This is a genomic window from Yersinia enterocolitica (genome assembly GCA_002082245.2).
Lineage (GTDB): Bacteria > Pseudomonadota > Gammaproteobacteria > Enterobacterales > Enterobacteriaceae > Yersinia > Yersinia enterocolitica_E.
Genome location: NBTC02000002.1, coordinates 4,036,834 through 4,094,504, shown reverse-complemented (window position 1 = coordinate 4,094,504; position 57,671 = coordinate 4,036,834). Strand labels below are relative to the sequence as shown.

Sequence of the window (57,671 nt, the reverse complement as noted above, 5' to 3'; positions counted from 1 at the left end):
CCACAAGTCGTGCACATAGGAATTCACTCCTTCAGGATTATTCCACTTCTATCTGTTTTACCTGCAAACTGTCACCACTCTCCACTTGCAGAGCATGGCTGCCACAATGCGGGCACCCGGCATCGTGCCGTTCAATCTGAACACTGGCGCTACACTCCCAACACCAGGCTTGTGCGGGTAAATAATTGATATGCAATTGGCAATTAGCTGCCAATGTCTCACGGCTGGCCGCGTCAAAACTAAAACGCAATGCGCTCTCCTCAATACAAGAGAGCGCACCAATCTCCAGCCATACCGCCGTTATTCGTTTGGCCCCGTTAAGCCTGGCCTGTGTTTCAATCAGCTCCAGCGTACTGAGGCATAAACTGATTTCATGCATGCTGATTCGTCATTTGACTAAACAACGCCCGCCGCCGTGGATTAGCCGGTGCATCAGCATTGCTAATGGGCAGTGAAAGCACCATGCGAGCGCTCTGTTCTGCCAGCAGCAGCGCCTGTTCCGCTTGCAGCGTAGTGTCCAATGGCGACATCAGCGAGCGGCTCAGGTACTGGCCGCAACCGGCTATTTCGCCGAGCGTAAAACTGATGGTGCCGCATGGCAGTGCCAGCATCAAGCGCTCACCCACCACCCGACGCGGCCAGCTTTGCTGCGGCCCCGGTAATACCACTAAACTCAGCATCCACGGGGTTAATAACGCGCCCACCCATTGCTGCTCAAATAACTGAAAGCCACAGGCGCGTAGCGGTATGTGGTCACGGTAGAATGGCAAGCCGCGCATCTCATCCGCGGCAATCTGGCTGAAAACCTGCTCCAGTAAAGGAGCCGGGTTTTGCGTCAGCCCGATAATGCCAGTGTCGTCGAAGGAGTCAGACATGGTTTTGCTCCCGTGCGTTGAGCGTAATTCCGCTTAAGCGCAATGCGACCAGAATCTGTTCCAGCGCGGGTTCCATCGCCTGTATCACCGTCGGTGTCAGGCCAATTCCTGGCGCCAGAGATTCTGGCACCACGCCCACCAATGTCAGTTGGCGCGGGGATTCACCGGTCAGTTGCAGTGCCATCAACACATCGCATAGCCCCAACTGGTGGGGCGAGACTTTGCGGCTGAACATAGCCGGTATCTCTTTATCATGCAGCACCGCGACACTGCCCGGAGGCTGGCCGGTGAATACCGCATCAGCAACAATCAAATGTTCGCGGTTTGCCATCGCTTCCATCAGCTCTAAACCGGCGGTACCGCCGTCCAACACCTCAACACCTGGGGGTATCTCAAAGCGTTGTTCCAATGCTTCAACCAGACGTACCCCCACCGCTTCATCGCTGAGTAATAAGTTACCTATACCTAATACCAAAATCCCCATCACAGCACCTTGACTTTGGTCACTTCGTTGCCCGTTGTATCAACAATATGTACGGCACAAGACATACACGGGTCGAATGAGTGAATGGTCCGCACCACTTCGAGCGGTTTGGCCGGATCAGCAACCAGTGTACCCACCAGCGCTTGTTCGTATGGCCCGGGTTCGTCATTGTAGTTACGCGGGCCGGCGTTCCAGGTGGAGGGCACCACCGCCTGATAGTTGGCGATTTTGCCGTCTTTGATGACCACCCAGTGCGACAACATGCCGCGTGGCGCTTCTTCAAAGCCAACACCGCGGATTTCGCCAGTTAACGGAATATTCGGTTTGATAAAGGTTTCTACGTCGCCGGTACCGATATTGGCCACCAGCGCCGTCCATTGCTGAGCCAGCGTTTCATGCAGCACGCAACAATGCACTGCGCGGCCAATGATGCGACCCAGCGTCGATGGCAGTTGATCTTGAGTGATAGCCTGCCCGCTCAATTTCTGATAGGCCGCGCCAATATCGCTGAAATGCTGTTTAGTCGGCGCGTGGTCAGCCGCCAGACCGCACATCAACCATGCCAGCGGCCCAACTTCTACCGTTTTGCCGTAGAAAGTTGGCGCTTTTACCCACGAGTATTTGCCCTCTTCCTGCCAGCCGGTGTAGTTCGGGTTGGTTTTGCCCTCCCACGGTGCCAGCGGCTCGTCATCTTGATACCAGGCATGTTTGCCGCTCTCGGCAATCCCTTTGATCAGATAAGGATCGTTATGGTTGGCAATCGGCCGGAAAGTACCCTTATCCAGATAGCCGCCCGGCAGCAGGAAAGTCTCCCCTTTGCGATCGGTCGGTAGCTCCGGCACGCTGAGATAGTAATCCGCCCCTTTACCCAGATTGAGCCAACCTGGATAGTGGGCAGCGATCACCGCCGTGTCCACTTTATAAACTTGCTCGATAAAACTGCCCAGTCGGTCGATGAAGGATTTCACCAACATCAAGCGCTCCAGATTAAGCACACTTGGCATATCTAGATTGATTGGATTGGCAACGCCCCCTACAGCCAGATTCTGAATGTGCGGTGTTTTGCCCCCCAATACCGCCACAATGCGGTTGGCATCGCGCTGGCACTCCAGTGCTTGCAAATAGTGCGCTACCGCAATCAGGTTCACTTCTGGTGGCAACGCCATTGCCGGATGGCCCCAGTAGCCGTTGGCAAAAATGCCTAACTGCCCACTGGCCACCAGGTCTTTGATTTTCTGCTGTACACGGCTGAACTCTTCCGCGCTGTTCAGTGGCCAGCTCGATAAGCCACTCAACATGGCGGCCGCCTTCTGTGGCGAGGCTTGCAGCGCTGAGGTGACATCCACCCAATCCAGTGCCGACAGTTGGTAGAAGTGCACGATATGGTCATGGATGCTATGCGCCGCCAGAATCAAATTGCGGATATGTTGCGCATTGACTGGGACTTCCATCCCCAATGCATTTTCCACGGCGCGCACCGAGGCGATAGCGTGGATGGTGGTACATACGCCACAAATACGCTGCACAATCATCCAGGCATCGCGGGGATCATTGCCTTGTAAAATCTCTTCCATGCCACGCCACATGGTGCCGGAGGACCAAGCTTTAATGACCTTGCCGTCCTCAATTTCGCAGTCGATCCGCAGGTGTCCCTCAATGCGGGTGACGGGATCAATGGTGATGCGTTGGCTCATGCTTTACCTCTGTCTGATTATTCTTATGTAATTGCCCGTGAGCAGGCAGCACCGGCAATAGCCGAATCAATAAAATGTAGGCGCAGACCTCAATGGCGACAAAGCCAATTGAGATCAGGATTTCACTGGTGGTTGGGAAGTAGTTGTAGCCACCGCCGGGGCTAAAGGCCAGTAGCGAGTAGTTGAGCCGCCATAGCGCCGCGCCCGCAATCATGCACAGCGCACCGATAAACAGTAAGCGGCTATCTTCTCTGGCCCGCCGGATACGGAAGATGATGAGCGGCAAAGTCATCAGTCCGATTTCAGCCCAAAAGGCGATAGCGTAGCGGTCGAAATGCAGCAGATAATCTATTTTGTGCCGCACTACCACTTCACCCAAGCGCAGCAAGACAAATAGCAGCAGGAATAGGTCGATAATGGTGGTCAGCCGGGTAAACAGCGGTGCTTCATTGGCACCTCGCCCACGCAGTCCGGCCTGCACCAAAGAGCCTTCAAAGATGACAATAGAGAAGCCCAGAATGGCGGCGGTGAGCAATGAAAATAGCGGTAACATTTCATAGCTTTGCCACAGCGGATGAATCTTCGCACCTGCGGCAATCATCAATGAACCCATTGAGGACTGATGCATAGTCGGCAGCAGCGCACCCAATGCAATGACGAAAAACATCACTTTGTTCAGCCGCTTGAGCGAAACCTTCCAACCGAGGCGTTCAAACAGTGCGGGGGCAAACTCCAGCGCCATTACACCGATATAAATGGTCATACAGACGGCGGTTTCGAATAATACCGAATTGACGTTAAAGTAACCGGGGATAAAGAAGTAAGGCAGGTTCCAATAGCGGCCAACATCAATGGTGATCGACAATCCCCCCAGCGCATAGCCAAATAAACTGGCTAACAGCGCCGGGCGTACCAGCGGGTGATATTCGCCCCGGTTAAAGACATAAACCGCCCAGGCCAACGCCCAGCCGCCACAGGCCAAACCGGTTCCCACCAATAAGTCGAAAGCGATCCAGATCCCCCACGGGAAGCCGCCGTTCAAATCACTGACTGAACCCAGCCCGAGCACCAAACGTTTAACTATCAGCAGCGCGCATAACACAACAAAAGGCGCTAGCAGCATCACCGGCCAACTGACCAGCCGCCCACCCAATGGACTGGATTTATGCATCGTCATCTGGACCGTCCTTTTTATCGTGCGTGTCGGCATCACTGTCTTTGCGCTCATCGCGGGTATTGCGATGCACCAGCGCCGTCACACCGGCCAGTACCGCCAGCGGCAGGATCATGCCTTTGTACAGGGTGTGCTGAACATGCTCCGAACGCGCACCGGTTGCCAGTTCTGCCAACGGTGGCAAATCAAGTTTCTCGGTCGGAATACCCGCCAGTACCAACACCTGCGTACCACCGCCCTCTTTTTCGCCGTATACGTGCGGATCATAATGGGCAACCGGATGCTCGTATGTGTCGTTGGCACTGAGTGTCTGACGTGGGAAACGATAGTTCTCACCCGGTGTTAACGTCAGCCGCCGTTTGGCTTCTGACAGCAACGCTTCACGGGTACCAAATATCACCGCCCCGGTCGGACACACCTCAACACAACCAGGCAAACCGCCTTTGTCGAGCCGCTCCACCCCTTTCTGATTACACAACTCACATTTATGGATCTTGCCAAAGGGATTATCGTAATCGTATTTCGGCACATTGAACGGGCAGCCAACCATGCAGTAGCGACAGCCGGTACAGATATCCGGGTCATAGTGAACGATGCCGGTTTTGGCATCTTTGCGCAGTGCGCTGACCGGGCAGACGGAAACACAGTTGGGATCAACGCAGTGCATACACTGCTTTTTGATATAGGCGTAACCATCTTCCAACTGATCTTTATGGATACCTGCACCACTGGTCCACACCTGAATAATGTTGTTGGTATAGGGGCTAAGTTTGTCGTTATTTGACCAGATAGCATCACCACCGGCGTAGGTTTCACCGTGCGCGGCAAACTCGCTGTGATTAATCTCTTGGCATTTACTGACACACGCCTGACAACCGACGCATAACGTCGAGTCATACAACATGCCAAGCGCACCGGGGATCGGTGGTCGGTTTTGGACCTCAGCTTTACTGCTGGGGGAAAGTCCCGCCAGCAAGACACCGCCCGAGGCTAATTTGAAAAAGTGACGTCGGTTCACGGCTATTCCTCCCGCGATGAGTGATCGTCATCTTTACGGCGCTGCTTCTGTTGCCGCCCCAGCTCACGCACCGTCATCAGGCTGACACCGGCAACCAATCCCACCACCCCACCCAGCAACGCGGTGGCGGTGGTAGAAACCTTGCCACCTTCCACATTATGGATCTGTGGTTTTTCAGCGCGTGGTGTTGGGTTTTCGACATTGGCTAATTGAGCAATGCTTTTGGTAAAACCAATCCCCTCTTCGTTACAGCCGTAGCACGGATGACCGATGCCGACCGGCCAGATGCCACCACCAACATCGCAGAACTCTAGGGTTGGACAGTTACCGTAGGTCTCCGGCCCCTTGCAACCAAGGTGATAGAGGCACCAGCCCTGACGATGCCCTTCATCACCAAACTGACGGGCAAAACGACCGGCATCAAAGTGCGGGCGACGCTCGCAGTTTTCATGGATCAGACGGCCATAGGCAAAGGTAGGACGGTTCTTGGCATCCAACGCCGGCGGCCGCCCAAAGGTAATGATATGAGCGACGGTTGCCAGGAAGTTATGCGGATTCGGCGGGCAGCCGGGAATATTAATCACGGTTTTCCCCGGTAGCGCCGCTTGCAAACTGACCGCGCCGGTTGGGTTGCCACCAGTGGCTGGCACGCCCCCCCAGGCAGAACAGGAGCCAATGGCAATAATAGCTGCCGCATGTTCCGCCGCTTCGCGAATATGCTCGACAATAGGTTTGCCCGCCACCATGCAGTAAATCCCACCATCTTTCAGTGGGATAGAACCATCCACCACCAGTATGTACTTCCCTTTATGCTGTTCAATAGCGCGGTGCTTATTCTCTTCCGCCTGCTCACCAAATGCTGCTGACAGCACTTCGTGATACTCCATTGATATAACACTGAGCAGCAAATTCTCCAGGGTGGGATGCGTTGAGCGCAACAGTGACTCGGTACAGCCGGTGCACTCCTGAGCACCAATCCAGATGACCGGCGGCCGTTGTGGTGAACCGACCATATTGGCAATTTCTGCGGCAGCCTTACTGCTGAGCCCCATGGTGGCAGCCAGCGCTGCACAAAGCTTCATAAAATCACGACGGTTAACGCCATGCTGGGAAAGCATGTTTTTTCCCCTGTCATTATTATTATATTGTTCACATACCCGATACTAATGATGGGTATATCCCTATAAAAAGCATGGTCTTATATCCAATAGATTTCGAAATGCTGGGCGGCCGCAAACGAAAGAACCCCGATGAACTTACATAAGTAAGTGATTAGAGTAAGTGAGAGCAGCCAACACACCTGCACTTTGAAAAAAGATGAAGGATATTCTGTTAATAGTTTGTAACTCTGCAAATATAATTAAGTTGATCTTTATCAATGGATAATTGATTGAGTCTGAAAGGGGTAAATATCTGTGAACTAAAACCGTTTCAGCAAAACATTTCATTTGCCAGAAAATAAAAAATCTGTCAGGAGGTAATGCGGAGGATGCAGATGGAATTCAATATCATTAACCCAAAATAGTAAATTAATGTAATGACTTTAATTATATATTACTTACTTTAGTTATTTAACTGGAAATGGAAATTCCATCCAACTTAAAGATGAAATGCATCATTTACCTTTTTTAAGTGAATTTAATTGATCATCAGAATGTAATTTGCCATTGAAAACGTTGAATTAACACACTTTGAAATACGGTCAAAATGCGACAAACCCTTGCGGGGCCTGACGCTTGTCGATACTCACCACCAGCGGTAAAAATCTGTACGAAAAACAATCTTTAGGTCGCCATGTTGGTATCAATTATTAACTAAAACTGATTTTTTTAACATTTCATTAGGTTATTATTCTACCTAAAAAGTGTTAAGCATTAGCCCTTCCCTGAACATTTTATAAAAAATGAAACCAACCAGACCTGCGGATATAAATCATACAAGATGATTAGTTATTAATTTAATCATTATTCCTAGTGCGAATTGTTAAATCAGCCAGAAAATCGGATTCTTATCAATTTCATTCAGTTTGAGAACTCTAACAGACTGTTTTGTCATTTTTAATGATAAATCTTAATGTTACAAAATGGATCATGGCGATGACAGTGATAGCGAATACTTGCCAGAGGGACAATCTGTTATAGGTGTATTAGGTTATAAATTTCACTTAACGCAGAGTTAAATGTGTTTCCACTGCCGTGATTTTACTTTCGCCGGTAAATTGTCGGCCAGAGAGACGATAACATGCCCTCTGATTGGGGCTAATCGTCCTATAAAATTTGAGTTAACTCTACTTTTTATCTATCTATCAATTAATAAGCAAATAAGTCGTGCTATGATTATTTTACCGGTCAATATTCAATCGGTTATAAGTTAGCAACTTCAAGTAGGAAGGGTCTTTATGATAAAACCATTCATTGTTGTAACCCTCGCCATCGCCACTCTCAGTGGTTGCGCCAATAATAATACCCTTTCGGGCGATACTTTTAGCAGTTCTCAGGCCGGCCAGGCTCAAGCTGTAACTTACGGAACCTTGGTTTCTGTCCGTCCAGTCACTATTCAGGGCGGAGATGGGAATAATGTTGCGGGTGCGGTCGGTGGGGCTGTGGTGGGTGGTTTTCTGGGTAACACCATTGGCGGCGGTACTGGTCGCCGTCTCGGAACCGCAGCAGGTGCCGTTGCCGGTGGCGTAGTCGGCCAACAAGTCCAGAGTATGATGAATCGCAGTAGTGGTGTTGAACTGGAAGTGCGCCGCGATAACGGTACCACCTTCCTGGTGGTTCAAGCTCAGGGCGTTACCCAATTCCAACCGGGGCAACGTGTCACCATTGCTACCCATGGGAATACCGTCACTATCACACCACGTTAGGTTTTGCCGCCTGAACTCAGCGTGTAGGTATGGCAACTTAAGTTAAGTCATTGTATTAAAAAGCACCGCCCAGTCCTGAAGGTTCGAGGGTAGACTGGGCGGTGAAAAGATGAACATAACTATCCGGCTTTTTTCGCTGCCGGTTTCACTACATTCTCTCCGTGGTTGCCAAAGAACTGATATAAGGTGTCTGAAGCCGTTTTGGTTAAGACCATAATTTCAATACGGCGGTTTTTAGCCGCAAGAGGTTCGACTGAGTCCAATAGCATCTGATCAGCCATCGCATTGATTTGTAATACCCGACCGTCATCCAGCCCGCCTTTTACTAGCGCTTTATGCGCCATCAAGGCCCGCTCGCCAGACAAGTTCCAGTTGTTGTACAACACCTGATCACGGTAGCGGGAAGCATCGGTATGGCCGGTAATAATGATTTTATTGTCCATCTCATTAAATGCCGGAGCCAACTCAGCCAGTAGACGGCTGAAGAACGGCGTCAGTACAGCGCTACTGCGCTGGAACATATCGCGCTGCTTATCATCCTGAATCAAAATACGTAGCCCTTGTGGCACCACTTCCATTTGCAGGTTGGATTGCGCATCGTAGGCAGAAGTAATTTGCATAATGATGCGTGATAACTCTTCCATTTCTTTACGTGATTTATCCACCACCTCTTCCAGAGATTGCTCCGGTTCCGGCACCTCAACTGCCAGATTACTTTTGGTCTCTTTCGCTTGCTCCTTACCATCAATGCTGTCAGAGAACTTGCCGCCGCCACTTTTGCTTTTAGAGGGAATTGAAATAAAGGATTGCTGCGAAAAGATGGTTTGCCCATTCAGTTGCGCCACAATCTCTTGCCGCTCCTCTTCTGATACCACCCCGACAATCAACTTTGTGGTGGTAACCAAGGGTGCTGAGCGAATTTCTGAAGTGTCGGCCCGCTTTACCTTGGATGCACTGCCGGGTAAACAGATGGCGATTGATGCCGACCTTAATGCCGGGTTAATCAATCAGGAGCAAGCGCGCTTGCGCCGTAAAGAAGTGGCCAGCGAAGCTGACTTCTACGGTGCGATGGATGGAGCATCCAAGTTTGTTCGCGGTGACGCCATCGCCGGTATTATGATTCTGGTGATCAACGTGATCGGCGGTATCTGTATCGGTATCTTTAAATACGATCTCAGCGCCAGCCAGTCGTTTCAACAATATGTATTGTTGACCATTGGTGACGGTCTGGTGGCACAAATTCCGTCCCTGTTATTAGCAACCGCGGCGGCAATTATTGTCACTCGGGTGAGTGATGGCGGTGACATGACTGATGAAATTAAAGATCAGTTGTTGGCAAAACCGACTATCTTGTATGCTGCGGCATTCGTGATGTTCATACTCGCCATTGTGCCGGGGATGCCCCATCTTGCCTTTCTCAGCTTCACCGGATTACTCCTGTTCGCCGCTTGGCAGCAAAGTAAAAAAATTCAGCAAGCGGATGCTGAGCCCGATCTTACAATCCTCGACCAAGCCATTTCTGAAGATAATGCCCTGAACCTCAACTGGGAAAATATTCCGATAGTTGAACCTATCGGCCTGAATTTGGGCTATAAGCTGGTCACACTGGTCGATGAATCAAAAGGCCGACCGCTGATTCAGCGGCTGCGAGGGGTGCGGCAAATCATCTCCGAAACCTGCGGAATTCTATTACCGGAAGTCAAAGTACGGGAAAACTTCCGCTTAAAACCGTCCCAATACACCATCAATATTAATGGTGTCAAAGTCGCCGGTGGCGATGTTTATATTGATAGACTGATGGCGATTCCAACAGCGGAACAATACGGCGAGGTTGATGGTGTACTGGCAATCGATCCGACTTACGGCCTGGCCGTGGTATGGGTAGCACCGGAAGATAAGCCCACGGCACTAAACTTCGGTTATCAGGTGGTGGATTGTGCCAGTGTGGTCGCGACCCATGTGAATAAAGTGGTACGTGACCATTTATCTGAACTGTTTAATTATGATGATATAACCCTATTACACCAACGGCTTGAGTCGCTGTCGCCACGTTTGGCTGAAGATTTGGCTGGCGGATTGAATTTTAGCCAATTGCTGAAGGTGTATCGTCAGCTATTAACCGAAAATGTGTCGCTGAAAGATATTGTCACCATCGCCACCACCTTAGTAGAAAGTGCCACTATCACCAAAGATTCACTGCTCCTCACCTCAGATGTGCGTTACGCATTACGTACCGGTATCGTCAATGGTATCAATGGCGATGACAAAAACCTGGCGGTTTATACCATTAATAACGAATTAGAAAATATGTTGCTTGGCTCGTTGAATCAGGCGCAGCAAGCGGGGAAAGTGGTATTGGATAACTTCCCAGTCGACCCAAATATCCTGACCCAGTTGCAGCAGAATATGCCGATCATTAAAGAGCAGATGAAAGCAGAGAATCACCAACCTATTTTATTGGTAACCCCGCAATTGCGGCCATTAATTGCACGCTATGCACGACTATTCTGCAATGGGTTGAATGTGTTGTCTTATAACGAAGTGCCTGATGATATGGCGCTGAATGTGATTGGTACCTTAGAGTAAAAGTAGATGAGCCTCAAGAATGAGGCTCATTAATTCCTACCGCTTCAAAGGCAAAGGGGATAATTAGTTATCCATAAAGGTCTGCTGCCATTCAACAATCGTTTTGGGTCTTTTATCTTTATCTTCAGGCACATTGGTAAAATAGTGAACCCGCAGCGTGCCATTTTTTTCAGGCGCAACATACGCGGCCCACATCAAACCGGCACGGTTATACATAATGATTGATGCACGCTTATTGGCTGCACCTCGCACCCAGGTGGATAATACTTTTGCCCCCCGGTTATCCCGGTCATTGCTATAAATATAGACGTTGGCTGAGGCGACAAACTGGGCGTAATGGTCGCCGACTAACTCACGGAAAAGTTTATCGTTGTTGGTATCAGTAAAAATACCGACCGAGAGTAAGCTCGGAGTCTCACGCGGATCTTTTTCAGCCCGAATATACTGCCCGTCAATAAAGACATCTTTAGGCATCGAAATTCGGCAACCCCAACTGCCATTGCTGTGCACCTGAATTGAACCATCTTTTATCGGGATCAGTAATAACCGGCAGCTTGCTGTATTTTCAATAAGATCAACAACCGCCAACCCTTCAATTTTACGCGCTTCAGCTCTAAAATTACCGGTATTCTCACCGGACCAGGCGCGGCTATCGATACTAAATCCCCACTCAGCAACCCGGGTTATTTTGATAACGCCCCCCCGGTCATTCCCTTTGGTGACATTCCACCACTGCCCAGCCCAGTCAAATTTTTTGTCAATATCAGACATGGAGGCAATGCCCTGAAAATAGGCGCGCTGAATACAGCTATCACTGGTACAACTGTTAAGGGATTTTTCCCATATTTGTCGTTGCTGATACACTGTTTCTGTATCATATTTAACCAACATGGACTGATAGATATCGCTAAATGTCTGATCCAGCCAGTGTAAATCCTCATTACCACATACAGTATATTCAACCGGTGTCGCTGCACGCTGGCAGTTAATGGCAAAAGATGACGATGAAATAATCATCGCCAGTAAAAATAAAATGCTGCGAAAGTAAGCAATTCTCATTGTTTAACCCGATTAAAACATGAATTTTTTTATTATTGAAAGCTAATAACAACCTAGCTCACTATATCGTTTTTGTGGCTAAATACCTAAAACTGGTAATAGAAAACCACCAGACGGCGCTGACTCTTAGCGCAATCCGGTGGCTGTTCTCTACTATTTATTACGACAATAATTGTTATTTATTAAATTGAATCAAAGCGTAACTAAGAATGAGTGGCTTGCATATTATCTGATAAATTAAAAACAGAGACCGCTTCTGTCAGTTGCCGTGCCTGTTCTTCTAACGAGGCAGCCGCAGCGGCAGACTCTTGTACCAGGGAGGCATTTTGTTGTGTGACGCCGTCCATCTCGGCGACAGCTTGCCCAATTTGACCAATACCGCGGCTTTGCTCATCAGAAGCAGAGGCAATCTCGCCCATAATGTCGGTTACATTGGTCACCGCCTGCACGATGCTATTCATCGTCTCCCCTGCTTCAGATACTTGCTGTGAGCCAATATTCACTCGGGATACCGATTCACTGATCAACCCTTCGATTTCTTTCGCCGCTTGTGCACTACGTTGGGCCAAATTACGAACTTCACTTGCTACTACCGCAAAACCGCGCCCCTGCTCACCAGCCCGGGCCGCTTCAACTGCTGCGTTCAGTGCCAGAATATTGGTTTGGAAGGCGATACTGTTTATCACACCGATAATATCCGCAATACGGCGTGAGCTTTCCGTAATACTGCTCATAGTGGCAACGACATCGTTGACAATCCGCCCGCCATTTTTCGCTGTTGCAGAGGCATTCTCAGCCAACTTACTGGCTTGATGGGCGTTTTCAGCGTTCTGTTTCACCGTTGCATTCAGTTGTTCCATACTGGCCGCGGTTTCTTCCAGTGCCGCCGCTTGTTGCTCGGTACGGGAAGAGAGATCCGCATTTCCTGCTGCAATTTCACCGGCTCCGGTATAAATCGCATCGGTACTGTTGCGAATGGTTGATACCGTATTCACCAAACTATTTTGCATTTCACGTAAGTAAGGGATCAGTTGCCCGACGCAGTTACGGCCAAACTCAGGCATTGGCCGGCCTAACTGCCCTTCAGCTAAGCGTTTAAAGTGCACCTTGATCGACTCCAGCGGACGCACCAAATAACTGACGATATAGCGATCGGTTAAGAACAGAATGATAACACCGGCAATTAATGCAGCAAAAAGCGCCCGTTGACACCAGTCGACTAATGTCTCCACCCGCAAACTGGCAGCCTCTGTTGCAGTATCAACCGCAGAATTGTACTTCTCGACGGTAGCGCCAAACTCTCGGCTTAATGGTGGATAATCTTTGTTAAACAAATTGTTATAATCTTCGAAGCGATTCTCGGCCACCGCTTTAGCCATCGGTTCAATCCCATTACTCAATAATGTTGACCAGCTTTGAATAGTTTTATCTGTCAGTAATGGATCCATCGACTCATGAGATTGCAGTTTAAATTTCGCCAAACTCTCTTGGGTATTTTTTAGTGCTACACCGGCTGAAGCCAATTCACGATCAGCATCGGCAGTTGCCCCGCTTTGACGATATGCCGCGGCACGACTTAAACGAGTAACCACACGAAAATATTGGTCATTACCCCGATTAATAATATTAATGTTTTTTTGTTGGTTAGAACTCAGATGTAATGAATGCGTCAATTGGTTAAGTGAAAATAATGTAAAGGTCGAGACACCTCCCCAAAGCAACAAAAATATAACAAGAATAGATAATAACGCCATCCTGATGGTGATATGTTTTAGAAAATTCACGGGAATACCCCTGTGTCTTATTTTTTTAGTTTATTTCCTTGAGATTTCAAGGTGTTTATCGCTGATAATCCCCGCAGGGAAAAAGGTTAATTATCAGGACTCATCACCAAAATAGCATGAAACCAACACAAAAGATCAAGATAACCGATCAATATTAAACAACCGATTGATTTCACCTATTAAAATGTAAATAACGTTCGATAATCTTGATCGAAAACTGATTAACAACGTTCAGTAGTTTCCACATTATATGTATTTATTCTGAATATAAATACAGCGCCCCATTACCTATTAACTCTTAGAATAGTTAGCCAATCAATTAATTTACTTACAGATAGAGAATTACCTGTTTTTGCAATTGCAGAATTAAATATCTTATTAAATGCGATTGGGCGAGATAAATAAAATAATAACAAAAATCCATATCAAACCATCAGGCACGCGATACAGCAAAATTTAACTATTTATTTGCTATGGTTGATTCTGTATTTTTTTAGCAAGGAAACCAGGCTGGGGAAATAACAATTTTATTCATTGCAATATAGGCATGTGCTTAGCACGGCGACGGTGATACTAAAAGAAGAGCGGCCAACGATCACTGGCCGGTATTACACCTTAATTCGCGCTAGCCGCAGCCCCCAGAGGCCGGCTGAATTGGCTTAAACCATGCTAATGAGTCATGGCCAGCATGCGACTGATCGTCCTCTAAATGGTTTGACTGGTGCGATATTTCGCTAGGTTTCCTGTCTTGGAGATGAGCACGCCAATCCTCCCTTTCACTCACCACATTGCAAATAGTAATAGGAATAATAATTACTACCATTCATTTTATGGCATGATAAATTACGACCTAGCACCGTTAAATAGAAAGAGAAAACGCCGTTATGTCCCACTATATGCCTGCCTGTAAAACATCCCGTTCTCTGCCTGCCCTACTGGGCTTGCTGTGTCTGACATTTTGGTTATCCGGCTGCAAACCCGCGGAGGAGAACAACGCATCAGCGGCAGACGACAACTCACCAGCATGGTCCCGGACGGTGGAAACGGCTAAAGGCCCGGTCACATTAACTCAGCAACCTACACGGATTGTTTCCACCAGCATCACCATCACTGGCACCTTATTGGCGATCAATGCGCCGGTGATTGCCAGTGGAGCGACCGCGCCCAGCTCCACCGTCGCAGATCATCAAGGGTTCTTTACTCAATGGTCGGCTGTCGCACAGGCAAAAAAACTGGTACCGATATATCAGACTGAGCCAAACGCCGAAGCTGTTGCCGGCATGAACCCTGACTTAATTATTATTTCTGCCACCGGGGGGGATTCGGCAGTGAAATTGTATGAGCAGTTATCTGCTATCGCGCCAACCTTAGTGATTAATTACGATGATAAAAGCTGGCAAGAGTTAGCAATGATATTGGGGCAGGCAACTGGCCATGAAACCGATGCGAAAGATGTGATTGATAAATTTGCCAACCGGCTCAATGAGGTGAAACAGAGTATTACCTTACCACCGCAGCCAACGTCGGCTTTTGTCTATCAAGCCGCCGGTAGCACCGCGAACTTGTGGACTGAAGACTCGGCACAGGGCAAATTGTTGCAGGAGCTGGGCTTTAGGCTCGCTGAAATACCTGAAGCCGTGAAAGGTAACACCAGTATGGGACATCGTAAGGATATTATTCAGTTAGGTGGCGAGAAGCTGGCTGAAGGTCTGAACGGTGAGACTATTTTACTCTTCTCCGGTGATCAACCGTCAGTTGATGCATTGAAAAGTAATAAATTTTTAGCTCATATTCCAGCGATTGAGCACAACCGTGTTTATGCCGTGGGTTATGACACTTTCCGCTTGGATTATTACAGTGCGAGTAATCTGTTAGCCCGAATTGAAGGGATGTTTAAACCTGCTCATTGATTGGGTAAGTCCCGCTTCTGACGTTGAGCGCATTCAGGAATGTGACCGAGCACGCTAAATTTCCCCCTGCGTTACCACAGCGATGCATTCTAACAATAATGCGTGCTAACATATCTCACCCAAATAATAATGATAATCAAATCGATAACAATAATCATTTGTTAAAGAAGAGTTACAATGCCTGCTGATTATTCTCCAGATCAATATTCAATAAAACCGCTGACACTGGTGTCGACGTCAGAGGTACCAACAGCGCGCCGACGCGGGCTGTTGCTGCTGTTCAGCATTGTTGTGTTGCTATTGGTCATGGCTGCCAGCCTGATGCTCGGTGCCAAAGCCATCCCTTTCTCCGTGGTCTGGCAGAGTTTGCTCGGCACAGAGCACAGCGCCGATAGCATTTTGATCGTTGAATCACGTCTGCCGCGAACCTTGATTGGTGTACTCGCCGGTGCAGCGCTGGGGCTATCGGGTGCAGTCATGCAAGCCCTAACCCGTAACCCACTGGCTGACCCCGGTATTCTTGGCGTCAATGCCGGAGCCAGTTTTGCCGTCGCCGTCGGGATCATTTTTTTCGGCGTTAATGCCATCCAGGGCTATATTATTTCCGCTTTTATCGGTGCGATGTTAACCACACTGGTGGTGTATTGGGTCGGTGCTCAGGGCGGCGGGCGCGTTAATCCCCTGCGCCTAACACTTTCCGGTGTCGCGATTGGCGCTGTGTTAATGGGGATTTCCTCTGGCATATCACTGACACATCCACTGGTCTTTGATCGGGTGCGCTTCTGGCAGGCAGGGTCATTGGATATCCGCAGTATGTCAGTGGTATTGGCCGTCACTCCGGCAATCCTGCTCGGCGGTGTGATCTCCCTGTTGCTGGCTCGGCCACTCAATGCGATGCATATGGGAGAGGATCTGGCGGCCGCGATTGGGGCCAGAATTATCCAAACCCAATTTTGGGCGGTCATCGCCGTCACCTTGTTGTGCGGTGCCGCTACCGCAGCCGTTGGCCCTATCGCCTTTGTTGGCCTGATGGTCCCCCATATCGCCCGTTGGATTGTTGGGCCGAATCAATGTTGGATTCTCCCATTCACATTAGTGATGACACCTATCCTGTTGCTGGTATCTGACATTATTGGCCGCTTCTTGGTGCCGGGCGAGTTACGGGTTTCCGTCGTAACGGCATTTATTGGCGCGCCTTTGCTAATCTGGCTAGTTCGACGTAACAAAAGGATGACCGCGCTATGAAGTCTGTCACCTCGCCGTGGCTATTTGGTCGCCCCGATGGCGCGATAAATTTACGCATCCGACCACGCAGTTTAGTTGTTTGCAGCCTGCTGCTACTGGCCTGTTTGTTGGGCGCACTGCTGGCATTAATGGCGGGGACTCTGGCATTAATGCCTCAACAGGTACTTAATGCCTTGTTCGGGCAAACCCGCGGTGCAGTGGATATTATCGTCAATCAATGGCGCTTACCCCGCGCAGTGATGGCGCTTATTTTTGGTGCCGCACTGGGTATCAGTGGCGCAATATTTCAGTCATTAGTACGTAACCCACTTGGCAGCCCTGACATCATCGGCTTTAATATGGGTGCCTATACCGGTGCGTTAGTGGCAATTACGCTGTTCAATGGTAACTATTTCGAGATTGCCAGCAGCGCCTTGGTTGGCGGCTTACTGGCAGCTATTGCGGTGTATCTGCTGGCATATCGACAAGGGATTCAAGGTTTTCGGCTAATTATTGTCGGCATTGCCATTGGCGCGATGCTCACTGCATTCAATACCTGGCTGACAATCACGGCATCACTGGAGTCAGCGATGACTGCCGCGGCTTGGGGGGCGGGGTCATTGAATGGTCTGAGCTGGGCTAAGGGCCTGCCATCACTGATGTTTATCTTTGCCGCGACGATAGCCGCAATGCTGCTTAGCCGCCGCATGCCACTGCTGGAAATGGGCGATGATGCCGCTGGTGCCTTAGGGGTTCCCGTTGAGAAAACTCGCCTGAGCCTGATGGCGATTGGCGTCATTCTAATGGCCGCCGCCACCGCCGCCGCCGGGCCTATCTCCTTTATTGCATTAGCCGCCCCACAAATAGCACGGCGTCTGGCGGGCACATCTTCAGTGACGTTAACCACATCGGCACTGATGGGCGCCTTATTACTGGTTGCCGCCGATCTCTGCGCCCAACACCTATTTCCACCTAATCAATTGCCGGTCGGCGTGGTTACCACCAGCATCGGCGGCCTGTATCTTATTTGGCTTTTAATCCGGGAGTCCGGGCGATCATGAGTATTGTTACCCCTGCAGCCACCCTACACCACAGCGTTTTTTCCTCCCGCTTACAAGCCGACGCCCTAACACTGGGCTACGACGGTAAGATAATCAGCCAGAACCTGAGCATCTCCATTCCTGATGGTGAATTTACGGTGATTGTCGGCCCCAATGCCTGTGGTAAATCAACGCTGCTACGCGCACTGAGCCGTTTGCTGAAACCGCAAGCAGGTCAGGTAATTTTAGACGGCAAGAATATCGCCAGCATTGATACCCGGCAGGTGGCACGTCATTTGGGTTTGTTGCCACAAAGTTCGCAAGTACCCGACGGTATCAGCGTGTTAGATTTGGTGGCGCGTGGCCGTTATCCCCATCAGAAGTTATTACAGCAATGGACACAGGCCGATAAACTGGCGGTCAATAATGCTATGCAAGCCACCGGTGTCAGTGAACTGGCTGACCGATCAGTGGACGCATTATCTGGCGGGCAACGCCAGCGAGTATGGATAGCTATGGTATTGGCACAGCAGACGCCGCTGCTGCTGCTGGATGAACCCACCACCTATTTAGATATCGCCCATCAGATTGATTTATTGGAGTTATTCAGTAACCTTAATCAGCAACATAACCATACCTTGGTTGCTGTTCTGCATGATCTTAATCATGCCTGTCGTTACGCTACCCATATTATCGCCATGCGCGACGGGCAGGTAGTTACACAAGGTCACCCGCGCGAGGTGATCACAGCAGATTTGGTCGAGCAGGTATTTGGTATGCCGTGTTTGATCATTGATGATCCGGTTTCACATACACCATTGGTGATACCGAAGGGGCGATTTAAAATTTAATCCACAAGCGAGCAGAGAGCGAGTCTGCCCTCTGCTCGCCGAAGGCGGTTAAAACTCAGTCGATCAGGTTAACAGACAGCGTAATCCATCAATCAAGCCCCCCCGCCAGCATAGAGCATCATGCCCACCCGCATAGACTCGATACTGCAACCGATGCCCTGCCTGACGAAGCGCTGCACTCATGGCTTGATTGACCTGATAAATCACATCTTCACGGCGACCTGCTTCCATAAAGATATTCAATGGCTGACTCGCCCCCAATCCCTGATACACCTGCTCGGTCAGCCAGCCCTGACGTTCAGCAGTCCCCGCCGTCAGTGCCTTGAAATTATCAACATCAGGCCACCAGAACGAACCGGACTGACTCAACACACAACCAAAACGCTGTGGCCAATGTAATCCAGCGTACAACGATGCCAACCCGCCAAAACTCTGCCCGGCCACTACAGTACGAGACGCTTGTTCCGTAAAAGCCTGTTGCAATGCAATCTGCGGCAGTAATTCTGTTTGCAATGCCTGCCAGAAATCCTGATTACAAGGCAGCTCTTGCGAACGATGAGTCTGGTCAATGATGTCGATCAACACATAGACGCTAGCAGGTAAATGCCCTGCGGCGGTTTCACTATCCAATATGCCAAACACCGGCTGCCTGAGTGCCCAATATTGGCCATCCAGCAAGATAGCCAATGGGCGTTCGGCTTTATCTTCAGCACCGGTTGTCGTTGAGTAAATCCACACATTGCGACTATTGCCCAATAACTGGCTGTGCCAACTAATCAGTTGTAAACGTTGCGGTTCGGCGGGCAGAATTTTACCCGCATCGATTGGCTGCCAGGCCGTTTGCGGCAAAGCATCGGCTAAATGAACCGCAGAAAGTGGCATTCCGCGATAACTGCAATGCGCGGCGATCGGGTTTAACGGATCGTTCTCAGCGAGATCCATCAATGAGATCCACCAATCGCGCTGTGCCTGACGCTGTTCTTGCGGATTACCGGCCGGCAAATTCAAACATTTCTCTGCTGAGACGGGAATAAAGCTGTAACTGCCACGAAAATCAGACTCTACCTCTGCCTGCCAATACCAAACATCCGTCTGGCCCAGCCGAGTGAGCGATTCAGGATTAACACTGTGATGATCTGTCACGCCGTTAACATCGATATACACGCAGCTATATACCGAATCACGCGCCTTTCCTTGTCGGTCGCGCCACAGGAAAGTCAGCTTTACTTTGCCAGCTGCTGCCGGTTCAGTCAGGGGCGTTCCCCATTGTGCGATGCGCTGCCACCATGATTCACTGCCCGCCGAAGGATCCTGTAATAACTGCTGACTCTCTGGATATTCGCTCGCCACTCTCACACGCTGCCCTCTTTATGTCATCACACCGGTCACGGTCTATTTATGATTACGTCTTTATTCATTGATAGCGCAGCGACTGTGCGCCATCACAAATGGATATAAGACTTAATATATATAAGGTTATTACCTAAATACAAATAATATTGAGAAGTATTATTATTTGCAATAACATAGTAAGCATTCTCTCCAGTGTGCCAGCCTATCATCGTAATTTAGATATGGCCGATGTGCTATGCGACGGTTATTGGATTGGAATATAACGTTTTTTTGTAACAACCAAGCTAAATAGAGGCAAATAAAGCCCGGTTGGCATCAAGAACCTGACGTATGAGGTTCAAATACTTTCCATTATTGTACTTCCAGGTAGGGATAAATCATGTTTGATATTTCTGGCAAGAAGATACCAACAACATTGCCATTTCGCGCAGGCTGCACAGCAAAGACCTTATTATTCACCACCACCTTGATACTGATACCGTCACTCAACGCATTAGCGGCCACTGCGGCTAAAGAAGATAAATTAGTGGTTGTCGCCAAACCGGGCAGCGGCCAACAAGATGATGGTTTCGTCGCTAAAAACAGCGCCACCGCGACTAAAACTGACACACCACTGATCCGCACCCCACAATCAGTTTCAGTTATTACCCGCCAGCAAATGCAAGATCAAGGAGCGGCTTCTGTGGCACAGGCCCTGCGCTATACCGCCGGTGTCGTGCCGGAATACCGTGGCGGCTCGAATATGAATGACGAAGTGATCATTCGTGGTTTTGGCTATGCCCCGCGTTTTCTCGATGGCTTAAGCTACAACTCATTAGGTGGTGCACGCCGTGGAGGCCAGATAGACCCCTGGCTGCTGGAACGAATTGAAGTAATCCGCGGCCCAGCATCAGTGCTTTACGGCCAGGTGAACCCCGGCGGCCTGATCAATATGGTCAGTAAACGCCCAACAGCGGAAAGTATTCATAAAGTGCAGGTGGGTGCAGGCAATAATAGCCTGGCTGAAGCAGCATTCGACTTCGGTGGCGTGTTGGATGATGAAGGTAAAGTACTCTATCGTTTGAACGGGCTTGGCAGAACACAAGATGATGCCGTAAATACCTTTAAACAGGAGCGTTTTGCTATCGCCCCGGCATTAACCTTTATCCCGAACGAAGACACCACCTTTACCTTACTGACCAGTTATCAGAAAGAACCCAAAGCCGGTTCACGTAACTTCTTGCCAGCCACTGGAACCGTGTTTGGTACTGCATACGGCCATATACCTTACGATTTTAACGTTAGCGACCCGTCATTTGATCAGTCTGAACGCGAGCAGACCTCTGTCGGTTATGCCCTTGAGCATTATATCAATGACACCTTTAAATTCCGCCAGAACCTGCGCTACAGCTATAACAAGCAAGATTACAAGTATCTGGTCTTTATGAATTTGCTGCCAGATAACCGCACCATGACTCGCCGCCCGCAAATCGAGCGCCAGACCATGGCTGAGTTTGCCGTTGATAACCAACTGCAAGCTGATTTCTGGACCGGGCAGTTAAACCATACGGTGCTGACTGGGCTGGATTACAAACGTAGCCGTATTGATAGTCAGTTCTTTATGGGCACCGTGCAGACAAAATACAATCTGGATTGGGTATCACCTGTCTATGGTCTGAATATTAAAGAGAGTGACTTGTCACTCAATAGCAGTGATCTGACCAAACTCGATCAGGTGGGGGTCTATTTACAAGATCAAATTGAACTGGATAAGTGGAATTTCCTCTTATCCGGGCGCTATGACTGGTCACAGTTAAAAACGCTAAGCCGCAAAACCGCCACTCAGGATCAACAAGACGACCATGCCTTTACCGGCCGTGCTGGTGTGTTGTATGCCTTTGATTCAGGTATCTCGCCGTATATCAGTTACAGTACTTCATTTGAACCTAGCACCGCCAAAGGCGCGCCGGGGACTGGGGCATTGGACCCGGTTACCGCGCGTCAAGTTGAGCTTGGCCTCAAATACCAGATACCGGGCAGCAGCACCTTGTTGACGACCGCATTGTACGATTTACGCCAGAAAAATATCAGCCAATACGACCAGGCACTGGCCTACAACGTCCCAATTGGTGAAGTGCAATCTCAGGGGATCGAAACGCAGTTAAACAGTGAGATTAACGACAATATCAACCTGATTGCTGCCTATACCTACACCAAAGGGAAAGTGCGTGAAACCAAAACACTGGCTGAATTAGGCAAAATGCCAGCCCGCACACCAAGCCATTCCGCCTCACTGTGGGGAATGTATACCTTTGATAAAGGAGTAGTCGATGGCTTATCCACCGGTGTTGGTGTCCGCTATATCGGCACCAGTTGGGGTGATGCCAAGAACAGCTTTAAAGTCCCGGCGGTGACATTGTATGACTGGATGATGCGTTATGAACTGGGACAAGCTCTGCCAGCGATGAAAGGCATCAGTTTGCAGGTTAACGTCAACAATGTGTTCAACAAAGAATATGTTGCCAGTTGTGCACAGATGGCAGCTTGCTTCTATGGCAGTGGCCGTGTTGCCACCGCTACTGTCAGTTATGCCTGGTAAGGCTTAGGCTTATTCAGCCCACGCCGATTGATGCATAGCGGTGTGGGCTAATAACTCAGCGGGCGTTGGATAATAACTTAAAGAAAAGTAAATATTTCTTCTAATCAACCCCCATTGCGACTTCAGATATCGAAATAAATAGAATAAATTCAGCATACTAACGTTTTGGTAACCTTTCATTTCACTCAGTGCAACCCGATAAAACCATTCTAAAAACAGGGAGATGGTCCTATACTCGCTGGCAGCATTATTTAATATCACCACACATTCAGGTTAAACATGCCAGCATTTAGGGGAGTACCACAGCTTATGCACCGGATGCGCGCCAGTAAAATGCGCATGTGCGGTATGCTGCTGGTTGCCTGCTGGCTAATTCTCAACGCACAGTTGGCCATCGCCAGCCATCAGTGTGATATTGCCCCTTCTGCCTCGCCGGTATTTACCCAGCATCAAGGGCATATACAGCCTGACCCTTTAGCAACAGAAAACCAAATGCACGACATGCCATCAATGATGGATATGTCTCATGGTCAGGCGCAAGACTCCTTATGTGAAAAACACTGCATCCCTGACTCTGTCCAGTCTGACAGCGGCATGTTGGTGCTGGCAGCCTTACCCACCAATACGGAGCTAGTATTGGCTGATAGGCAACAAACACCACGCGTCCAGCGCGTTGACTGGCATACCCCCCCCATTGTCGGCCCCCCCACTGAAATCGCTTTCTGCCGCTTTAGAGAATAGATCCAGACATAAATAACCGTTTTCTTCAGGCCACTTAATCGTGGTGTGTTGTGCTTATTCTATGTTTTGGAGTTATTGCTATGCGTATCTTATTTAGCGCTGTATCTGCTGTATTACTGTTTTCTTCTCCGCTGTTCGCCGCCAGCCCGGCCATGAGTGAAAATAGCCCGATGTCTCATGATAGTCATACAATAATGGCGGATTCTGCGCCAGCAGAGAGCTATCACTCCCAGGGCCAGATAAAAACCTGGCATGCCACCCGCGTATCTATTGCTCATAGCGCCATTCCGGCATTGAACTGGCCACCGATGACCATGACATTTGACCTGCCGGAGAGCCTGGCCGCACAGCCATTACCCGCAGGTACATCCGTGACATTCAGTTTCCGCCAGACCGAACAAGGTTATCAGCTAACTGCCATTTCAGCACAGCGGCCATAAGGCGGGATAATGATGACCCCTTTACTGAATCACCCACAGCAGGTGCGCCCCACGGCTGCGCTGCCATTCGGATTTACCGCACTGTTAATGGCGGCACTTTTCACTCTGCCAGCGGTGAGCTACGCGGCAGATATCACACTGGAACAGGCGCTGAGCTCCGCTGAACGCTACTCGGCTGAGCTGTCAGCTAATCAGCATCAGGTCAATGCACTGGAAAATATGGCCAGTTCAGCCACGCAACTGCCCGATCCAAAATTGAAGTTTGGTATTGAAAACCTCCCCGTCGGCGGCAGTAATGCCCGCCGCTTCACCCGCGAGGGCATGACCATGCAGCGGGTCGGTATCATGCAGGACTATATCAGTAGTGATAAGCGACAAAGAAAGGCTGATACCCTGAGTGCTGAAGCGCGCAAAACGGCAGCAGGCAGTGAAACTATCCGCACCAGGCTGCAAAAAGAGACGGCTCAGGCGTGGCTTGATCTCGCCCTGACCGAACAGGCGGTGGGCGCAGCGCAAGTGCTGGTAAAAGAAAGCGAAAAACAGGTCGCATTGCAACGGGCCGGTGTTGCCAGTGGTGGTGCATTACCCAGCAGTGTATTGGATGCGCGCCTGACGTTATCTGCCATGCAGGATAGATTGACCACCGCACAACGTGATGTTGCCTTGGCACAAACCCAATTGACGCAGTTAACCGGTGTAGAGGTCAAGCATATCAGCGGCCCGTTGCCTCCTTTCGCCCGCCTACCGGCGGATATCACCGTGTTGCGTGATGCCATCCAACAGCACCCTGAAGTATTGCTTGCCAGCCGTGAAGCTGACGTTGCCAAAGCCCGCTCCGCACAATCAGCCATTGCCGCCACACCGGACGTTGGGATCGAAGTCTATTACGCTAAACGAGCTGACGAGTATGACGATATGGCGGGCGTCATGATCACTGTTGATTTGCCACTATTCCGCTCACAACGTCAGGATAAAGACTATGCCGCCGATGTGTCGCGCTCAATGGAAGCCAACGACCAGCTTACATTACTCACCCGCGACCACCGGGCGCAACTCGATACTCTGCTGGCGCAATATCAGGCCACACAGCAATTATGGCAGCGTCAGACTGATGAAGTTATACCACTGCAAAAACAACGGGTTAAATTGGTTATGGCGCAGTATCAGGCCAATAAAAGCGATTTAAGCAGTGTGCTGGAAGCACGGCGCTCCCTGCTCGATAGCCAGCTCAATACCAGTAATGCCGCCAGAGAGTTAGCCCGTACCTGGGCTGCCATCCGTTATCTGACCCCGCAGGAGAGCATGCGATGAAAAAGCTATCTAGTTTGACGCTGGTGGCCGTCGCCGTGATCAGTGGCGTTGCCGGTTATCTGTTGGCTAAACCCACCTCAGAGCACTCCACCACGGCAGCCATAGTGGTTGAAAAAACACCAGCAGAAAATAGCCGTAAGGTGCTGTATTGGTATGATCCTATGTCCCCCAGCCAGCGTTTCGACCAACCTGGCAAATCGCCATTTATGGATATGGAGTTGGTGCCGCGCTATGCCGATGAAGCCGTAGCGCAGGGCGGCGTTAGCATCAGCCCCCGCCAACAGCAGAATTTAGGCGTGCGCACTGCCGCGGTGGAAATGCGATCACTCAACTATCGTCTTGCCGGTTACGGCACAGTGGCAACCGATGAGCGCAGCGTGCAGGTTATCGCGGCGCGGGCTAACGGCATTATTGAACAATTGTATGTACGCGCCAATCAACAACCGGTCAGTAAAAATCAGCCATTGGCGCAATTATGGGTTCCCGATTGGAGTGCCGCGCAACAAGAGTATCTGGCAATCCGCACCTTGGGTGATAGCCAATTAACGGCCGCCGCTCGCCAACGGCTACAACTGCAATTTATGCCAGAAGAGGTGATTCGCAGTGTCGAAAAAAGCGGCCAGCCGCAAACGCGGGTCACATTACGATCTCCGTCTGAGGGTTATGTGAGTAAGTTGGATATTCGGGCCGGTTCACAAGTGACTGCGACACAATCACTGTTTGAGTTAGCCAGCCTTGATCCGGTATGGATAGTGGTGGACTATCCGCAATCACAAGCCAGTTTAGTCACTATCGGCAGTACGATTGCCGCCACGACCGCCAGTTGGCCGGGTGAAACCTTCCACGGCACCGTCAGCGAGCTATTACCTAATATGGATCTCGCTACCCGCACCTTAAAAGCGCGCATCGTCCTGGAAAACCCGCAACAAAAGCTGAAACCGGGCATGTACCTGAATGTACAATCCGCGCCAGCAGATAATCTAAAACCGGTATTGGCTATTCCACAAGAAGCCTTGCTGATGTCAGGCAATAGTAACCGGGTGCTGCTGGCTGAAGCTAATGGATACTTTAAGCCGGTGGATGTCAGTACCGGGCAAACTCAGGACGGCTGGACAGAGATAAAATCCGGGCTAAACGCCGGTCAGTTGGTGGTGACCTCAGGCCAATTCCTGATTGATTCAGAAGCCAGTCTGCAAAGCGCTCTGCCACAAATGGAGGATACCCCCGCCTTAACTGAGAATACCACGCCAACAGCGAATAACACTGCCGTAGCACCTGTTGATATCTACTCGGTGCAAGGAACAGTCACCGCTATCAACGGCTCAACAATCACCTTATCCCATGGCCCGATCGCGGCGTTGAAATGGGGGGCGATGACGATGGACTTCCAACTACCGGCAGAGCCGTTATCACCGGAAATCGTTGCTGGTAGTCAGGTTAATTTCACTTTCACTCTCAATGAACAAGGGGCACAAATCCGCCAAATCCAGCCGGTAACAAGCAATAGCAGCACCGATACCCACAGGAGCCACCTATGATTGCCGCCATTATCCGCTGGTCACTGCGCAATCGGCTGTTGGTACTGCTTGGCGCGGTGATGATGGCCGCGTGGGGAATTTGGTCACTGCAACAAACCCCGCTGGATGCGCTGCCAGACTTGTCAGACACCCAAGTGATCATCCGTGTCAGTTATCCTGGTAAAGCACCACAAGTGGTCGAGGATCAGGTGACTTATCCACTGACAACCACCATGTTATCAGTACCTGGTGCTAAAACCGTACGCGGTTTCTCGATGTTCGGCGACGCCTATGTCTATGTGCTGTTTGATGATGGCACTGATCCTTATTGGGCACGTTCACGGGTGCTGGAGTATCTCAGTCAGGTGCAGGCTACCTTGCCGGCTGAAGCCAAAGCCTCGTTGGGACCGGATGCCACGGGGGTGGGTTGGATCTATGAATATGCCTTAATCGACAGAACTGGCAAACACAGTCTGGCCGATCTGCGTGCCTTGCAGGATTGGACACTAAAATTTGAGTTGAAAACAGTACCCAATGTCTCTGAAGTGGCCAGTGTCGGGGGCATGGTGCGCCAATATCAAGTCGTTCTCGACCCGGAACGGATGCGGGCGCTGAATCTATCCCATCAACAAATTGCCAGCGCCATTACTGATAGTAATCAGGAAGGCGGTGGCTCGGTGCTGGAAATGGGGGCGGCAGAATATATGGTGCGCGCCAGCGGTTACCTGAAAACGCTGGATGATTTCAGGAATATCGTGATCACTGCTCGTGCAGGTATTCCCATTTTACTGTCCGATGTCGCTACCGTGCGGATGGGGCCAGAAATGCGCCGTGGCGTGGCGGAGCTTAATGGTGAAGGGGAAGTTGCCGGTGGCATCATTGTGATGCGCTATGGCAAAAATGCACTGGAAACCATTAACGGCGTGAAGGAGAAGCTGCAACAGATTCAGCGCAGCTTACCGGCTGGGGTAGAAATCGTACCGGTATATGATCGCTCACACCTGATTACTCAGGCCATCGACAGCTTATCATTCAAATTGCTGGAAGAGTTTTTAGTGGTGGCGGTGATCTGTTCACTGTTTTTGTTCCACTTCCGCTCAGCATTGGTGGCTATCATCACCCTGCCCCTGGGGATTCTTGGCGCGTTTATCGTCATGCACTATCAGGGGGTCAATGCCAATATTATGTCGCTGGGTGGGATAGCCATCGCCATCGGGGCTATGGTGGATGCCGCGATCGTGATGATCGAAAATATGCACAAAGTGTTGGAGCAATGGCGGCGAGATAACCCGGGGAAAACACCGGTCAGTCAGGATTACTGGCGCATTTCAGAGCAGGCGGCCATTGAAGTCGGTCCGGCGCTGTTTTGCAGTTTACTGATCATCACCTTATCGTTTATTCCGGTATTTACATTACAGGCGCAAGAGGGGCGGATGTTCTCTCCGCTGGCTTTTACCAAAACCTATGCCATGGCTGTTTCGGCGGGGTTAGCCATTACGTTAGTACCGGTATTAATGGGCTATTTTATTCGCGGCAAAATCCCTGATGAGAATGCCAACCCCATTAACCGTGGGCTAATCGCCCTTTATCATCCGGTGTTAACCGCCGTACTGGCGCGACCAAAAACTACATTGGCTATCGCGGGTATATTACTGCTGGCAACCCTGTATCCATTAAGCCGTCTGGGGAGCGAGTTTATGCCCGCGTTGGATGAAGGTGATTTACTGTATATGCCTTCTACACTGCCGGGGATTTCGGTACGCGAAGCCAGCCATTTACTGCAACAAACCGATCGTTTGATAAAAACCATACCGGAAGTAGCGACAGTATTTGGTAAAGCCGGGAGAGCAGAGACGGCAACAGATCCGGCCCCTCTGACCATGATCGAAACCACCATTCGTTTTAAACCCAAGGATCAATGGCGGCCTGGCATGACCATGGACAAATTGATCGAAGAACTGGACGCCACCGTCAAGGTGCCCGGTATCGCCAATCTGTGGGTGCCTCCGATCCGCAATCGGCTGGATATGCTCTCTACCGGCATCAAAAGCCCGGTTGGGATCAAAGTGAATGGCAAAAATGTGCACCAAATTGAGCAGGTGGCACAGCAAATCGAACAAGTGGTGCGCAAAGTACCAGGTGTGACTTCGGCCCTTTCGGAACGACTGGCAGGTGGCCGCTATGTGGATATCAACATTGACCGTCAACGGGCCGCTCGCTATGGCGTTTCAGTAAAAGAACTGCAATCACTGGTGGCAACCGTGATTGGCGGGCAAAACATCGGTGAAACCATTGAAGGGCGTGAACGTTATCCAATCAACCTGCGCTACCCACGGGAAATACGTGATTCACTGCAAAAATTGCGTGATTTGCCGGTAGTGACTGCCGGTGGCGGGCAAGTCGCACTGGCGGAACTGGCCGATATCAAGGTGACAGAAGGCCCACCGATGCTGAAAAGTGAAAATGCGCGCTTATCTGACTGGGTCTATGTTGATCTGCGCGGGCGAGATTTGAAATCAGCCGTTACTGAAATGCAGCAAGCGGTGGCACAACAAGTGGAACTGCCGGAAGGCGTCTCCCTTAGCTGGTCTGGGCAGTTTGAATACCTGGAACGGGCAACAGCAAAACTGAAAATTGTGTTACCGGTTACCCTGATGATCATTTTTGTCTTGTTGTATGTCACGTTCAGCAGTGTCCGCGATGCCGCATTAATCATGGCGACGCTTCCCTTCGCACTGATTGGCGGGGTGTGGCTGCTGTATGGCTTGGGGTATAACTTTTCCGTTGCCGCCGCGGTGGGCTTTATCGCCCTGGCCGGTGTGGCCGCTGAATTTGGTGTAATAATGGTGCTGTATCTCAATCAGGCGGTGAAAAAACATCAGCAACCCGGCATTGCTATGACGGCCAGCCAGATGAGTGCAGCTATTCATGAAGGCGCGGTGCTGCGGGTGCGACCAAAAGCCATGACTGTCGCCACTATTATGGCCGGCTTGCTTCCCATTATGTGGGGCGGCGGGGCAGGGTCAGAGGTCATGCAACGTATTGCCGCACCGATGATTGGCGGGATGGTGAGTGCACCACTGCTTTCGATGCTGGTTATTCCTGCGGTGTATATGTTGCTGCATAAAAAAGATAGTCAACAGCAATAAAACTCTCATCGCCCTTACTCTTGCCAGATAAGATTGAGGGCATTCTCACACTTTCTTATAACCTCTCAAATCAGCGAGTGCGACGGAAGGTTAAGTTAATTCGATAAGCGCCGGTCGTAGCGGAAAAACCGGCTTTCAATGGCAGTACACCGTGATAGTTCAAACGGGAAGGCCCACCCCAGACCACAACATCCCCTTCCGTTAATAAGACTCTCTGGCATTTAGCCTCACGCGTCAGCCCACCAAATTGAAATACTGCAGCTAGCCCCAGCGATACCGAAACTATTGGCTGACGCAGATCCAGCTCATCTTTATCCTGATGTAATGATAATTTAGCCCCTGCCTCGTAGCGATTTATCAGGCAGGCATCTGGCTCAAATTGAGAGAAACCCGCTTGTTGCGCGGCATCAACAGCTAATGTCATAAAACTTGCAGGAATGGCAGGCCAGCTTTTCTCAGTCAAAGGATCAACCGGGCTATAGCGATAACCTTGCATATCACTCACCCAACCAACCTGACCACAATTACTCATGGCAACCGACATCCGGTAACCACCGGGGGTGATGAGATGGCGAAAAGGCGCGGCAGTGGTGATAGCAATAACATCAGCAAATAATAATGCGGCCTGCTGCCGTGCATAATGATGTAAAACAACCGCACCGGGCGCTAACGTTTCAATCCAGGGATCATGAGGCAACTGATCAAATAAATCCATGGTCATAAAGGTACCTACTGTAGTTATCACTGTTTAGCGATTAAGACTTTAACAGTTTACTCTTCACCCCACACACTATCACTTGCGATCAATTCATATCGGTTAGCCCAGTTGTTATCGCCCTGCCAGAGAAATTTATCCTGCCAAATTATCGTCTATTAACTTTCGCCACCAATAAAAACAAATATTATATTTAATAGAGTAAAATTATAAAAATGAAAGACTAAAAGCAAAAACAGAAGAATAATAGCAAACTAAATTTATTTAACTCTTTAAATAAAAGGAAAAGAGAAATTCAGGTAAGAATATGTAATGAAACATAATAAACAACACCACAACAAAATTAATTAACTTCTTGTTAAGAATAATTATCAAATGCAAAAATACACACAAATAGCCTTTAAAGAAGATTGAGAATTAGAATAGAGACAAAGCATGGCACTCTTAATAATCTTAAATTACTGAAAGAACACATAACGTCTTATATAGGATAGGTAACCATCAGTATGGAGACAAATGAGATTATGTTTAAATTAGAAGGAACGGTGCTATTTTCCCCTACGCAACGTTGCTTAAATGGTCCTGACGGTTCGGTGGTAATATTAACTGAAAATAACCTTAGATTTTTACAACTGCTACTTAGTGGTGTAACAGAAAAAGAGCAGATTATTAATCAGGTATGGAAAGAACAGCGCGGAGCTGTAAGTGAAAGTAGCTACTATGGGCAGATCTATATGTTGCGAAAAGCATTTCTTCAGGTCGGGCTGAAAGAATCACTTATACATACCATCCCACGTAAAGGTGTCCGCTATACCGGTTCTGTTAGTCAGATTGTCATCAATGATGAAGCTGAACAACAAATGCACGCAGACCCCCTTATCACTGCTGCATCTAATAAGGAGCAGCTTGCGCCAGTAACCCAACCATTCAAGCCAGGGGCTAGCGTAATATCACCTATCGCGACACAACAAAGTTTTTTACACAGTTACCGTTGGAAGAAACTTATTTCTCTGTTGGCCTTTTTCTCTTTCTGCTGGCTCTCATTTCTCTCAACGCTAATTATTATTATCTTATTTAGTGGGGATAAACCGCACTTCTGATAGTGATAATAAGATGAGGGTGATTTAAAAAGATTAAATGATGGTAATAAAAAGGCCAGCAAGCGAAAAAAAACGTTAAATAGGTGTCACTACCAGCAAGGCTGATTATATCAAGTCGGATAGTAGCTAAATAAAGAGCAGTGACTCTTTACATTTAAAACTTAAAAATGGGGAATACTCCCCTACCATTTAACAGGAAAACGAACATGATGGATTTAATCAATAAAGGTTGTGTTGCTACTCTACTTAAAACCCGAGGATTTCTGAAAGATACCCGTGGTTCTATTATTGAGTACGTTATGGTGATTGCATTAGCGGGCGTATTTATTACGTTAGCAAGGCCAACCCTAATCGAGTTAGTAAATGGGGCCGTTGCTAGTGCTAGAACAGCAGTATCAGCGCCAGGGGGCTAATAGGGGTAACAGCGTCGCACCGTCATTCTAATATTTATCAGGATTTTCACATGGCAACTTATCGTTGCCATGTTTTTGTTTTAGGAAAAATGATGGATATAATAAAATCATCCTTAATACTACTGCTAGCATTACAGCTACTGTTCGTTTGTTATAGCGATATATGTAATCGAATTATCAGTAATAAATTTATCATTTCTATTATATTCAGTTCCATAGCATTGGGGTATACAACAAACAGCACGGTTAACATCACCATTCCACTTTTTTCCTTACTAATGGGCTATATAATATTTCATTTTAAACTTATCGGTGGTGGCGATGTAAAACTCATTACTGCATTGCTGCTGGCACTCACCGCAGAACAATCACTAGATTTCATTATCTATACCGCCATTATGGGCGGTGTGGTAATGATAATAGGTTTATTGATTAACAAACACGATATTCAACAACGAGGGGTTCCCTATGCTGCTGCAATTACCTCGGGTTTTACATTGTCGCTATTCACCTAAAATATCAAGCCACATTAACTTAATAATGACACAAGGTTATTTTAATGAATCGTAAGTTTCTTTTATTATTTTCAATTTTGATTGTCGCCATCGGGGCTGCCGGCATTATGATCAATACCAAGCCTGATGTGCATACACCCTATAATTTCGTCGATTTAAATAAAGAAAAAGAAGTTGAGATTGTCCTGGCACAGTCAACACATGATCTCTCTTCAGGTACCCTACTCACTCAAAACGATTATGCACTAAAAGCCATCATGGTACCTGAATCAAGTGAATTAATAAAAAGCAACATATCAGGAAAAACAGATATCAACAGTCATTTATTGAAAGTAAACCTTGTAGCGGGTTCTTATATTACACCCGTAGTTTTGGCTTCACCCGATAGTAATGAATTCAATTACCTTAATTTAAAGAAAGGTGAAATTATTTATAAATTCACTATTAGTCAGAAAAATGGGTATTTGTTAGATACATTGCAAGTAGGTGATTCCCTCTCATTTCAATTAAGAGTGCTTGAGACAGATAAAAATAAAGGCATGAGTAGTGGCACAGTCATTAACACGAAAGAATTGAGTGATAAAAAAAGTCAAACCTTTTCGTTGAATGAAATCATACCCGCCATGAGAATAATAAGAATAAAAAAGAATTCGACAGACGCATTACCAGAAAAAAACAACAAAAATCAAAAGACCGGAGAAGTCGTAACTGGTTATATATCCGTCATAATTAAAAGAGAGGAACTTGACATCATTCATATCGCAGAAAAGTCGGGAGATATCGTTCTGGCGCCGAGTATAGTTACTGGCAATAATCAATCAACAAATATATATGACATCATACCTAAACTACGCATAACAAGAGAGCTAAGAGGATGAGAACACCCAGGCCAGAATATATCAGTTGGAATAAACTGTTTTTACTCTTCGCCATTGCAACCTGCCAAATAGTTGTCAATCATGCATATGCCAAGCCTGTTTATTTATCATCAGGCGAGTCATATATAATAAAAACAGATGAGGCGATTGATACTGTTTTTGTCTCTGCCGCTGCTATTGCTGATTATGAACTGGTTGGTAAAAATAGCATTATTGTTTATGCAAAAAAAGAAGGAATAGCAGAGTTTATCTTATTTAATAAAGATAATAATCCAATGATAAAAACTGCCGTCATGGTAAATGACATCATTACTTCAGCATATCAGAGAATAAAAATTGAATATCCTGATAGCAACATAGAAATCAATAAAATTGGTAATGGCTATCTGCTGACGGGTAAGGCAGAGTCAGAAGAGGCGAAAGACACTATTGCAGCTATTGTCGGTGAAGCAATAAACAAGAAAAGAGAGAAAAATCGCGAAGACCAACATTTTAATAACCCTGATTACTTAGGGGTAATTAATAAGATTAAACTCCCTGAATCTAACCAAGTAAATGTGAAATTAACCATTGCTGAGGTGACTAAAGACTTTAGTGAGAATATAGGGGTAGATTGGAGCAGTATCAACGAAGCATCCGTTGGCTCCTTTCAATTTTTAAAGTTCAATGCCACCGGAATTAGTACATTAGTTCATGCCATTAATGATGACTCAATTGCACGTATTCTGGCCGAACCCAATCTATCGGTACTGTCCGGTGAAAGTGCCTCATTTTTAGTTGGTGGCGAAATACCACTTTTTAATACCACCCAAAGCAGCACCGTAATTAAATACAAAACTTATGGTATCAAGCTAAACATTGCGGCCAAGGTAAATGAGAAAAATCGTATCCGCATTAGTATGGAAGAAGAAGTCAGTAGTGTAGATAAAGTCTTTAGCGTCGAAGGGGGTAATGCTTATCCTTCATTACGCACACGTAAGGCAGCGACCACATTAGAACTTGGTGATGGCGAAAGCTTTATTCTAGGTGGATTGATCAGTAAATCAGAGCGGGAATCCCTTAAAAAGATCCCCTTCATAGGTGATATTCCTATTTTAGGGGCATTCTTTCGCAATGCACAAACGCAAAAAAATCAAACTGAACTGGTGGTCGTCGCCACCGTCAGCCTGGTGAAGCCGGTTGCCGGTTGCCGGAAAGGATGTGGAATTACCTGATTTTATGCACACATCAACATTGGAACGCTTATTTAATTTCACTCATATAATGGAAATAAAAAGGAAAAAAGTGGCTAAGGAATTCCTACGAAAAGGAGGTTTCATAAAATGAAACTATGGATAGTTAGCAGTGTTATTTTTTTCTCTAGCGTTGTGCATGCCTCATTTATTATCGAGCCAAATGAGAATGACCAAGCCTGTTCATTAGCTAAAAGAGACTTGTTAGCAACAGATAAAAACCAGTCATTATCTACACCTGTTTTGCAAAGAGATAACGAGCGACGATGCAAATATCAACGCAATGATTATCGGATGTCCCGGGATAGCGAAGTAGGATGCGCAGTAAATAAAAATAGAATTCTTTCAAAATAACGCAATCAAAGTAATTTCCTTTAATGGTGACATATGCAATTAATTCTTAACAAAGATGCAATAAACAAAAAAAATAATAAGATAAAAAACACCATTGCTATTATTTCCAGCAGGGAATGGCTGCGCGAAGAAACCGCAGAGAAAGTCAGGCTTGCCGATATTAAGGATATTAAATCATTTGATGAGAGTATTTTTCTCGTGCCAAAAATAAATTTATCCGATAAAACCATTGGTGCTATTATTGACATCGGGAGTAATGATAATATTGAAAAAACATTGGATTTAATAAAAATTCTTATCCCGCGTGACTGTTGGTGTGTTTTAGTTGGCGATATTGATTCAATTGGTATCGCCCAACAATTCATTCAGCGTGGCATATTATACTTAAATATAAAGTCGCAGTTGTCTGAATTGACGCAACATTTACTCAAAGGCATCCCTATCGAGTCTGAAAGGAAAGCCTTTTTTATCAGTATATTGGGCTGTAAGGGAGGCATCGGAACCACCCTGATCAGTTATCACTTAGCAACCGCGATCACACAGATAAAGCAATCACCAACTCTATTATTACAGGGCAATAATGGATCTCAGGATCTTGATCTTGTTACAGAAAAAAAGATGGTTACAGAAATAACCGAATATCAAAATAATTTATCTCTTATGTTTGGTAAAGGGCAAGATATAGCTGAAATTGATGGACACAGAGATATAAAGCACAATTTTATTGTATTTGATCAACCGATTCATAACGTACCGAAAGAAAAACTCACTGATTATATAGAACACGCTAATTGCATTATCGTATTGCTTGATAATAGTATGATGTCAGTCCGTGTCGCTAAAACGTTTATTGTTATTTATGAAAAATTTAAACGAGACAACAGGCAAGCAACCCGACTATTAGTCTGTTTAAATGAAAGCAGACCAATAACAAGAGATATGCTGGATACTTCAGATATCCCGTCATTACTTGGGCGTAAGATAGATATACGAATCCCTTTAATACATAAAACAACGGAATCATTAAGTGATAAAAATTACTTTGGCCGAAAGAAAACCATAATAACCGAATTGGCTAAATACACATTAGGCATAACCATTGATTTATCAAACAAGAGAAAATCATGGTTAAGAAAGCTTCTAAAAGGTAAAAATTAAAAATTAAAAATGAACATATCATTAATCATCCAAGAAGAAATACGAGAAAAAATGCTGGCTAACATTGATATCGATAAAGTAGAACATCTGGTTGATGATTATGACAAACTTTTTGGTTTACTTTCAATAACCTACGATGATTTATTTAATGACAATGAATATAGATTAAATACTCAGCAGCAAAAAGATATTATTGCAACGATCGCCGATGAGATTACCGGTTTTGGCCCGTTAAGAGAACTGATGGAAGATGAGTCTATTAGCGATATTATGGTCAATGGCCCTGAAAAGATATTTGTTGAACGTTATGGGTTGCTAACCTTAACCAACCGCCGTTTTATTAATAACAGTCAACTGACTGATATTGCCAAACGCCTGATGCAAAGAGTTAATCGCCGTATTGATGAAGGTAGACCGTTAGCAGATGCACGCCTAATTGATGGTAGCCGAATCAATGTGGCAATCGGTCCAATCACATTGGATGGCACAGCACTTTCAATTCGAAAATTCAGTACCAACAAACGAAAACTAGAAGATCTGGTTAATATGGGTGCTATGAGCAGTGATATGGCTAATTTCTTGATAATTGCAGCCAGTTGCCGGGTCAATATTATTATCTCTGGTGGCACAGGCTCAGGAAAAACAACACTGCTCAACGCATTATCAAAATATATTTCTGAAAACGAAAGAGTTATCACCTTAGAAGATGCTGCCGAGTTAAATCTTGAACAACCCCATGTGGTACGGATGGAGACACGACTCGCCGGGCTAGAGAATACTGGGCAAATCACGATGCGGGACTTAGTAATAAACTCACTGCGTATGCGCCCCGACAGGATCATTATCGGGGAGTGCCGTGGTGAGGAAACATTTGAAATGCTTCAGGCAATGAATACCGGCCATAATGGCTCTATGTCCACCTTACATGCTAATTCTCCCCGCGATGCTATTGCCCGACTCGAAAGCATGATCATGATGGGTCCAGTTAATATGCCCATATTTACTATTCGCCGAAATATTGCCTCCGCCATCAATCTTATTGTGCAAGTTTCACGCATGAATGATGGTTCACGAAAGGTACGCCATATTAGTGAAATTATGGGAATGGAGGGGGACAATGTCGTATTACAAAACATATTCTCATTTGAACCGTCCAAAGAGCGTGACGAACAGGGAAAAATCCAAGGAGAATTTATTAATCATGGTTTATTCAGCCGATCTGCTGTGAGGGTGAATGCTGATATATACAGCTTATCAAATGAACTAAGTAGTATTTTTTCCACGGTGAAATAATGATTTACAACATAATACTTTTATCTGGGATTCTATTACTTTTACTCATTAACTTAAAATGGATAAAAATAAAGAAGACCATAATTAAAAACCCAAAAAAAACCACTACCAATGATTTTTTCCTTACGTCATTACTAAAAAAAACAGCCAATGAATGGGTGAACTATTTATTAAGCATTGATATAAACAAAAATAAAATGCATATAGCCATACCTATCGGTTATGCAATATGCATTTACATTATAAATAAAACATGGGTTGGGATAAATACTCTGGTGGTATTGACATTTATTTTGTTCAGTATCATATTTTTTCAAATACACTTTTCGCGTAAAAATAATCACACGCTATTTAAAAGAGATTTCCCAGAGGTTTTGTTGATGATTAATATGGCTGCCAGTAGCGGTGCCAGCATTAACCAAGTATTAGAACGTTGTGGGAAAGAGGTAGGTGGGCCATTAGGGAATGAATTAAGCCTTATTTGCCGCCGATTGAATGTAGGTGAGTCTCCTGAAACTGTTTTTTATGATGCCTATCAACGCTTTCGTTACCCCGAGTTTTACTTTCTTATCACCATCATTTTGCTTAACTTGCAACAAGGTGGGCAATTAAGAGAACTGACCAGTCGTTTGTCCCAAGTGATCACAAAAAGCAAAACATCCGAACAGAAGAAAGCCGTTATGACGGCACAAACACGGATGTCAGTAAATATTCTCTCTATCATACCTTTTGTATTCTCTCTTTTTCTTTACTTTATGGATCCAACGATTATTGAGTCAATGTGGAACCATCCTACTGGTAGGATTATTTTTTATTATATTATCTCCAGCGAGATAATTGGGATAGCACTGATAAGGTCAATGCTTAGGAAAGCACTATGAATATAATTTTTATTGCCATGGTACTATTTGGTTTTATCTCATTACTCATTAGCAAGAAAAAATACAATAAGAAAGAAATATATAATAAAATTAACAATGACCATATTTTATCCTCTAAACGTGAAATAAAAAAGTCAAAAAATAAAAAAGAAATAGCGCTATCTTCTTTTATAAAATTACCTTATATACTTCATAAGGTGACTTATTTAAAGATATTGATTATTTCGCTATTTCTGATAGTGATGATTATATTGGTAAAAACTAGTTTCATAGCGACTAGTAGCATGAGTTTCCTTATGATTTGTTTGCTTATGCTGATAACAACTATATATCTACCAAAAGTTATTACCATAAATATGGTGAATAAAAAAATAAAAAAATGTTAAATTCGCTACCCTTTTTTATCGATATTACCGCTGCCTGTGTCCAATCAGGAATGACTATAGATAGCGCACTAAGCTATACGGCTAAAAGATTCAAATTAATAAATATCGATTTAAGTTTAATCGTAGAAAAAATAACTAAGCGCGCAGAAATTAATGGGCTAGAGAGTGCGATTAAAGAATTTCAACAACTATCAACCGAAACAGAAATAAAAATGTTTTGCAGTGCATTACAATATAGCATCAGTTTCGGCTCAACCGTTTATGAACAACTAATAAAACTCTCTCAAGATATGAGAGAAATGCAATTGTTAATTACAGAAGAAAAAAACAGTAAGCTATCAACAAAACTGACTTTCCCTATGTTTCTTTTTATTCTTATTCCTTTTGTTGTGTTAGTTATATCACCTAGCGTTTTGGAGTTACTCAAATATGTACAAACAATGTAAAAAAACTATTACCGTTTCACTTTTAATTTTTATGATAAGTGGTTGCTCCACGAATAGTGGCATAAGTAATAAAGAGTTTCTATATCGTGAGAGTATCTTGCTAAAGGCAAATAATCATGCCGGATTGGTCACTTTATACCGAACCAGATTAAAACAAAAAGAAGATGATGCGATAAGATTAAAACTGGCTAACGCCTACTATCTTACCGGCGACACCAAGTCATCTTTATATTATTTACAACCGATGATTAACAAACCGAGTGAGCCTGTATATATTTTGCAAGCCAAAAACTTGATTAACAATAATGACTCGACAAATGCTATAACAGTTATAAATAAATTATTAACTATTTCTCCTAATAATGCAGAAGCTCACAACTTACACGGCATTGTATTGGCTAATAGTGGTGAAGTGCATAAAGCAGAAGTGGCTATTGAAAAGTCGCGAGCCTTATTTATTTCTGATGGGACGGCAATGAATAATCTTGCTGTAGTAGCAATGCTTGATAACCGTTATAGCGATGCAGTGAGAATATTATTACCTGATTATTTGTCGGGTAAAAAAAACTCGTTAAGGTTACATAACCTGGTCTTTTCACTGATTCAACTCGGTGATACAACCTATGCAAAAAAAATCATTATTGCTGAAAAAATGGCTAAAGACCCGGATGAGTTAATACTCGCCCTAAGTCAAGTTCAGAGCCTTCAGCAAGAGAGATTAAGTGATAAAGGTGCGTAAATGAGTAAAATAAGAGAGCAATTCTCCCGTTCGAATGAGGGGTCGGTCACTATTGATTTTACGGTAGTCTTTGTTCTATTTTTATTGACGTTACTCTCTTGTGCAGAGATAGGCCGTTTGCTCTATATCTCTGCCAGTTTAGATCTGGCGGTTTCAGAAGCGGTAAAATCGACTAAGAATAGAGAGGGCAGTAATAGTGCCATATTGAGGCAAAGTTTAAATGCTCAGAATGGTATTTTAGGTGTTTTCATAACAAATAATAATGCGATTAATACTACTGTAGAATTTAGCAATAGTATATCTGACCTCATTAGTCAGATATATTCAGGCTCAGAAACGTCGCCACTGGCCAAATACACAGTAACTTACATCTATCAACCTCTTTTTTTTCCTATCCCCTCACGCTGGGCTAATATCCAACTATCTCGCGAGGTGATTTTTGTACAAGAAAATAAATAACATAGACTTTATTGGAAATAATAATGGTTCAGCTATTATTGAGTTTTCATTTGTCATTTTCATAATAATGCTATTAATAAAACTATTTATTTCAGTGACTGAATATCAATCAACCGTAGGTAAACTAGACCGGATATCATATTCGCTTGCCGGAATAATTCGGGAAAGGAACAGGTTATATTCTGATGATGAAATACTAACTCAAAATAATGTTAATGATTTAACAACTCTGGCGAGCAATATGCTATTAACTTCGGGTATATTCAGTGATAATTTCGCGATAAAAGTTGAAACATTACATTTTAATCCCGCTGAATCGGCAGCACCTGGTAATAAGATTATTAATGATACTAAGAGTGAAGAGTTTATCGTCGGTACTTGTCACCCCATTAGGTCATTGCGTGAAATGGCCGATTTATCACCTTACAGTAATCGTGGCCGATGGGTGCCACTGTACCAGGTAACCTTATGTTTACCTGCCCCCACAGGGTATCAAGCGTTGTTTAGCCAGATAGAACCCATCCCTATATTAAGGTCATCAGCGGTAACTATCGAGCGTTAATCCTAGCGAGGATGAACTTATTTATAAAAAAGGCTATTTATGATAAAAAATAGATTTACTCACATTAAAGTACGACTATTGGTGCCATTGATAAAGAATGAGCAAGGGGCTATCTTATTTCCCTTTATTATATTTTTGCCCTTGGTTATTGGGCTAATATTTTTTTCTTTTGAGCTCACTCATTTTTTACAGAAAAAAGCCAAACTCTCAGATGCAATGGAGCAAGCAACATTAGCACTGACAGTAGAAAATAACCATAGTACTCCGAGTTTAACTCAAATAGCGCAGAATAAAGCCATAGTGAGTTCTTATGCTCATGCTTATCTGCCAGCAGAAATATTTTCAACACCGACTATAGATATAATCAATAATAATGGCAGAATTGAGTATGCGGCTGAGATCAACATGAGCTACTCAGCTAGATTTTTAACTAACAATCCAGTAACCAATTTTAGTGCGATGATAAATGCAACAGATAGAGGAGCAGCAAGAAAAAATATAATCAGTGCACCGATAGAGAATATAGATGTAGTATTTGTCGCAGATTACTCTGGTTCAATGGATGATCATTTTAATCATAATGAATCCGAGCCAAAAAAAATAGATGCGTTGAGAGACATATTTAACCGCCTCAATAATAACATCTTAAAAAATGAGAATATACATACCATAGGGTTTATACCATTTTCATGGGGGACTAAACAGCGTATTGGGAACGGTGCACAAACGAAGGAGTATTGCCATTTACCTTTTGTGCCAAAGCAACATAGCCCAAATGGTGATTACCTTCGTAAATATACATTATCTGGGTTAAAAAAATTCCCTGGATTGGAGGGATTAGAAAATATTGACCATATCGCATATGGGAAAGTAACCAGCGAGATATATAATGACACTAAAAATAAAATTGATGAATTAAATATTGAAGATGCAGAGTCTGCTTATACATTCCTTTCCCGCTCACAAAAGATCCTCCAACAATTATATCAACTTGAAATAATAGGAGAGAGTATTGATTACGTTGCAACGATAAACTCAATACCACGCAACAGCGCAGTGATACCACCGAAAGTAATTAACTTTCCAGTTGATGACATATTCAATAGCTACGTTTGTTTAAATCGAGCAAACTCCTACTCATTAAATGAACATGATAGTAATGAGATTATCGATGATATGATTAATATGTCCCCTTTAGGCGGTACACTAATAAGTTCAGGGATATTATCTGCTAATAATTTGTTTAATGAAAGCAGCTCTAATACCAATAAAAATCTGATGATAATTCTTTCTGATGGTAATGATAGCTTTGAAAGTGCGCATAAAGAAAATAAAGGGTTTTATGTCACACAAAGCCTTATCAAAAAAGGTATGTGCGAAAAAATAAAAGAGAATGGGATCACCATGGTTTTCATCGCTATTGGATATAAACCTTTATATAACACCCGTTCGCCAAGATATATCGATTGGAAAGAGTGCGTAGGTGAGGAGAATTACTACGAAGCACAAAATACTCATGAACTGGAAGGCGACCTTCTACAAGCGTTGGGGGCGGTAGATACCAGTGAAGTGGGCCGTAATACGCCGAAAGATTAATGTCAGGCGCGGCAACCGTAACCGCGCCTGCGTTGCAGGCTATTTTGCCATGCCCGCTTCCATACCGACTAAGCCAACCTTGAGATAACCTGATTTGCGTAGCGCATCCATCACGCTCATCAGAGTTTCATAATCCACCACTTTATCCGCCTGGAAGAAGATAGTGGTTTCTTTATTGGATTGCGTCATTTTATCCAACGCCGCGGCCAGAGTGTCGCGGTCAACCTGCTGGTCACCGACATAAAGCTGATTATCGGCTTTAACTGTCAGGAATACCGGTTTTTCCGGCCGCGGCTGTGGTACCGCTGAAGACGCTGGTAAATCCACTTTAATATCGACTGTTGCCAATGGTGCTGCCACCATAAAGATTATCAGCAGTACCAACATTACATCGATAAAGGGTGTCACGTTGATTTCGTGTAATTCACCGCTTTCATCAAGATTGTCATTCATACGCATGGCCATAAATCACCCCGCACGCAATTGGTGAGGATGCTTAGATGACTTTGCCTCAGCGCTGCTCGCCAGATCAAGATCGCGGCTTAATAGCAGCAATACTTGGGCGGCAACGTCACCCACCTGTGCACGGTAACTACCAATTAAGCGAGCAAATATATTGTAGATAACTACCGCAGGGATTGCTGCGACCAGACCTAACGCCGTTGCCAGCAAGGCTTCTGCGATACCCGGTGCAACAACAGCCAGATTGGTGGTTTGCGAATGAGCAATACCAATAAAGCTGTTCATAATGCCCCACACGGTGCCAAACAACCCGACAAACGGTGAGATTGCACCGATAGTAGCCAGGAATCCATTGCCTTTACCCATTTGGCGACCAATGGCTGCTACACGGCGTTCCAACCGGAAAGCCGTACGCTCTTTAATGCCATTGTTATCATTGGATTCTGTCGACAATAGGCGCTCGTTTTGCGCTTCTCGTAGCAGTAAGGCACTAATGCTATCGGTGCTAAAAGCCTCCGCCCGCTCAGACGCGGTATCCATATCAGTCACAGCCCCGATAACTTCATGTTCTTGCTGCAAACGGCGGCGAGCACGGAATAATTCAGTACCTTTGGAGAACAAAATAGTCCAGGTTACGATTGAGGCTAACACCAGACCAATCATCACCCCTTTAACGACGACGTCTGCATGCTGATACATGCCCCAGACAGATAAGTCCATTGCCAACCCTTGTGGCACAGGTGCCGCCAGAGGCTGGACCATAGGTGCTGGGTTTGCAGGTGCAACAGCTTGTGCATTTGCAGCGACCGGTGTGATTTCCGGTGTAGGTAGTGGGGTTGACGTTGCAGTTGTTGGTGTAGCAACAGATGCAGCGACTGCACTGCTGTTGCCTGGCGCGGCCTGTGCATGACCTGCCAAACCGGCCACCAGCAATAATGCCATTACGCCTGCTATCATCCGGCCTTGCACGAATGATTTATCTTTAATCTCTTTGCCAGCTATTTTCACGCTGTGCCTCCACCCAATATGCATATCAATTTAAGGACGAAATCAGGTGCCGATCATATCAAACAAATCGGGAATTGATAGTAATTATCATTAGTATTTGAGACGATTTTTTAAGAATGAAAGAGAATTATTCTGATTGAAACAATTATGTAAATTAATAGAAATGATAGCGACCTTAATTATTCCATGCCGATAACATTAGATATAAAGATAAGAAGTGATTGATTGAACTAAAGAACTCTCACCAAGACTCCTTAATAAATCCCTTGTTTTGCCACTTACACAGAATTTCTCCATTACAAACCGTCAGAAAACAGCGCGTCACTCTCTTTAGTTTTTTTCATGGTGAAAGCTGCCCCCACATAACAATCATCATGCTAACGTAAGGAATATATCTCTAAAATGAATGCTGGCTCTGGAACTACAGCATATCCTATATAAAGGTGACGACACGATCATGTCTGCAAACAAAGAAACGACAGAAAAACTGGAAACAGCCTTAGTCAGTGCGGGCAGAAGTAAACGATTTACTCAAGGCTCAGTGAATACGGTGATCCAGCGAGCTTCATCGCTGGTTTTCGACTCGGTAAAAGCGAAGAAGCATGCCACTATCAATCGGGGAAAAGGCGAATTATTCTATGGCCGCCGAGGCACCCTGACTCACTTCTCGCTGCAAGAGGCGATGACAGAGCTGGAAGGTGGCGCAGGTTGCGTCCTTTATCCTTGCGGTGCCGCGGCTATCAGCAACGCAATTTTGTCATTTGTCGCAACGGGTGACCATGTGCTAATGACCGGTTCTGCTTATGAGCCGGCCCAAAGTTTTTGCGATAAAATTTTATCACGCATGAATATCACCACGACCTATTTTGATCCGATGATAGGTGCCGGGATCGACTCATTAATTACCCCAAAAACCAAAGTGGTATTCCTTGAGTCACCCGGTTCCATCACCATGGAAGTACAAGATATTCCGGCAATGGTACAAGCCATCCGGGCCGTTTCACCAGACATCATTATTATGATGGATAACACCTGGGCTGCGGGTGTGCTGTTTAAAGCACTGGATTTTGGTATTGATATCTCTATCCAATCAGGAACTAAATACATCATTGGTCATTCTGATGCGATGCTGGGGATTGCCGTTGCCAACGCGCGTTGTTGGGAGCAACTGCGGGAAGACTCTTATCTGATGGGGCAAATGGTTGATGCTGACACAGCTTATCTTGCTAGCCGTGGATTGCGCACACTGGGCGTGCGTTTAAAACAACACGAGAAAAGCAGTATTGAAATTGCTAACTGGCTGGCTCAGCGCCCGGAAGTTGCCACTGTCTATCACCCTGCCCTGCCAAGCTGCAAAGGCCATGAATTCTATAAACGAGACTTCACTGGCTGTAATGGCTTGTTCTCTTTTGAATTAAAAGAAGAGTTAAGTCAGCAACAGTTAGAGGCTTATCTCGACCATTTCACCCACTTCAGTATGGCCTTTTCATGGGGCGGTTTTGAATCCTTGATTCTGGGTTATCAACCGGAGAATATCCGTGCCATTCGTCAGTATGAAGGGGACGGGATAAAAGGCACACTGTTCCGTCTGCATATTGGTCTGGAGAATGTGCAAGATTTGCAGGACGATTTGGCCGCAGGATTTGAGCGCATCAAAACAGTGCAGTAAGGGTTTCTGAACGATTGATTTGTTAATGCGCGGTAACAATATCCGCGCATTAATCCTCTCTTACACAAATAGTCTCATCGACACGTATATATCCCTCAAAAATTCGATTATTGAGGATAAGATCAATGTGGATCCGCGCCATTACGGATACACTAGACCAGTCCTTACAACAATATCCTCACACGCTAGGCAAACAGGAACAGAAATGGATGTATTACGCGAAATCCTTCATGCCTTATGGCAGCAGGATTTTAGTAAACTTGCCGATCCGAATGTGATTTGGGTCATTTACGGCATTCTCTTTACCACCCTATTTTTAGAAAACGGTTTGCTACCGGCTTCTTTCCTCCCCGGTGATAGTTTGTTGCTATTGGCGGGTGCATTAATTGCCAAGGGAGTCATGGGGTTCTTACCGACCATGATAATTTTAACCACTGCTGCCAGCTTGGGTTGTTGGCTCAGTTACCTGCAAGGGCTGTGGTTAGGCGATACTAAAATAGTTAAAAGGTGGCTGTTACAGCTACCGGTTCATTATCGGCAACGCGCCCATACTCTGTTTGTACGCCATGGTTTGGCGGCCCTGATAATTGGCCGTTTTCTCGCTTTTGTACGGACTTTACTGCCAACGCTGGCGGGTATTTCTGGCCTGAACAGTGCACGTTTTCAGTTCTTTAATTGGTTAAGCGGGCTGCTATGGGTGGGGAGTGTCGTTGGGTTAGGTTTCGCGCTAAGTCATATCCCATTCGTTAAGCACTATGAAAACCAGGTGATGACAGCACTGATGATTTTACCAATAGTGTTGTTGCTGATTGGTTTGGTCGGCACACTGGTGTTGGTGTGGTGTAAACGTAAAAGTGTCACTGAGTAACCCTGTGTTTGCCTCGTGACTCAAGCAGTTAAACGGCGCTCACTGCGCCGTTTTTTATTGCCATTATTAGCTGGGCCGTAAAATCAGTTAGTCCGCAGTTTAGCGACCTCTTCACTGGGTGTGAGGCCAAAATAGCGTTTAAACTCACGGCTGAACTGTGAAGCACTCTCATACCCTACTTTGTTGGCTGCGGTACTGGCTTTTAGCCCATCGTGCAACATCATCATTCGTGCGCGATGCAACCGGTAAGATTTGAGATATTGCAGTGGCGAGGTATTAGTGACGGCTTTGAAGTTATGATGAAACGCCGAAACACTCATGTTCACATCTGCCGCTAATTGCTCAACATTCAGATTATCTGCAAATTGATTTTCAATACGCCGCAAGGTTTTGGTAATTTGATTAAAGTGCCCATGGCGGTTAACCAGCGCCTGCAAGGCTCCTCCGCATTGACCACACAGTACATAGTAGAGAATTTCCCGCACAATTTGTGGGCCGAGCACTCTGGCATCACGGGGATTGGACATCACATCCAATAAGCGCTCGGTGGCACACAGCATCTCTTCGGTCAGCGCCGATGAATTGACGCCAGAGGTATTACCGAACGGTTTATCCAGCTCATCATCACCTATATCTATCAGCAGATCCTGTAGCATCTGGCTGTCTATATGAATCGATATTCCCGCCAGAGGTATTTCAGGGCTGGCAAAAGTTTCACATTCAAACGGCAGTGGAACCGTCAGAATAAGGTAATTTTTCGGATCATACTGAAACACTTTACTGCCCAGATAACCCACTTTGTGCCCCTGGAATATGATGACTACACTGGGGGTGTACATTACCGGAGTGCGCGGCTGGTGCACTGTGGAGTACAAAATTTTCACCCGTGGCACAGCAGAGGGCGTTAAGCCATTCCCCTTAGCCAAACGTGTAATTTTTTCGGCCATCTGTACCTGAATATCATTAACCTCAACCATATACTCTCACTTACTGGAGTTATCTGAGATAATCTAGCAACTAAAACGATCAGATATAAATTGTGCAATATTTACCGCATTTTCTACAGTGCTTTGGAGAAATAGGCAAGAGCAAGGCAGAAATGTGCATTGAGGTATCGCGCTAAGTTGCCGACAATGGCTGCCAATGGTACGGCAATAAACAATCATTGCATCACCGGCTAATACGTCGCGTTTTGATTACCATAATTGTTCATCACCCATAAGCTGGAAGACAAATAATGCAAAACTTTACCCTCCATACCCCCACTAAAGTGCTGTTCGGTACTGGTCAAATAGCACAATTGAGTAAAGAAATTCCTGCTGATGCCCGCATCTTGATTACCTATGGCGGCGGCAGCATCAAACAAAATGGTGTGCTGGATCAAGTCCATCAGGCACTGAAAGGCTTTGATTTCCTGGAGTTTGGCGGTATTGAGCCGAATCCAACCTATGAAACCCTGATGAAAGCTGTTGCGCTTTGCCGGGCGGAGAAAATCGACTTCCTGCTAGCGGTGGGAGGGGGATCAGTATTAGATGGCACCAAATTCATCGCCGCTGCCGTCAATTACCCACAAGAACCATGGCATATTCTGCAAACCACTGGCAGCGATATTAAAGAAGCACTGCCAATGGGTTCAGTACTGACTCTGCCTGCTACCGGTTCTGAAGCTAACAATGGCGCAGTTATCAGCCGCCGTGAAACTGGTGATAAGCAGCACTTCTTCTCACCCTTTGTCCAGCCACTGTTTGCCGTGCTGGACCCGGTTGTCACTTATACTTTGCCACCGCGCCAAGTCGCGAACGGTGTTGTCGATGCTTTTGTACATACCATTGAGCAATATCTGACTTACCCGGTTGATGCAAAAGTGCAGGATCGCTTTGCTGAAGGGCTGTTGTTAACCCTGATTGAGGAAGGTCCGAAAGCATTGGCGGAGCCAGAAAACTACAATGTGCGCGCCAATATTATGTGGAGTGCCACTATGGCATTAAACGGCCTGATTGGGGCCGGTGTGCCACAAGACTGGGCGACACACATGTTAGGCCACGAACTGACCGCCCGCCATGGTCTGGACCATGCTCAGACGCTGGCGGTAGTACTGCCCGCTCTGTTAGTGGCGAAGAAGCAACAAAAGCGCGCCAAACTGCTGCAATACGCGGAGCGTGTCTGGGGCCTACGTGACGGTAGCGAAGAGCACCGCATCGATGCCGCAATTGAAGCTACCCGTCATTTCTTTGAAAGCATGGGCGTTGCTACTCGCCTGTCGGCCTACAAACTGGATGGCAGTTCTATTCCTGATTTGATTAAAAAACTGGAAGAGCACGGTATGACTCAGCTTGGCGAACACAGTGATATCACTTTAGCTGATAGTAAACGTATCTACGAAGCTGCGGTCTAATAATAGCATCAGCCCAGTTTACAGTTTTCAACACAGAAGGCATCGTTGAACAGGATGCCTTCTGTTCAACATCTACTTACTCTTTTCACTTACCGTTAAAAGGGTGCTATCGTTATTAACTGCTAGGCTTTAGCTTATTACCACGCATTTTGCTGTTCATCTCTCAGTGGCAGATCGCCGATAGATCTGTGCACATTTTGATACTTCTCACACATGATTAATCGCTAGCAAGATCATAAATAGAATGATCACGACTAAACTTACATTACGGGTAAACAGGGCAAACACAGCCCAATCAGTCAGCGAAGGAGATAGACATGGCAACACAACCCATTATCAAATTGCACGATGGCAACCTGATGCCACAACTTGGCCTTGGCGTTTGGCAAGCAACGATTGAAGAAACACAGCTTGCTGTCAGCAAAGCACTCGAGGTGGGCTATCGCTCTGTCGATACTGCGGCAATTTATAAAAATGAACAGGGTGTCGGCTCGGCACTGAAGGCGGCGGGTGTGGCTCGTGATGAGCTATTTATTACCACTAAACTGTGGAATGACAGCCAGCAGGATCCGAAAAAAGCACTAGAAGAGAGCCTGAGCAAACTTCAGCTCGATTATGTCGATCTCTATCTGATCCATTGGCCCAACCCAACACAGGATCACTACGTTAGTGCCTGGCGTGAACTGATCAAATTGAAAGAACAAGGTTTAATTCGCAGCATTGGTGTCTGTAACTTCCAGATTCCTCATCTGCAACGGCTGATTGATGAAACGGGTGTGGCGCCAACCGTCAATCAGATTGAGCTACATCCACTGCTACAGCAGCGCCAGCTCCATTCGTGGAATGCCACCCATCATATTGCAACCGAATCCTGGAGCCCGCTGGCCCAAGGTGGTGAGGGCGTTTTCGATCAAACCGTTATTCGCCAGTTAGCGCAAAAATACAATAAAACACCTGCACAGGTCGTGATCCGCTGGCATCTCGATTGTGGGTTGATCGTTATCCCGAAATCGGTAACACCGGCGCGTATCAAGGAAAACTTTGAAGTGTTTGATTTTAAATTGCATAAAGATGAACTGACGGCAATTTCGAAGTTAGACAGCAATAAACGCCTCGGGCCAGACCCGGATGTTTTCGGGTCTGACAACTGAGTTCAAGGCGATGTATTCAGTTTAATGATGCTTAGCTTTGCCCTTTGCGCCGGCAGCCGTCTGATTTGCCGGGGATTTTCTCGCCCCAGTTTTGCTTACTGACGGTTTTGCCACTGGCGTGCTACTGGCAACCTGCGGTTTTTTGCTGATAGCAGACGTTGTGCTTCGGCTACCTGGCTGACGCTGGCGGGTGATAGCAGTGTGCTTCGTCAGGGCCGGAGTATGGTGGCGCAGCGCCCGACGAGCTTCACGTTGTTCCTCGATTGTCGCTGCCGGAACCAGGCATTCCCGGCGGCCGCCAATCAGATGTTGCAACCCCATCTCCTCTAATGCAGTACGGATCATTGGCCAGTTAGCCGGATCATGATAACGCAGCAAGGCCTTATGTAACCGCCGCTGGCGATCCCCTTTCGGTACAACGACGTCTTCACTTTTATAATCCACTTTCGCCAGCGGATTTTTACCGGTGTAATACATGGTCGTAGAGTTAGCCAGTGGCGACGGGTAGAAGTTCTGTACCTGATCCAGACGGAAACGGTTTTTCTTCAGCCATAGCGCCAAATTGACCATATCTTTATCCTCAGTGCCCGGATGGGCAGAGATGAAATAAGGGATCAAATACTGCTCTTTACCTGCCTGCTTGGAATAGGTATCAAACAACTCTTTAAAGCGTTGATAGCTGCCCATTCCCGGTTTCATCATTTTGGAAAGTGGCCCTTCCTCGGTGTGTTCCGGTGCAATTTTCAAATATCCACCCACATGATGGCTGGCTAATTCTTTGATATAGCGCGGATCTTCTACTGCTAAGTCATAGCGGACCCCCGAGGCGATCAGGATCTTTTTAATCCCTTTAAGATCACGCGCCCGGCGGTACAAAGAGATAGTCGGCTGATGGTTAGTATCCATATGCGGGCAAATCTCAGGATAAACACAGGATGCACGCCGACAGGTCTGTTCTGCCCTCGGCGACTGGCAGCGCAGCATATACATGTTAGCCGTTGGGCCACCAAGATCAGAGATAATACCGGTAAAACCAGGGACTTTGTCGCGAATCTCTTCGATTTCACGAATAATAGAATCTTCAGAGCGGCTTTGAATAATACGCCCTTCATGCTCAGTGATAGAGCAGAATGAACAGCCGCCATAGCAACCACGCATAATGTTGATCGAGAAGCGAATCATGTCATAGGCGGGGATCGGCGATTTGCCATAGGCTGGGTGCGGCACACGCTGGTAGGGTAGCGCAAACACGCTGTCCATCTCTTCCGTACTCAGTGGAATAGCCGGTGGGTTAATCCAAATATAGCGATCACCATGTTTTTGCATCAAGGCCCGTGCACAACCGGGGTTGGTTTCATGATGCAAAATCCGCGAGGTGTGGGCATATAACACTTTGTCTGCCTTCACTTTTTCATAAGAAGGCAGCAAGACGTAGGTCTTTTCCCATGGTTTGGGTTTGGCGGCACGAACAGTAACCGGTTTAGCTTCGGATTCAGGAATGCTATCAGTGGCGCACGGCAGATCTTCACCGTACGGATTGGGAATGGCTTCAATACGCCCCGGTTTGTCCAGGCGAGTAGAATCAACCCCACTCCAGCCCGGTAATGCAGTTTTGCGCATCACAACCGTGTTGCGAACATCCTGAATATCGGCAATTTTCTCACCCGCCGCCAGGCGATGAGCCACTTCAACCAAAGGCCGTTCGCCATTGCCGTAGACCAACATGTCCGCTTTGGCATCCACGATAACCGAACGGCGCACAGTATCAGACCAATAGTCATAATGAGCAATGCGGCGCAAGCTGGCCTCAATACCGCCGAGCAATACCGGCACATGGCTATACGCTTCTTTGCAGCGCTGGCTATAGACTAAAGTGGCCCGATCAGGTCGCTTACCGCTTTGATTATCCGGCGTATAGGCATCATCGTGGCGCAACTTACGATCGGCTGTATAACGGTTGATCATCGAGTCCATGTTGCCAGCCGTAACGCCGAAGAACAGATTGGGTTCACCCAACCGCATGAAATCGTTTTTATTGGTCCAGTCCGGCTGAGCAATAATTCCAACCCGGAAGCCTTGCGCCTCCAGCATACGACCAATGATCGCCATGCCAAAGCTGGGGTGATCCACATAGGCATCGCCGGTGACAACAATAATGTCGCAACTGTCCCAGCCCAATATATCCATTTCCTCCCGTGACATGGGTAAGAATGGCGCGGTGCCATAACATTCAGCCCAATAAGGCTGATAGGAAAACAGGTCACGTTCTGGTTGGATCAAGCTGGTACTCATGGCAACACTCTTTGAATTGAGGAAAGTTGAGGTGGTTCGGGTTAAGAAATCATCACCGGGCGGCGATTATACGCATTTCTCCACGTAAAGAGGAAGGATATATCTTTTGATTACCAGGCTCACACCATCAAGTGAGTGAATGTAGAGTGGATTAGGTTGCGGTTGATATTCGCTCTTTGCTCATCTGAGGCCAAGTAAGCACTAATCTTATATCAACCGAACCCGGTAACCCTTAACCTAACGCCTTACCCAAGTGTTGGTGCGGCCTGTGTCACTAACTGCCCCGCAGAGCCACGATCCGCCATCTCAAGTGTCTGGCTGTAGTACAAGAACGGGAAGTGCTCAGAGGAAACCTGATTGAAATACACCAGTAGCTCTACATCACCATCAACCCAAACAGTATCCTTCCAGCCGCGATCCTCGGCCATCGCCGGCGCGCCGTTGACATTCTTCACCAGGAAGGAGACCCCTTGAATATGGAATGCCTGTGGCATGTCGGCATACAGAGTCCAGCGCTCCCAAGTCCCTTGCTGGGCCTGAGCATCCACACGGCTCATATCCCAAATAGCACCGTTAATGCCCGGTAAATCATCACCCAAACGGAACTCACGGGAACGAATCACGTTGCCGTCCAAAATCTGGTCGGCTAATAAACGCATCGGCAGATTATCGGTCACCAGCGGCAATAAACCGGTTGGTTTTAATGTTAGCACTAGCGTAGAAATCAAAATACTTGAGGGTTCGAACAGCCCACGGAGCCTATCCATGATACCGGCAGATTCACCCGCCGTGATGGAGACTTCATTGCCTTGTGACATATCAATCACCACTTCGCGCCGCTCACCGGGAGCCAGCGAAAGCTGCTGTACGGCCACGGGCGCAGGCAAGAAACCCTGATCACTGGCAACAACATGCAAAGGGCGGCCATCACTGAGTTGCAAGATGTAGCGACGAGCGTTAGAGGCATTTAATAGACGTAATCGAACCCAACCACGAGAGACTTCGACAAACGGGCTTTGCACCCCATTGACCAGCAATGTATCGCCAACAAAGCCACCTTTGGCTGGCGGGTCATATTCAGGCACGCCAAAATTATCAAGCCGCTTGTCCTGAATAATAATCGGGAAATCATCGACACCATAATGACTCGGCAATGGCATCGCTTTACTGACTTCATCTTCCACCAGCCACATCCCTGCCAGCCCGTTATATACATGAGGTGCCATACGGTTAGGGGTATTGGCGTGGTACCAACAGGTTGCGGCCGCTTGCCGTACCGGCAATACCGGCGACCAGTCAACACCAGGGGAGATCATACGTGCCGCGCCACCCATTAGAGTACCAGGAACCTGCAACCCACTGATTGTCATGGATACCGGTTCAGCCAGACGGTTGCTATAAATCAGCTTCACATCATCGCCGCTGAAAACCCTGACTGTCGGCCCCAGATACATGCCGTTAATCCCCCAGACTGCGGCTTTTTGACCGCCACTGAATGCCCAATGTGCACGCTGTAGCGTCAAAAACAGCGGTTGCCCACGACGAGACTCCAATAAGGGTGGAACCGGTAATGGGGGTTGCTGGGTACTATTAGCCTGTGCCCTCAATGGCAGCGAACCTGCGCCTAGCGCTAAGCTCGTAGCCTGAATGAACTGGCGACGACTGAGTGACATATCTTCTCCGTGAAAACCACAATCAAACCTACTGCAAAATTTTGCCTGACTGCGAATAACGCTGAAGGACGGCAAAACGCTCACGACCAGAGTCGTTTAAATGGAAATCCAAAATTTACTTTAAGCAAAACAAGCCGCGCAATAACCTATCAATAAAAGCCAATAGTATTATTTTCCCGCCGCTTGCTGCTCTGCCTGTTGGGCAATTTCGGCATCGAGCTGCTCAATTTTAGCCAGCATCAGGTTGCGGCAATGTTCCGATAATTCACGCACGCGCTCTTTGCCATAGCCACTGGTATCAACGGGCGGCATTATCTCTACAATGACTTTGCCATTTGACCAGCGGTTTAAATTGATATTATTGGTGCTGGACACGCAAATAGGCACAATAGGCACACCAGCAGCTATAGCGGCATGGAAAGCACCAGTCTTAAATGGCAATAACCCACGGCCACGGCTACGTGTACCTTCTGGGAACATCCAGATAGAAACATTTCTTTTTTTGACCTGCTCAACCACCTGAGCAATAGTGCCATGCGCCTTGGCGCGGTTATCACGATCAATCAGCAAGTTACCAGTCAGCCAATATAGCGGGCCAAACAGAGGCACCCATAGCAGGCTCTTTTTACCTACCGTGACCGTACCGGACTGAACCACATTCGACATGGTGACCATATCGTAATTATTTTGATGGTTGGCGATATAAATACAGGTACCGTAGTCCGCCGCTTCCTTGGGGATACGTTGTTCAACTGTAATCCCGAACAATACCGACATCCGACCGAACAGATGCGCAAACGTCGCAAGATTACGTGGGTTTCGCGGCCTAAACAGGCAATAAATCGAACCAAACACACACACCAGAATACAATATAAAACTGCCAGCACCGTGCGCAAAATTAATAGCATAACAACCTCTTAAACACTCACTCTTAGACATGCGATCGACGCTAGTATAACGGCTTACCCACAAAATACCGCGCAGATTCATCGCCATAATTATGTAACGCGACAACGCACGCAAATTGCGCCTGCCATCGATTACATTCACGGGGTGATGCCTGACTAACAATATAATAATGACCACCACAGCAACTCAAGCCGGGTGGTCATTCATTTCTAGCGACGATTACTCTTCGGTATTGGTTGGTACTGGCGGCGCATCAACATCAACCCGATCAATACGCTGCAAGCCACGTGGTAACGGCGAACCTTTCCGACCCCGCTCTGCCCGGAATTTCTGTAAGTCTTCTGGGCGCAAGGTGAGCTTACGTTTACCAAAATGAAGAGTGATGGAGGTCTGAGGTGGCAGGACAAACAACCATGCCAGACGATCTTCACCCGCAGCCGCTTGTGCCGATGGGATGGAGACTATCTTATTACCCTTACCTTTTGATAACTCAGGCAGATCCGCGACCGGGAACATCAACATACGACCGGCGGCAGTAATAGATAACAACATGTCATCCGGCCCATGAATTTCTAACGGCGTCAACGCTTTGGCATTTTCCGGCAAGGTTATCATGGTCTTACCTGCACGGTTTTTAGCAACTAAATCATTAAAGGTACAGACGAAGCCATAACCGGCATCCGATGCCATCAATAATTTCTGGTCATCCGGTGCCATCAATACCTGTTCAATGGTTGCTCCCGGCGGCGGAGTCAGCTTACCGGTCAGTGGCTCCCCTTGCCCACGCGCAGAAGGCAAGGTCAGCGGATCCAATGCATAACTACGGCCAGTTGAGTCAATAAACACCACCGGTTGGTTACTCATACCGCGAGCCGCAGCACGGAAACTATCACCCGCTTTATAACTCAATCCACTCGGATCAATATCATGGCCTTTGGCACTGCGCACCCAACCCATTTCAGACAGTACAATGGTAACCGGCTCTGAAGGGACAATGTCATGTTCGCTCATCGCTTTGGCTTCACCACGTTCGGTCAATGGTGAACGGCGATCATCACCGTAAGCGGCCGCGTCAGCTTGAATCTCTTTCTTAATCAGCGTGTTGAGTTTACGTTCTGATGCTAACAATGCCTGTAGTTGATCACGCTCTTTGGCTAATTCATCCTGCTCGCCACGAATCTTCACCTCTTCCAATTTGGCTAAATGGCGAAGTTTCAATTCGAGGATAGCTTCAGCCTGCGTTTCCGAAATGGCAAAATGCTGCATCAGCAGTGGCTTTGGCTCATCTTCGGTGCGGATGATATGAATAACTTCATCAATATTAAGGAAGGCAATCAATAAACCTTCTAAAATATGCAGCCGTTTCAGTACCTTTTCCAAGCGGTAATTCAGGCGGTTACGTACCGTTTGGCGGCGGAATACCAGCCACTCAGTCAGGATCTCTAATAGCCCTTTCACTGATGGGCGATGATCCAGACCGATCATATTCATATTGATACGATAACTTCTTTCCAGATCAGTGGTAGCGAACAGGTGGTTCATCACTTGATCCAGATCGACCCGGTTGGTACGTGGAACTATTACCAGACGTGTAGGGTTTTCATGGTCAGATTCATCGCGTAAATCCTCAACCATTGGCAATTTCTTGGCGCGCATCTGGCTGGCGATCTGTTCCAGCACTTTGGCACCAGAAACCTGATGCGGTAACGCAGTAATTACCGCGCTGCCGTCTTCTTTCTTCCACAATGCCCGCATACGGACTGAACCACGGCCATTCTGGTAAATTTTACGAATTTCATCACGCGGCGTGATAATTTCGGCTTCAGTTGGGAAATCCGGCCCTTGTACAAACTCCAGCAACTCTTCCAGTGAAGCCGTGGGTTTATCAATCAGTGCCAGTACCGCCTGTGCAATCTCACGCACGTTATGTGGCGGAATATCGGTTGCCATACCGACGGCGATGCCCGTAGTACCATTTAGCAGAATATTAGGCAGGCGCGCAGGCAGCATTTTCGGCTCCTGCATGGTGCCGTCGAAGTTTGGCACCCAGTCAACCGTCCCCTGCCCCAGTTCGCCCAGTAAAACTTCAGCGTATTTGGATAAACGAGATTCGGTGTAACGCATGGCGGCAAAGGATTTAGGGTCATCCGGTGCCCCCCAGTTCCCTTGCCCATCCACCAGCGGATAGCGATAGGAGAAAGGCTGCGCCATCAATACCATCGCTTCATAGCAAGCACTGTCACCATGTGGATGGTATTTACCTAACACGTCACCCACGGTACGAGCTGATTTCTTGAATTTGGCGCTATTGTTTAGCCCCAGCTCGGACATCGCATAGACAATACGCCGTTGTACCGGTTTCAAACCATCGCCGATAAACGGCAACGCCCGATCCATGATGACGTACATGGAATAGTTCAGATAGGCGTTTTCAGTAAAGGTGTGCAGCGGTAAGCGTTCTGCACCGTCATGAGTCAAATCACTCATTACTCAATTATCCTCAGACTCTGGGATGGCGATCACTGGCTTCAGCGGATCGGCACCGCAAGTTCATTGTCGATTTCTGCCCGCGATAGTACCTCATCTGCGGGGTTACTGTCACAACCCACAGATAAACTCAATCTTTCAGCTTTACAGCATTATCTTTCAAGCTTGCAACATCTGCCGCCCTTTCTATCAACGGGGTAACAAAACGATATCATCATGTAGCCTACCGCTTCTCTTCCCTTCATATACTGGCTATGCGCTGGACTTCCTTCCACTCTTACTTGCTCCCCCGATAACGGTGGTTGGGACGACGGCGTGCAAATCAACACACAGCGACAATGTCGTTTTTGCTTGCAGTCAATGTCGTTTCGCTTG

At 46.8% G+C, this 57,671-nt stretch carries 49 protein-coding genes and 2 pseudogenes (1 of these 51 running past the window's edge); 31 read left to right on the top strand and 20 right to left on the bottom strand.

Annotated elements, in window-relative coordinates; all coding sequences use genetic code 11:
• The 8 genes in view from hypB to A6J66_020180 are tightly spaced (at most 20 nt apart) and all read right to left on the bottom strand, a layout consistent with a single transcriptional unit that may run on beyond the window.
• Window positions 1–17: the 5' end (the start) of a hydrogenase accessory protein HypB gene (hypB, locus tag A6J66_020215; GenBank protein PNM26280.1), read on the bottom strand. 1,042 nt of this gene lie to the left of the window's left edge; the window shows 17 of its 1,059 coding nt (coding positions 1–17); it begins with the start codon at window positions 15–17; its stop codon lies beyond the left edge, outside the window.
• Between the two features lie 20 nt (window positions 18–37).
• Complete coding sequence (hypA, locus tag A6J66_020210) at window positions 38–379, bottom strand: hydrogenase maturation nickel metallochaperone HypA (GenBank protein ID PNM26279.1); 342 nt, start codon at window positions 377–379, stop codon at window positions 38–40.
• Window positions 372–875, bottom strand: a complete 504-nt coding sequence (locus A6J66_020205; GenBank protein PNM26278.1) for a hydrogenase — start codon at window positions 873–875, stop codon at window positions 372–374. Before A6J66_020205 ends, hypA begins: the two co-directional genes overlap by 8 nt.
• A complete protein-coding gene (gene hybD, locus A6J66_020200; protein PNM26277.1) occupies window positions 868–1,359 on the bottom strand; it encodes a HyaD/HybD family hydrogenase maturation endopeptidase in 492 nt (163 codons plus the stop codon). Before hybD ends, A6J66_020205 begins: the two co-directional genes overlap by 8 nt.
• On the bottom strand, window positions 1,359–3,053 hold the full coding sequence (locus A6J66_020195; GenBank protein ID PNM26276.1) for a hydrogenase 2 large subunit: 1,695 nt from the start codon (window positions 3,051–3,053) through the stop codon (window positions 1,359–1,361). The genes hybD and A6J66_020195 overlap by 1 nt, the downstream gene beginning before the upstream one ends.
• Window positions 3,031–4,224 carry a Ni/Fe-hydrogenase cytochrome b subunit gene (locus tag A6J66_020190; GenBank protein PNM27095.1) on the bottom strand — a complete coding sequence of 398 codons (1,194 nt, stop codon included), beginning with the start codon at window positions 4,222–4,224 and terminating at the stop codon, window positions 3,031–3,033. The genes A6J66_020195 and A6J66_020190 overlap by 23 nt, the downstream gene beginning before the upstream one ends.
• On the bottom strand, window positions 4,217–5,245 hold the full coding sequence (locus A6J66_020185; GenBank protein ID PNM26275.1) for a 4Fe-4S dicluster domain-containing protein: 1,029 nt from the start codon (window positions 5,243–5,245) through the stop codon (window positions 4,217–4,219). The genes A6J66_020190 and A6J66_020185 overlap by 8 nt, the downstream gene beginning before the upstream one ends.
• A 2-nt stretch (window positions 5,246–5,247) precedes the next feature.
• On the bottom strand, window positions 5,248–6,363 hold the full coding sequence (locus A6J66_020180; GenBank protein ID PNM26274.1) for a hydrogenase 2 small subunit: 1,116 nt from the start codon (window positions 6,361–6,363) through the stop codon (window positions 5,248–5,250).
• A gap of 1,280 nt (window positions 6,364–7,643) precedes the next feature.
• On the opposite strand from A6J66_020180, the gene A6J66_020175 reads away from it, so the two are divergent.
• Window positions 7,644–8,111: a glycine zipper 2TM domain-containing protein gene (locus A6J66_020175; protein PNM26273.1), complete on the top strand. Its 468-nt coding sequence runs from the start codon at window positions 7,644–7,646 to the stop codon at window positions 8,109–8,111.
• Window positions 8,112–8,230: 119 nt separating this feature from the next.
• Here the strand turns inward: A6J66_020175 and A6J66_020170 are convergent, their stop codons facing one another.
• Window positions 8,231–8,998 carry a putative lateral flagellar export/assembly protein LafU gene (locus tag A6J66_020170; GenBank protein ID PNM27094.1) on the bottom strand — a complete coding sequence of 256 codons (768 nt, stop codon included), beginning with the start codon at window positions 8,996–8,998 and terminating at the stop codon, window positions 8,231–8,233.
• Between the two features lie 4 nt (window positions 8,999–9,002).
• Between A6J66_020170 and A6J66_020165 the strand changes: the two genes are divergently transcribed.
• Window positions 9,003–10,697, top strand: a complete 1,695-nt coding sequence (locus A6J66_020165) for a flagellar type III secretion system protein FlhA (GenBank protein PNM26272.1) — start codon at window positions 9,003–9,005, stop codon at window positions 10,695–10,697.
• 63 nt (window positions 10,698–10,760) lie between these two features.
• Here the strand turns inward: A6J66_020165 and A6J66_020160 are convergent, their stop codons facing one another.
• Window positions 10,761–11,756 carry a hypothetical protein gene (locus A6J66_020160; GenBank protein ID PNM26271.1) on the bottom strand — a complete coding sequence of 332 codons (996 nt, stop codon included), beginning with the start codon at window positions 11,754–11,756 and terminating at the stop codon, window positions 10,761–10,763.
• Between the two features lie 203 nt (window positions 11,757–11,959).
• On the bottom strand, window positions 11,960–13,540 hold the full coding sequence (locus A6J66_020155; protein PNM26270.1) for a methyl-accepting chemotaxis protein: 1,581 nt from the start codon (window positions 13,538–13,540) through the stop codon (window positions 11,960–11,962).
• 884 nt (window positions 13,541–14,424) lie between these two features.
• On the opposite strand from A6J66_020155, the gene A6J66_020150 reads away from it, so the two are divergent.
• The 4 genes from A6J66_020150 (at window position 14,425) to fecE (ending at window position 18,565) form a co-directional block, all read left to right on the top strand.
• Window positions 14,425–15,450: a Fe2+-enterobactin ABC transporter substrate-binding protein gene (locus tag A6J66_020150; protein PNM26269.1), complete on the top strand. Its 1,026-nt coding sequence runs from the start codon at window positions 14,425–14,427 to the stop codon at window positions 15,448–15,450.
• Between the two features lie 177 nt (window positions 15,451–15,627).
• Window positions 15,628–16,695, top strand: coding sequence for a Fe(3+)-siderophore ABC transporter permease (locus tag A6J66_020145; GenBank protein ID PNM26268.1), 1,068 nt, complete (start codon window positions 15,628–15,630; stop codon window positions 16,693–16,695).
• On the top strand, window positions 16,692–17,735 hold the full coding sequence (locus tag A6J66_020140) for an iron ABC transporter permease (protein PNM26267.1): 1,044 nt from the start codon (window positions 16,692–16,694) through the stop codon (window positions 17,733–17,735). Before A6J66_020145 ends, A6J66_020140 begins: the two co-directional genes overlap by 4 nt.
• Window positions 17,736–17,806: 71 nt before the next feature.
• Complete coding sequence (fecE, locus tag A6J66_020135; GenBank protein PNM27093.1) at window positions 17,807–18,565, top strand: Fe(3+)-dicitrate ABC transporter ATP-binding protein; 759 nt, start codon at window positions 17,807–17,809, stop codon at window positions 18,563–18,565.
• A gap of 63 nt (window positions 18,566–18,628) precedes the next feature.
• Here fecE and A6J66_020130 read toward each other — a convergent pair whose 3' ends face one another.
• Window positions 18,629–19,921, bottom strand: coding sequence for an enterochelin esterase (locus A6J66_020130; GenBank protein PNM26266.1), 1,293 nt, complete (start codon window positions 19,919–19,921; stop codon window positions 18,629–18,631).
• Between the two features lie 376 nt (window positions 19,922–20,297).
• Between A6J66_020130 and A6J66_020125 the strand changes: the two genes are divergently transcribed.
• The 6 genes from A6J66_020125 (at window position 20,298) to A6J66_020100 (ending at window position 29,654) form a co-directional block, all read left to right on the top strand.
• Window positions 20,298–22,496, top strand: coding sequence for a TonB-dependent siderophore receptor (locus tag A6J66_020125; protein PNM26265.1), 2,199 nt, complete (start codon window positions 20,298–20,300; stop codon window positions 22,494–22,496).
• A 309-nt stretch (window positions 22,497–22,805) separates the two neighbouring features.
• The gene (locus A6J66_020120; GenBank protein PNM26264.1) at window positions 22,806–23,237 is read left to right on the top strand and encodes a hypothetical protein; all 432 of its coding nucleotides are present in this window, start codon (window positions 22,806–22,808) and stop codon (window positions 23,235–23,237) included.
• Window positions 23,238–23,317: 80 nt separating this feature from the next.
• Entirely contained in the window at window positions 23,318–23,677 is a 360-nt protein-coding gene (locus tag A6J66_020115) for a hypothetical protein (GenBank protein ID PNM26263.1), read from the top strand.
• 12 nt (window positions 23,678–23,689) lie between these two features.
• Window positions 23,690–24,988 (top strand): TolC family protein, encoded by a 1,299-nt coding sequence (locus A6J66_020110; protein PNM27092.1) that lies wholly within the window; start codon window positions 23,690–23,692, stop codon window positions 24,986–24,988.
• Complete coding sequence (locus tag A6J66_020105; protein ID PNM26262.1) at window positions 24,985–26,526, top strand: efflux RND transporter periplasmic adaptor subunit; 1,542 nt, start codon at window positions 24,985–24,987, stop codon at window positions 26,524–26,526. Before A6J66_020110 ends, A6J66_020105 begins: the two co-directional genes overlap by 4 nt.
• Window positions 26,523–29,654, top strand: a complete 3,132-nt coding sequence (locus A6J66_020100) for an AcrB/AcrD/AcrF family protein (GenBank protein PNM26261.1) — start codon at window positions 26,523–26,525, stop codon at window positions 29,652–29,654. The genes A6J66_020105 and A6J66_020100 overlap by 4 nt, the downstream gene beginning before the upstream one ends.
• A 70-nt stretch (window positions 29,655–29,724) precedes the next feature.
• On the opposite strand, the gene A6J66_020095 is transcribed toward A6J66_020100, so the two are convergent.
• Window positions 29,725–30,375, bottom strand: a complete 651-nt coding sequence (locus tag A6J66_020095) for a DNA oxidative demethylase AlkB (GenBank protein PNM26260.1) — start codon at window positions 30,373–30,375, stop codon at window positions 29,725–29,727.
• Window positions 30,376–30,875: 500 nt separating this feature from the next.
• Here A6J66_020095 and A6J66_020090 point away from each other — a divergent pair, with 500 nt between their 5' ends.
• The 14 genes and pseudogenes from A6J66_020090 to A6J66_020025 all read left to right on the top strand — a co-directional run bounded on the left by A6J66_020090 (window position 30,876) and on the right by A6J66_020025 (window position 42,381).
• Window positions 30,876–31,469, top strand: coding sequence for a hypothetical protein (locus A6J66_020090; GenBank protein PNM26259.1), 594 nt, complete (start codon window positions 30,876–30,878; stop codon window positions 31,467–31,469).
• Between the two features lie 206 nt (window positions 31,470–31,675).
• Window positions 31,676–31,882 (top strand): pilus assembly protein, encoded by a 207-nt coding sequence (locus A6J66_020085; GenBank protein PNM26258.1) that lies wholly within the window; start codon window positions 31,676–31,678, stop codon window positions 31,880–31,882.
• Window positions 31,883–31,974: 92 nt separating this feature from the next.
• On the top strand, window positions 31,975–32,397 hold the full coding sequence (locus tag A6J66_020080) for a tight adherance operon protein (GenBank protein ID PNM27091.1): 423 nt from the start codon (window positions 31,975–31,977) through the stop codon (window positions 32,395–32,397).
• Between the two features lie 44 nt (window positions 32,398–32,441).
• Complete coding sequence (locus tag A6J66_020075; protein ID PNM26257.1) at window positions 32,442–33,275, top strand: tight adherance operon protein; 834 nt, start codon at window positions 32,442–32,444, stop codon at window positions 33,273–33,275.
• Window positions 33,272–34,601: pseudogene (locus tag A6J66_020070) on the top strand (secretin). The gene A6J66_020075 and the pseudogene A6J66_020070 overlap by 4 nt, the downstream one beginning before the upstream one ends.
• Complete coding sequence (locus A6J66_020065) at window positions 34,598–34,861, top strand: hypothetical protein (GenBank protein ID PNM26256.1); 264 nt, start codon at window positions 34,598–34,600, stop codon at window positions 34,859–34,861. Before A6J66_020070 ends, A6J66_020065 begins: the two are co-directional and overlap by 4 nt.
• A 33-nt stretch (window positions 34,862–34,894) precedes the next feature.
• Window positions 34,895–36,019, top strand: a complete 1,125-nt coding sequence (locus A6J66_020060; GenBank protein PNM26255.1) for a pilus assembly protein CpaE — start codon at window positions 34,895–34,897, stop codon at window positions 36,017–36,019.
• A gap of 9 nt (window positions 36,020–36,028) precedes the next feature.
• Window positions 36,029–37,312 carry a CpaF family protein gene (locus A6J66_020055; GenBank protein ID PNM26254.1) on the top strand — a complete coding sequence of 428 codons (1,284 nt, stop codon included), beginning with the start codon at window positions 36,029–36,031 and terminating at the stop codon, window positions 37,310–37,312.
• Window positions 37,312–38,193 carry a tight adherance operon protein gene (locus A6J66_020050; protein ID PNM26253.1) on the top strand — a complete coding sequence of 294 codons (882 nt, stop codon included), beginning with the start codon at window positions 37,312–37,314 and terminating at the stop codon, window positions 38,191–38,193. The genes A6J66_020055 and A6J66_020050 overlap by 1 nt, the downstream gene beginning before the upstream one ends.
• Window positions 38,190–39,025, top strand: a pseudogene (locus A6J66_020045) (tight adherance operon protein). The gene A6J66_020050 and the pseudogene A6J66_020045 overlap by 4 nt, the downstream one beginning before the upstream one ends.
• A 31-nt stretch (window positions 39,026–39,056) precedes the next feature.
• Window positions 39,057–39,764, top strand: coding sequence for a tight adherance operon protein (locus A6J66_020040; protein PNM27090.1), 708 nt, complete (start codon window positions 39,057–39,059; stop codon window positions 39,762–39,764).
• Between the two features lie 9 nt (window positions 39,765–39,773).
• Window positions 39,774–40,223, top strand: coding sequence for a tight adherance operon protein (locus A6J66_020035; protein PNM27089.1), 450 nt, complete (start codon window positions 39,774–39,776; stop codon window positions 40,221–40,223).
• Complete coding sequence (locus A6J66_020030) at window positions 40,204–40,785, top strand: tight adherance operon protein (protein PNM26252.1); 582 nt, start codon at window positions 40,204–40,206, stop codon at window positions 40,783–40,785. Before A6J66_020035 ends, A6J66_020030 begins: the two co-directional genes overlap by 20 nt.
• A 39-nt stretch (window positions 40,786–40,824) precedes the next feature.
• Window positions 40,825–42,381 carry a TadE/TadG family protein gene (locus tag A6J66_020025; protein ID PNM26251.1) on the top strand — a complete coding sequence of 519 codons (1,557 nt, stop codon included), beginning with the start codon at window positions 40,825–40,827 and terminating at the stop codon, window positions 42,379–42,381.
• A gap of 39 nt (window positions 42,382–42,420) precedes the next feature.
• Here A6J66_020025 and A6J66_020020 read toward each other — a convergent pair whose 3' ends face one another.
• Together A6J66_020020 and A6J66_020015 are read right to left on the bottom strand one after the other, a co-directional pair.
• Window positions 42,421–42,846 (bottom strand): TonB system transport protein ExbD, encoded by a 426-nt coding sequence (locus A6J66_020020; protein ID PNM26250.1) that lies wholly within the window; start codon window positions 42,844–42,846, stop codon window positions 42,421–42,423.
• Between the two features lie 3 nt (window positions 42,847–42,849).
• On the bottom strand, window positions 42,850–43,875 hold the full coding sequence (locus A6J66_020015) for a flagellar motor protein MotA (GenBank protein PNM26249.1): 1,026 nt from the start codon (window positions 43,873–43,875) through the stop codon (window positions 42,850–42,852).
• A 433-nt stretch (window positions 43,876–44,308) separates the two neighbouring features.
• On the opposite strand from A6J66_020015, the gene A6J66_020010 reads away from it, so the two are divergent.
• Both A6J66_020010 and A6J66_020005 read left to right on the top strand, forming a co-directional pair.
• Window positions 44,309–45,520, top strand: coding sequence for a cystathionine beta-lyase (locus A6J66_020010; protein ID PNM27088.1), 1,212 nt, complete (start codon window positions 44,309–44,311; stop codon window positions 45,518–45,520).
• Window positions 45,521–45,725: 205 nt separating this feature from the next.
• The gene (locus A6J66_020005; protein ID PNM26248.1) at window positions 45,726–46,388 is read left to right on the top strand and encodes a DedA family protein; all 663 of its coding nucleotides are present in this window, start codon (window positions 45,726–45,728) and stop codon (window positions 46,386–46,388) included.
• Between the two features lie 83 nt (window positions 46,389–46,471).
• On the opposite strand, the gene A6J66_020000 is transcribed toward A6J66_020005, so the two are convergent.
• On the bottom strand, window positions 46,472–47,365 hold the full coding sequence (locus A6J66_020000) for an AraC family transcriptional regulator (GenBank protein PNM26247.1): 894 nt from the start codon (window positions 47,363–47,365) through the stop codon (window positions 46,472–46,474).
• Between the two features lie 260 nt (window positions 47,366–47,625).
• On the opposite strand from A6J66_020000, the gene A6J66_019995 reads away from it, so the two are divergent.
• Window positions 47,626–48,783, top strand: a complete 1,158-nt coding sequence (locus tag A6J66_019995) for an NADH-dependent alcohol dehydrogenase (GenBank protein PNM26246.1) — start codon at window positions 47,626–47,628, stop codon at window positions 48,781–48,783.
• A 317-nt stretch (window positions 48,784–49,100) separates the two neighbouring features.
• Window positions 49,101–49,934, top strand: coding sequence for a 2,5-didehydrogluconate reductase DkgA (locus tag A6J66_019990; GenBank protein ID PNM26245.1), 834 nt, complete (start codon window positions 49,101–49,103; stop codon window positions 49,932–49,934).
• A gap of 21 nt (window positions 49,935–49,955) precedes the next feature.
• Here A6J66_019990 and A6J66_019985 read toward each other — a convergent pair whose 3' ends face one another.
• The 4 genes from A6J66_019985 to parC form a co-directional block, all read right to left on the bottom strand.
• The gene (locus tag A6J66_019985; GenBank protein ID PNM26244.1) at window positions 49,956–52,226 is read right to left on the bottom strand and encodes a YgiQ family radical SAM protein; all 2,271 of its coding nucleotides are present in this window, start codon (window positions 52,224–52,226) and stop codon (window positions 49,956–49,958) included.
• 245 nt (window positions 52,227–52,471) lie between these two features.
• Window positions 52,472–53,899, bottom strand: a complete 1,428-nt coding sequence (locus A6J66_019980) for a cell division protein FtsP (protein PNM26243.1) — start codon at window positions 53,897–53,899, stop codon at window positions 52,472–52,474.
• A gap of 168 nt (window positions 53,900–54,067) precedes the next feature.
• A complete protein-coding gene (locus A6J66_019975; GenBank protein ID PNM26242.1) occupies window positions 54,068–54,808 on the bottom strand; it encodes a 1-acyl-sn-glycerol-3-phosphate acyltransferase in 741 nt (246 codons plus the stop codon).
• Between the two features lie 220 nt (window positions 54,809–55,028).
• A complete protein-coding gene (gene parC / locus A6J66_019970; protein ID PNM26241.1) occupies window positions 55,029–57,296 on the bottom strand; it encodes a DNA topoisomerase IV subunit A in 2,268 nt (755 codons plus the stop codon).
• On the opposite strand from parC, the gene A6J66_019965 reads away from it, so the two are divergent.
• Window positions 57,279–57,497, top strand: coding sequence for a hypothetical protein (locus A6J66_019965; protein ID PNM26240.1), 219 nt, complete (start codon window positions 57,279–57,281; stop codon window positions 57,495–57,497). The two genes, parC and A6J66_019965, sit on opposite strands and share 18 nt — an antisense overlap.
• Window positions 57,498–57,671 lie beyond the last annotated feature (174 nt).

Coding starts and splice junctions, on each gene's coding strand:
- hypA (PNM26279.1), bottom strand. CDS start 379: ATGCATGAAATCAGTTTATGCCTCAGTACGCTGGAGCTGATTGAAACA.
- A6J66_020205 (PNM26278.1), bottom strand. CDS start 875: ATGTCTGACTCCTTCGACGACACTGGCATTATCGGGCTGACGCAAAAC.
- hybD (PNM26277.1), bottom strand. CDS start 1,359: ATGGGGATTTTGGTATTAGGTATAGGTAACTTATTACTCAGCGATGAA.
- A6J66_020195 (PNM26276.1), bottom strand. CDS start 3,053: ATGAGCCAACGCATCACCATTGATCCCGTCACCCGCATTGAGGGACAC.
- A6J66_020190 (PNM27095.1), bottom strand. CDS start 4,224: ATGCATAAATCCAGTCCATTGGGTGGGCGGCTGGTCAGTTGGCCGGTG.
- A6J66_020180 (PNM26274.1), bottom strand. CDS start 6,363: ATGCTTTCCCAGCATGGCGTTAACCGTCGTGATTTTATGAAGCTTTGT.
- A6J66_020175 (PNM26273.1), top strand. CDS start 7,644: ATGATAAAACCATTCATTGTTGTAACCCTCGCCATCGCCACTCTCAGT.
- A6J66_020160 (PNM26271.1), bottom strand. CDS start 11,756: ATGAGAATTGCTTACTTTCGCAGCATTTTATTTTTACTGGCGATGATT.
- A6J66_020150 (PNM26269.1), top strand. CDS start 14,425: ATGTCCCACTATATGCCTGCCTGTAAAACATCCCGTTCTCTGCCTGCC.
- A6J66_020145 (PNM26268.1), top strand. CDS start 15,628: ATGCCTGCTGATTATTCTCCAGATCAATATTCAATAAAACCGCTGACA.
- A6J66_020140 (PNM26267.1), top strand. CDS start 16,692: ATGAAGTCTGTCACCTCGCCGTGGCTATTTGGTCGCCCCGATGGCGCG.
- A6J66_020125 (PNM26265.1), top strand. CDS start 20,298: ATGTTTGATATTTCTGGCAAGAAGATACCAACAACATTGCCATTTCGC.
- A6J66_020120 (PNM26264.1), top strand. CDS start 22,806: ATGCACCGGATGCGCGCCAGTAAAATGCGCATGTGCGGTATGCTGCTG.
- A6J66_020115 (PNM26263.1), top strand. CDS start 23,318: ATGCGTATCTTATTTAGCGCTGTATCTGCTGTATTACTGTTTTCTTCT.
- A6J66_020110 (PNM27092.1), top strand. CDS start 23,690: ATGACCCCTTTACTGAATCACCCACAGCAGGTGCGCCCCACGGCTGCG.
- A6J66_020105 (PNM26262.1), top strand. CDS start 24,985: ATGAAAAAGCTATCTAGTTTGACGCTGGTGGCCGTCGCCGTGATCAGT.
- A6J66_020100 (PNM26261.1), top strand. CDS start 26,523: ATGATTGCCGCCATTATCCGCTGGTCACTGCGCAATCGGCTGTTGGTA.
- A6J66_020095 (PNM26260.1), bottom strand. CDS start 30,375: ATGACCATGGATTTATTTGATCAGTTGCCTCATGATCCCTGGATTGAA.
- A6J66_020090 (PNM26259.1), top strand. CDS start 30,876: ATGGAGACAAATGAGATTATGTTTAAATTAGAAGGAACGGTGCTATTT.
- A6J66_020085 (PNM26258.1), top strand. CDS start 31,676: ATGATGGATTTAATCAATAAAGGTTGTGTTGCTACTCTACTTAAAACC.
- A6J66_020080 (PNM27091.1), top strand. CDS start 31,975: ATGGATATAATAAAATCATCCTTAATACTACTGCTAGCATTACAGCTA.
- A6J66_020075 (PNM26257.1), top strand. CDS start 32,442: ATGAATCGTAAGTTTCTTTTATTATTTTCAATTTTGATTGTCGCCATC.
- A6J66_020065 (PNM26256.1), top strand. CDS start 34,598: ATGAAACTATGGATAGTTAGCAGTGTTATTTTTTTCTCTAGCGTTGTG.
- A6J66_020060 (PNM26255.1), top strand. CDS start 34,895: ATGCAATTAATTCTTAACAAAGATGCAATAAACAAAAAAAATAATAAG.
- A6J66_020055 (PNM26254.1), top strand. CDS start 36,029: ATGAACATATCATTAATCATCCAAGAAGAAATACGAGAAAAAATGCTG.
- A6J66_020050 (PNM26253.1), top strand. CDS start 37,312: ATGATTTACAACATAATACTTTTATCTGGGATTCTATTACTTTTACTC.
- A6J66_020040 (PNM27090.1), top strand. CDS start 39,057: ATGATAAGTGGTTGCTCCACGAATAGTGGCATAAGTAATAAAGAGTTT.
- A6J66_020025 (PNM26251.1), top strand. CDS start 40,825: ATGATAAAAAATAGATTTACTCACATTAAAGTACGACTATTGGTGCCA.
- A6J66_020020 (PNM26250.1), bottom strand. CDS start 42,846: ATGGCCATGCGTATGAATGACAATCTTGATGAAAGCGGTGAATTACAC.
- A6J66_020015 (PNM26249.1), bottom strand. CDS start 43,875: ATGCATATTGGGTGGAGGCACAGCGTGAAAATAGCTGGCAAAGAGATT.
- A6J66_020010 (PNM27088.1), top strand. CDS start 44,309: ATGTCTGCAAACAAAGAAACGACAGAAAAACTGGAAACAGCCTTAGTC.
- A6J66_020005 (PNM26248.1), top strand. CDS start 45,726: ATGGATGTATTACGCGAAATCCTTCATGCCTTATGGCAGCAGGATTTT.
- A6J66_020000 (PNM26247.1), bottom strand. CDS start 47,365: ATGGTTGAGGTTAATGATATTCAGGTACAGATGGCCGAAAAAATTACA.
- A6J66_019995 (PNM26246.1), top strand. CDS start 47,626: ATGCAAAACTTTACCCTCCATACCCCCACTAAAGTGCTGTTCGGTACT.
- A6J66_019990 (PNM26245.1), top strand. CDS start 49,101: ATGGCAACACAACCCATTATCAAATTGCACGATGGCAACCTGATGCCA.
- A6J66_019985 (PNM26244.1), bottom strand. CDS start 52,226: ATGAGTACCAGCTTGATCCAACCAGAACGTGACCTGTTTTCCTATCAG.
- A6J66_019980 (PNM26243.1), bottom strand. CDS start 53,899: ATGTCACTCAGTCGTCGCCAGTTCATTCAGGCTACGAGCTTAGCGCTA.
- A6J66_019975 (PNM26242.1), bottom strand. CDS start 54,808: ATGCTATTAATTTTGCGCACGGTGCTGGCAGTTTTATATTGTATTCTG.
- A6J66_019965 (PNM26240.1), top strand. CDS start 57,279: ATGAGTCAAATCACTCATTACTCAATTATCCTCAGACTCTGGGATGGC.
- parC (PNM26241.1), bottom strand. CDS start 57,296: ATGAGTGATTTGACTCATGACGGTGCAGAACGCTTACCGCTGCACACC.